We start from the raw sequence: 43,713 nt of genomic DNA, 5'->3' as shown, positions 1-43,713 counted from the left end.
CGGGCGCGGCAGCGGTGGGTGGCGCGACGGCGCCGGCGGGCGCATCGGCCGCGGCGGTGCCTGCGCCGGCCTCGGGCACGGCCGAAATGCCGAATCCGGCCAGCGAAACGAACGTGCCGGCGATGCAGGTGGCGCCGCCGTCGCCGGGCGGGCTCCGGTTCCCGAGCATCCGGCTGCACTGAGCGATTTACATTCGTTACAGCCGGAAACGATTCAGTCGGTAGCGTACGCGAACTTGCGCGTAAGCTACCTGCTCCAACCTCCGCATCGACTCATTCATGCAGGTCACTATGATGAAAAAACTATTCCTCATCCCCGTTTTCGCGGCGCTGTTCTCGTTCGGCAGCGCAGCTCACGCGCAAGTCGACCAGTCGAACCCGCAGGCGCTGATCAAGACGGCGACGCAGCAGGTGCTCGACGAAGTCAAGCAGCAGACGATCAAGCAGGGCGACACCAACCGCATCATCACGATCGTCAACAAGGACATCCTGCCGTACACCGATTTCCGCCGCACCACGCAGCTCGCGATGGGCCGCAACTGGCGCACCGCGACGCCCGAGCAGCAACAGCAGGTGCAGGAGCAGTTCAAGCTGCTGCTGATCCGCACGTATTCGGGCGCGCTCGCGCAGCTGAAGCCGGACCAGCAGATCCAGTACCCGCCGTTCCGCGCCGATCCGGCCGATACCGACGTCGTGGTCAAGACGGTCGCGATGAACAACGGCCAGCCGGTGCAGATCGATTACCGCCTGTACAAGACGGCCAACGGCTGGAAGGTGTATGACCTGAACGTGCTCGGCGCGTGGCTGATCCAGACGTACCAGCAGCAGTTCAACGAGAAGATCCAGCAAAGCGGCGTGGAGGGGCTGATCCAGTTCCTGACGCAGCGCAACCAGCAACTTGCCGCCGGCAAGCAGGCATCGTGAACGGCTTCGTAGCCGGCTCCTCGCTGACCGTCGCGAGCGCGAAGTCCGCGCTCGCAGACGGTCTCGCGCGCATCGGCGCGGGCGCCACCGCCGTCGATTGCGCGGCGCTCACGCAGTTCGACTCGTCCGCGCTCGCCGTGCTGCTCGCATGGCAACGCGCCGCCAAAACCCGCGGCGCGACCCTCGACATCCTCAATCTCCCCCCGAAGCTCGCCAGCCTCGCGCGCGCCTACGGCGTCGACGCGCTCATCGAAGGCACCGGGCGACATTGACGCTGTCCGATCGAAGCCTGCCGCGCCGCCCGGCGCGTGCACGCTTCAGGCCGCGTGCCTTCCGCAGCGGCTTCGCCAGCCGGTTTGCCCTATAATCAAGCGTTTTGCGGGGCAGCCAATCGGCGTCCGGCCCCCATTTTCTTTCGCAGCAAACCAGAATAGGCGTCGCGGCCATTGCGCCGCGCTCAGTCATGTCAGCCATAGAAATCCGTCACGTCAAGAAGCGCTACAAATCGCTTCAGGCGCTCAAGGGCGTCAGTCTGTCGGTCGAGGAAGGCGAGTTTTTCGGTCTGCTCGGCCCGAACGGCGCAGGCAAGACCACGCTCATCAGTATCCTCGCCGGGCTCGCCCGGGCCGATGAAGGCAGCATCTCGGTGCGCGGCCACGATGTCGTCAAGGACTTCCGCGGCGCGCGGCGCGCGCTCGGCGTCGTGCCGCAGGAACTCGTGTTCGACCCGTTCTTCACCGTCCGCGAGACGCTGCGGATCCAGTCCGGCTATTTCGGGCTGCGCCGCAACGACGACTGGATCGACGAAGTGATGGCCAATCTCGATCTCACCGATAAGGCCGATGCGAACATGCGCGCGCTGTCGGGCGGGATGAAGCGCCGCGTGCTGGTCGCGCAGGCGCTCGTGCACCGGCCGCCGGTCATCGTGCTCGACGAGCCGACCGCCGGCGTCGACGTCGAACTGCGCCAGACGCTGTGGAAATTCATCTCGCGGCTCAACCGCGAGGGCCACACGATCGTGCTGACCACCCATTACCTCGAGGAAGCCGAAGCGCTGTGCGACCGCATCGCGATGCTGCGTCGCGGCGAAGTCGTCGCGCTCGATCGCACCGACGCGCTGCTGCGCCGCTTCGCGGGGCTGCAGCTGTACCTGCGCCTCGCGACGGGCGCGCTGCCCGCCGAGCTGCGCGGGCTGGAGACCGATCCGGCCGCGCGCGCGCCGGGCGAGCACCTGCTGCGTCTCACGAGTTACGACGATGTCGAACGCATCCTCGCGCAGTGTCGCGCGGCGGGCTGCACGTTCGACGAGATCGAGGTCCGCAAGGCCGACCTCGAAGATGTGTTCGTCCAGGTGATGAACGGGGCAGAAGTCGTCGAGGGACTGGCATGAGTGGGTTTCAAACGCTGTTCTACAAGGAACTGCTGCGCTTCTGGAAGGTGTCGTTCCAGACGGTGTGCGCGCCGATCGTGACGGCGCTGCTGTATCTGACGATCTTCGGCCACGCACTGTCGGGCCGCGTCGAGGTGTATCCGGGCGTCGAATACGTGAGCTTCCTGGTTCCCGGCCTCGTGATGATGAGCGTGCTGCAGAACGCGTTCGCGAACAGCTCGTCGTCGCTGATCCAGTCGAAGATCACGGGCAACCTCGTGTTCGTGCTGCTGCCGCCGCTGTCCTACAAGGACATCTTCGGCGCGTACGTGCTCGCGTCCGTGGTGCGCGGGCTCGCGGTCGGCGCCGGCGTGTTCGTCGTGACGATGTGGTTTATCCCGATGCATTTCGCGGCGCCGTTGTTCATCATCGCGTTCGCGCTGCTCGGCTCGGCGATCCTCGGCACGCTCGGGCTGATCGCCGGGATCTGGGCCGAGAAGTTCGACCAGCTCGCCGCGTTCCAGAACTTTCTGATCATGCCGCTGACGTTCCTGTCCGGCGTGTTCTATTCGACGCACTCGCTGCCGCCCGTGTGGCGCGAGATTTCGCGTCTCAACCCGTTTTTCTACATGATCGACGGTTTCCGTTACGGGTTCTTCGGCGCGTCCGACATCAACCCGCTCGCGAGCCTCGCCATCGTCACCGGTTTCTTCGTGCTGCTCGCGATTTTCGCGATGCGGCTGCTCGCGACCGGCTACAAACTGCGTCATTGATATCGACGGCAGCGGCCGCTACGGGCGGCGCGCGCCGACAGGAGCCCCTCATGTTGCCGACTCCCGAACAGGTCAAGCAATACATCGCCGGCGGTCTCGCCTGCACTCATCTGGAAGTCGAAGGCGACGGCCAGCATTTCTTCGCGACGATCGTGTCGGCGGCCTTCGAAGGCAAGCGGCCGATCCAGCGGCACCAGCTCGTCTATGCGGCGCTCGGCGATCGCATGAAGCAGGAAATCCACGCGCTCAGCATGAAGACGCTGACGCCCGCCGAATGGCAGAACGCATAACCGGAACCACTGAGTGCAAGTCACCGTCAACGAGCGCGACGCCGTCCAGAGCGTCGCCACGGCACACCCGGCCGCCAACGGGCAAACGCAGGGACAGGGGATGGACAAGCTCGTGATCGAAGGCGGTCGCCGGCTGTCGGGCGAGATCGTCGTGTCGGGCGCGAAGAACGCCGCGCTGCCGATCCTGTGCGCGGGGCTGCTGAGCGCCGAGCCGGTCGAGCTCGACAACGTGCCGAACCTGAAGGACGTGCGCACCACGCTGAAGGTGCTGAACCAGATGGGCGTGAAGAGCGAGACCGACGGCTGCCGCGTGCAGCTCGACGCGTCGCGCGTCGACAACCTCGTCGCGCCGTACGAGCTCGTGAAGACGATGCGCGCGTCGATCCTCGTGCTCGGGCCGCTGCTCGCGCGCTTCGGCGAGGCGAAGGTGTCGCTGCCGGGCGGCTGCGCGATCGGCGCGCGTCCGGTCGACCAGCACATCAAGGGCCTGCAGGCGATGGGCGCCGAGATCAGCATCGAGCACGGCTTCATCGAAGCGCGCGCGAAGCGCCTGAAGGGCGCGCGCATCGTGACCGACATGATCACGGTGACGGGCACGGAAAACCTGCTGATGGCCGCGACGCTGGCCGACGGCGAGACGGTGATCGAAAACGCCGCGCGCGAGCCGGAAGTGAGCGATCTCGCACACTTGCTGGTTGCGATGGGCGCGAAAATCGACGGCATCGGCACCGATCGCCTCGTGATCCAGGGCGTCGAGCGTCTGCATGGCGCGCGCCATTCGGTGATTCCCGACCGTATCGAGGCCGGCACGTTCCTGTGCGCGGTCGCGGCGGCCGGCGGCGACGTGATGCTGACGGGCGTGCGCCCGCACATCCTCGACGCGGTGGTCGACAAGCTGCGCGAAGCCGGCGTGTCGATCGAGGAAGGCGGCAACTGGCTGCGCGTGAAGATGGACCGCCGCCCGTCGGCGGTGACGATCCGCACGTCGGAATACCCGGCGTTCCCGACCGACATGCAGGCGCAGTTCATGGCCCTCAATTCGATCGCGACGGGCACCGCGCAGGTCGTCGAGACCATTTTCGAGAATCGCTTCATGCACGTGCAGGAGCTGAACCGGCTCGGCGCGAACATCACGGTCGACGGCAACACGGCGCTCGTGACCGGCGTCGACAAGCTGTCCGGCGCAACCGTGATGGCGACCGACCTGCGTGCGTCGGCGAGCCTCGTGATCGCCGGGCTGCGTGCCGACGGCGAAACGCTCGTCGACCGCATCTACCATCTGGACCGCGGCTACGACCGCATGGAAGCCAAACTGACCGCCGTCGGCGCGAACGTGCGCCGCCTTTCCGGGAGCCAAGCATGACCGCGCCGCTGACCCTCGCCCTGTCGAAGGGCCGGATTTTCGAGGAAACCCTGCCGCTGCTGGCAGCCGCCGGCGTGCAGGTGGCCGAGGATCCGGAAACGTCGCGCAAGCTGATTCTGCCGACGACCGATCCGAACCTGCGCGTGATCATCGTGCGCGCGAGCGACGTGCCGACCTACGTGGAATACGGCGCGGCCGATTTCGGCGTGGCCGGCAAGGACGTGCTGGTCGAGCACGGCGGCTCGGGCCTGTACCAGCCGATCGATCTGAACATTGCACGCTGCCGGATGTCGGTGGCCGTGCCGGCCGGTTTCGACTACGCGAACGCGGTGCGCCAGGGCGCGCGCCTGCGGGTCGCGACGAAGTATGTCGAAACGGCGCGCGAACACTTCGCCGCGAAGGGCGTGCACGTCGACCTGATCAAGCTGTACGGCTCGATGGAGCTGGCGCCGCTCGTCGGGCTGGCCGATGCGATCGTCGACCTCGTCAGCTCGGGCGGCACGCTGAAGGCGAACAATCTGGTCGAGGTCGAGGAGATCATGGCGATCTCGTCGCGCCTCGTCGTGAACCAGGCTGCGCTGAAGTTGAAGCGCGCCGCGCTCAAGCCGATTCTCGACGCGTTCGAACGCGCGTCGCAGAATGGCAATTGAGCGCATCACCGTAACGGAACTCCCATGGCCATCACCATCCGCAAACTCGATTCGGCGAGCGAAGGCTTCGATGCCGCGCTGCGCGCGTTGCTCGCATTCGAGGCGAGCGAGGACGAAGCGATCGAGCAATCGGTCGCGCAGATTCTCGCCGACGTGAAGTCGCGCGGCGACGCCGCGGTGCTCGAGTACACGAACCGTTTCGACCGGCTGAACGCAGGCAGCGTCGCCGCGCTCGAACTGCCGCAGGACGCGCTGCAGACGGCGCTCGACGGCCTCGCGCCGAAGGCGCGCGCGGCGCTGGAAGCGGCGGCGGCGCGGGTGCGCGCGTACCACGAGAAGCAGAAGATCGAGTGCGGCACGCATAGCTGGCAGTACACGGAAAGCGACGGCACGGTGCTCGGCCAGAAGATCACGCCGCTCGACCGCGTCGGCTTGTACGTGCCGGGCGGCAAGGCGGCCTACCCGTCGTCGGTGCTGATGAACGCGATTCCCGCGCGGGTCGCGGGCGTCGGCGAGATCGTGATGGTCGTGCCGACCCCGGACGGCGTGAAGAACGACCTCGTGCTCGCCGCGGCGCTGCTCGGCGGCGTCGATCGCGTGTTCACGATCGGCGGCGCGCAGGCGGTCGGCGCGCTCGCGTACGGTACGGCCACGGTGCCGGCGGTCGACAAGATCTGCGGGCCGGGCAACGCGTACGTCGCGTCGGCGAAGCGCCGCGTGTTCGGCACGGTCGGCATCGACATGATCGCCGGCCCGTCGGAAATCCTCGTGCTGTGCGACGGCACGACCGATCCGAGCTGGGTCGCGATGGACCTGTTCTCGCAGGCCGAACACGACGAGCTCGCGCAGTCGATCCTGCTGTGCCCGGATGGCGCGTTCCTCGAGCGCGTCGAGAAGGCGATCGACGAGCTGCTGCCGACGATGCCGCGCCAGGACGTGATCCGCGCATCGCTCGAAGGCCGCGGCGCGCTGATCAAGGTGCGCGACATGGCCGAAGCGTGCCGGATCGCGAACGACATCGCGCCGGAACACCTCGAAATCTCGGCGCTGGAGCCGCAGCAATGGGGCCAGCAGATCCGCCACGCGGGCGCGATCTTCCTCGGCCGCTACACGAGCGAGAGCCTCGGCGACTACTGCGCGGGCCCGAACCACGTGCTGCCGACGTCGCGCACCGCGCGCTTCTCGTCGCCGCTCGGCGTGTACGACTTCATCAAGCGCTCGAGCCTGATCGAAGTCAGCGCCGAAGGTGCGCAGACGCTGGGTGAAATCGCCTCCGAGCTCGCATACGGCGAGGGCCTGCAGGCGCACGCGCGCAGCGCCGAACTCCGGATGAAGGGGTGACCCGCGCGCCGGGGCCGATGCCGACGCATCGGTTCCGGTCGGCCAGCAGACCAGTGCAACGCGGCAGCCGCCGCGTTGCCGACCATTTGACGCCGGCGCGACGCACGCCGGCTTGAGATCATGACGACGCCACAAGACATCATCCGCCGCGACGTGCTCGCGATGACGAGCTACCCGGTGCCGGACGCGAGCGGGTTCGTGAAGCTCGACGCGATGGAGAACCCGTATTCGCTGCCCGCGCCGCTCGCCGCGGCGCTCGGCGAGCGCCTCGCGCAGGTCGCGCTGAACCGCTACCCGGCGCCGCGCCCGGGCGCGCTGCTCGACAAGCTGCGCCACGCAATGGGCGTGCCGGCCGCGTGCGACGTGCTGCTCGGCAACGGGTCGGACGAAATCATCAGCATGATGTCGGTCGCATGCGCGAGGCCGGGCGCGAAGGTGCTCGCACCGGTGCCGGGCTTCGTGATGTACGAGCTGTCCGCGAAGTTCGCGCAGCTCGAATTCGTCGGCGTGCCGCTGAAGGCCGACCTGACGCTCGACGCCGACGCGATGATCGCGGCGATCGACGCGCACCGGCCCGCGCTCGTCTATCTCGCGTATCCGAACAACCCGACCGGTACGCTGTACGAAGAAGCCGACGTCGAGCGCATCATCGCGGCCGCGCGTCACAGCCTGATCGTGATCGACGAGGCGTACCAGCCGTTCGCCGAGCGTTCGTGGCTGCCGCGCGCCGCCGAATTCGACAACGTCGTCGTGATGCGCACCGTGTCGAAGCTCGGCCTCGCGGGCATCCGCCTCGGCTATCTCGCCGGGCTGCCGGCCTGGCTGACCCAGTTCGACAAGGTGCGTCCGCCGTACAACATCAACGTGCTGACCCAGGCGACCGCCGATTTCCTGCTCGATCACCTCGACGTGCTCGATGCGCAGGCGGCCGAACTGCGCGCGGAACGCGCGCGCCTCGCGCAGGCCGTGGCCGCGCTGCCGGGCGCGACGGTGTATCCGAGCGCCGGCAACTTCCTGCTGGTGCGCGTGCCGGACGCGGCGAGCGTGTTCGATGCGCTGCTCACCGAACGGGTGTTGATCAAAAACGTGAGTAAAATGCATCCGTTGCTGGCCGAATGCGTGCGGCTGACCGTCGGTTCTCCCGATGAAAATGCACGCTTGCTGGCTGCTTTGAAACTCGCGCTGCCCGGTTGAGCCCAGGGCGCGGCGGCGCGCGACGATCAATCCCCATTTACATAGACTCAATCAAGGAATTGCCATGCGTGTGGCGGAAGTCGTTCGCAATACCAGCGAAACGCAGATCCGTGTGAAGCTCGATCTCGACGGCACGGGCCGGCAGAAGCTGGCTACCGGCGTGCCGTTTCTCGACCATATGCTCGACCAGATCGCGCGACACGGTCTGGTCGATCTCGAGGTTGAAGCGCATGGCGACACGCACATCGACGATCACCATACGGTCGAGGACGTCGGCATCACGCTCGGTCAGGCCGTCGCGAAGGCGATCGGCGATCGCAAGGGCATCCGCCGTTACGGCCATTCGTACGTGCCGCTCGACGAGGCGCTGTCGCGCGTCGTGATCGACTTCTCGGGTCGTCCGGGCCTCGAATTCCACGTGCCGTTCACGCGCGCGCGGATCGGCACGTTCGACGTCGATCTGTCGATCGAATTCTTCCGCGGGTTCGTGAACCACGCGGGCGTCACGCTGCACATCGACAACCTGCGCGGGATCAACGCGCACCATCAGCTCGAAACGGTGTTCAAGGCCTTCGGCCGCGCGCTGCGCGCGGCGGTGGAGCTCGACGAACGTGCGGCGGGGCAGATTCCGTCGACGAAGGGCAGCCTCTGATTTCCTGACGGGCTGCGCTCGGGACAACCTCACGGCTTCGGCGCGGCGCGCCGGCTTGCGATGGATCTGCTCAAATCGTTCATTTCGCTGCTCGCGCTGATCAATCCGGTCGGCGCGGTGCCGTTCTTCCTGAGCCTGACGGCGCAGCAGACGGACGACGAACGGCGTCGCACGATCCGGATCGCGTCGGTGTCGGTGTTCTGCGTGATGACGGTGACGGTGCTGCTCGGGCAGCAGATCATCGACTTCTTCGGCATTTCGGTCGGCTCGCTCGAAGTGGGCGGCGGGATCATCATGCTGCTGATGGCGATCAACATGCTGAATGCGCAGATCGGCAACACGCGATCGACGCCGGAGGAGCGCCACGAAGCCGAGATGAAGGACAACATCGCGGTCGTGCCGCTGGCGATCCCGCTGCTCACGGGCCCCGGCTCGATCAGCACGGCGATCGTCTACGCGGCGAACTCGCGTCACTGGTATGAGCGAGCCGGGCTCGTCGCAATTGGCGCGGTCCTGGCTCTGCTGTGTTTCTTCGCGATGCGGCTCGCCGAGCCGATCGCGAACTGGATCGGCCGCACCGGCATCAACATCGCCACGCGGCTGATGGGTCTGATGCTGTCGGCGCTGGCGGTGGAATTCATCGTCAATGGACTGAGGGCGCTACTGCCTGCACTGAGATGAAAACTTCGATTGCGATTGTGGATTATGGGATGGGCAACCTGCGCTCGGTCGCGCAGGCGCTCAAGAAGGCCGAACCGGCCGCCGACGTGGCGATCGTCGACACGCCGGCCGCGATTCGCGCGGCCGACCGCGTCGTGCTGCCCGGCCAGGGTGCGATGCCCGACTGCATGCGCTGCCTCGGCGAATCGGGGCTGCAGGAAGCGGTGATCGAGGCGTCGCGCACGAAGCCGCTGCTCGGCGTGTGCGTCGGCGAGCAGATGCTGTTCGACTGGAGCGCCGAAGGCGACACGAAGGGCCTCGGCCTGTTGCCCGGCAAGGTCGTGCGGTTCGAGCTCGACGGCCGGCTGCAGGACGACGGCTCGCGCTTCAAGGTGCCGCAGATGGGCTGGAACCGCGTGCGTCAATCGCAGCCGCACCCGCTGTGGGACGGCGTGCCCGACGACGCGTATTTCTATTTCGTGCACAGCTACTACGTGAGCCCGGAGAACCCGGCGCACACGGTCGGCGAAACGGCGTACGGTGCGCCGTTTACGTCCGCGGTCGCGCGGGACAACCTCTTCGCGACCCAATTCCACCCCGAGAAAAGCGCGGAGGTCGGGTTGCGTCTGTATCGCAACTTCGTACACTGGAAACCGTAAACGTCGCATGCGTGCCACAATGCGCGGGCCTGGAAGGCCCGTGTTGCGGCCGCCCCGCGAATGATTTGTCAGCGTGGGCGCGTGTCTTTCCTGCCGCATAGCGGCGTCGATCGCGACTGGCCCGGCTCGGCCGGACGGCGATCACCACGCGTTGCAGTGCGGCCGGAAGGGCACGTTCGCAAGCCCGTTATTGGCAGCAGCAGGCCCTAAGCGCTGAAAGAGTTGTACTAAACTAGCGAGACGGCGCGGCACCGGTTTGGCCGGTGCGCGCCCGATTCTTTTCTTTTTCCACGACGACACCCGATTGCTATGTTGCTGATTCCGGCCATCGATCTCAAAGACGGTCAGTGTGTGCGCCTCAAACAGGGCGATATGGACCAGGCCACGATTTTCTCCGAGGACCCGGCGGCGATGGCCCGCAAGTGGGTCGATCTCGGCGCCCGGCGGCTGCACCTCGTCGACCTGAACGGCGCGTTTGCCGGCAAGCCGAAGAATCTCGAAGCGATCGAAGCGATCCTCGACGAAGTCGGCGACGAAATCCCCGTGCAGCTCGGCGGCGGCATTCGCAGCCTCGAGACGATCGAGAAGTATCTCGACGCCGGCCTCTCGTACGTGATCATCGGCACCGCCGCCGTGAAGAACCCGGGCTTCCTGCAGGACGCATGCACCGCGTTCGCGGGCAACATCATCGTCGGGCTGGACGCGAAGGACGGCAAGGTCGCGACCGACGGCTGGAGCAAGCTGACCGGCCACGAAGTGATCGATCTCGCGCGCAAGTTCGAGGACTACGGCGTCGAATCGATCGTCTATACCGACATCGGCCGCGACGGGATGCTGCAGGGCATCAACATCGAGGCGACGGTGAAGCTCGCCCAGGCGGTCGGCATTCCGGTGATCGCCAGCGGCGGCCTGTCGAACCTCACCGACATCGAGCATCTCTGCGAAGTGGAAGAGCACGGCGTCGAAGGCGTGATCTGCGGCCGTGCGATCTATTCCGGCGATCTCGATTTCGCGGTCGCGCAAAAACGCGCGGACGAACTGAACGGCGAACTCGACGACGCATAAGCGCGATCGTTCCGTTCGCCGGGGCTGCCAGCAGGCGGCCCCGACCGGGCGCCTCGCACGAGGTGTCCGAAACCGGCCGTCCCACCGCGGCCTATGGCGCAACATCATGGCTCTAGCTAAACGCATCATCCCCTGCCTGGACGTGACTGCCGGGCGTGTCGTCAAGGGCGTCAACTTCGTCGAACTGCGCGATGCCGGCGACCCCGTCGAAATCGCCCGCCGCTACGACGACCAGGGCGCCGACGAACTGACGTTCCTCGACATCACCGCGACCTCCGACCAGCGCGACCTGATCCTGCCGATCATCGAGGCCGTCGCATCGCAGGTCTTCATTCCGCTGACCGTCGGCGGCGGCGTGCGCGCCGTCGAAGACGTGCGGCGCCTGCTGAACGCGGGCGCGGACAAGGTCAGCATGAACTCGTCGGCGGTCGCGAACCCGCAGCTCGTGCGCGACGCGGCCGACAAGTACGGCTCGCAGTGCATCGTCGTCGCGATCGACGCGAAGCGCGTGTCGGCCGACGGCGAGACGCCGCGCTGGGAAGTGTTCACGCACGGCGGCCGCAAGAACACGGGCCTCGACGCGATCGAATGGGCGCGCAAGATGGCCGAACTCGGCGCGGGCGAGATCCTGCTCACGAGCATGGACCGCGACGGCACGAAGTCGGGCTTCGACCTCGCGCTCACGCGCGGCGTGTCGGACGCGGTGCCGGTGCCGGTGATCGCATCGGGCGGCGTCGGCTGCCTGCAGGATCTCGCGGACGGCATCAAGGACGGCCGCGCCGACGCGGTGCTGGCCGCGAGCATCTTCCACTACGGCGAGCACACGGTCGGCGAGGCGAAGCGCTTCATGTCCGACCAGGGCATCGCGGTGAGGCTGTGATGAATACCGAAACGCAATCCCTGCCCGCGTGGCTCGACAAGGTCCGCTGGGACGACAACGGCCTCGTGCCGGTGATCGCGCAGGAGGCGTCGACGAACGACGTGCTGATGTTCGCGTGGATGAACCGCGAGGCGCTGGCGAAGACGATCGAGACGCAGCGCGCGGTCTATTACTCGCGCTCGCGCAAGCGCCTGTGGTTCAAGGGCGAGGAGTCGGGCCACGTGCAGCACGTGCACGAGGTGCGGCTCGACTGCGACGAAGACGTCGTACTGCTGAAGGTCGAGCAGGTGTCGGGCATCGCATGCCACACCGGCCGGCATTCGTGCTTCTTCCAGAAATTCGAAGGCACCGTGGAGGGCGGCGACTGGGTCGCGGTCGATCCGGTGCTGAAAGACCCCGAACACATCTACAAATGACGCAATCGACCGAAGACACGCTGCTGCGCCTCGCAGCCGTGCTCGATAGCCGCAAGGGCGGCGACCCCGAGCAATCGTACGTATCGCGCCTGTTCCACAAGGGCGACGACGCGGTGCTGAAGAAGATCGGCGAAGAGGCGACCGAAGTCGTGCTGGCCGCGAAGGACGTGCGCCAGGGCGGCGCGCCGACGGCGCTGGTCGGCGAAGTGGCCGATCTGTGGTTCCACTGCCTCGTGATGCTGTCGCATTTCGATCTGAGCCCGGCCGACGTGATCGCCGAGCTCGAGCGTCGCGAAGGGCTGTCGGGCATCGAGGAAAAGGCGCTGCGCAAGCGCCGCGAACGCGAGGAAAACGGCGGGTGACAGCCGACGGCCTGCCGCACCGGCGACAGTGCGGTAAGCTGTAAGAATTGTCATCCAATGAGGGTAGCATCATGACCGATACGCCGAGCCAGTTTCCGACGCCGTCGGTGCACGGCGCAGCGGAGGCCGAGCGGCTGAGCGGATTGCGCACGCTGACGCACGTGCTGTACGGCCTCTACGCGATTCACTGGCTGACGGGCGGCGTCACCGGCATCATCGCGATCATCATCAACTACGTGAAGCGCGGCGATGTGGCGGGCACGCCGTACGCCGACCATTTCGAGTGGCAGATCCGCACCTTCTGGCGGGCGCTGATCGCGTACGTGATCGGCTTCGCGCTGATGTTCGTGGTGGTCGGGTTCGTCATCATGTTTGTCACGTGGATTTGGACGCTGTACCGTATCATCAAAGGTTGGCTGTACCTGAACGACAACAAGACGCTCGATCCGCAGGCCTGGTTCTGACCGGCGGGCGGGCGTTTCGCAGGAGCAACATGAGTCACGATCCGAATTGCCTGTTCTGCAAGATCGCGGCGGGCGAGATCCCGAGCACGAAGGTGCACGAGGACGACGAATTCGTCGCGTTCCGCGACATCCGCCCGGCGGCCGAGACGCACGTGCTCGTGATTCCGCGCCGGCATCTGCCGACGCTGTCGGCGGCGACCGATGCCGATGCGCCGATGCTCGGCCGGCTGATGTTGCTCGTCGCGCGTCTGGCCGACCAGCTCGGCGTCGCGTACACGGGCGGCGAAACCGGTTTCCGCACGGTAGTCAACACGGGCCCCGGCGGCGGGCAGGAGGTCTACCACCTGCACGCGCACATCCTGGCCGGCCCGCGCCCGTGGCAGCGGATGGGTTGACGCAGCGGGGCGTTTTCCCCGCATCGATAGTCGAAGCCGGCGCGCCGCCGGCGATTTGCGCCGCGACGCGGCGTGGTTGAGGAGAGGTTTCATCATGGGTGGATTGAGCATTTGGCACTGGCTGATCGTGCTGCTGATCGTCGCGCTGGTTTTCGGTACGAAGAAGCTGCGCAACATCGGCAACGATCTCGGCAGCGCGGTAAAGGGTTTCAAGGACGGCATGAAGGAAGGCGATACGCCGGCGGATGCGCAGCAACTGCCGCGCTCGGGCGCGGTCGACGTCAACGCGAAGGAAACGACGCGTTCCGACTCGAACAAGGCGTAACGCCGGTACGCTGACAGGCATTCACGATGCTGGATCTCGGTCTTTCGAAGATGGCGCTGATCGGCGTCGTCGCGCTCGTGGTGCTCGGCCCCGAGCGCCTGCCGCGCGTCGCGCGTACGGCGGGCGCATTGTTCGGCCGCGCGCAGCGGTACATCAACGACGTGAAGGCCGAGGTCTCGCGCGAAATCGAGCTCGACGCGCTGCGCACGATGAAGACCGATTTCGAATCGGCCGCGCGCAATGTCGAGACGACGATTCACGACAACCTGCGCGAGCACGAGAAGGCACTGAACGACACGTGGCATTCCGCGGTCGGCGGTCTCCATGAGGGCTCGGTCGATGCCGACTCGTCCGGCTCCGACATGCCCGCCGCGCCGTCGTCGTGGCGCGGCAGCGCGGCAGCGCTCGCGCCGAAGCGTCGCAACTGGCGCGTGAAACAGGCTGCGATGCCTGTCTGGTACAAGCGCGCGACCACCCGCCGCACGCACGTGCAGTCGGGCGCCGCGCGTGTCGCGCGCCACCAGCCGGCCAGCTTGCGCCGGCCGACGCGCTTCTTCTGAGCCGAGCGCATGCTCGCTCGTCAATCCTACCGAGGGCCGGTGTGAGCGACCCCCAGCAGAATCCGGGCGATGCCCCGGAAGAAACCTTTATTTCCCATCTCGTCGAGCTTCGCGATCGCATCATTCGCGCGGGGCTGGCCGTGATCGTCGTGTTCGTCGGGCTCGTCTACTGGGCGCCCGACATCTTCCGGCTGCTCGCGCGGCCGCTGATGGAGAATCTGCCGAAGGGCGGCAGGATGATCGTGACCGACGTCACCGGCTCGTTCTTCGTGCCGATGAAGGTCACGATGCTCGTCGCGCTCGTGATCGCGCTGCCGGTCGTGCTGTACCAGATCTGGGCGTTCGTCGCGCCCGGGCTGTACCAGCACGAGAAGAAGCTCGTCGCGCCGCTCGTCGGCAGCAGCTACTTCCTGTTCCTGTGCGGGATGGCGTTCGCGTACTTCCTCGTCTTCCCGACGATCTTCCGCGTGATGGCGCACTATAACGCGCCGCTCGGCGCGGAGATGTCGACCGACATCGACAACTACCTGAGCTTCGTGCTCGGGATGTTCATCGCATTCGGGGTCACGTTCGAGGTGCCGATCGTCGTCGTGCTGCTCGTGCGCATGGGCGTGCTGACGGTGAAGAAGCTGAAGGAGATGCGGCCGTACGTGATCGTCGGCGCCTTCATCGTCGCGGCGGTCGTCACGCCGCCGGACGTGTTCTCGCAACTGATGCTCGCGCTGCCGCTCATCGTGCTGTTCGAGATCGGGCTGCTGGCCGCGCGGTTCTTCGTGCCGAAGCCGGCGGAAGAGAGCGAAGCGGAGAACGGCGCCGCCGGTTGACGAACGCGCAGCGGGCGGCGCGGGCCCGGCGAGTTTCACAGCCGGGCGTAGCCGTCGCGTGGATCGTGCCGCCGGTGGGCGGGCAGAGCGCTGCACCGCCGCCGGGAATGTCATGCGATGCAAAGCAAAAGGGCAGCTGATCGGCTGCCCTTTTTGCATGTCCGGCGACGGATCGCGGGCGGGCGCGGGCGCTGCCGCGCCGCCCGGCGGCGTCATTCGGAATCGCTGTCCTGCTCGTCGAGCGCCTGTTTCGGCGGCGGCGGACGTTTGCCGATCACGACGCTCACGTCGAACTCCTTGCCCTTGCGCACGACGTGCACCTTGGTCGGCGTGCCCGGCTTGATCTGCGCGACGGTGTTCAGCAGCTTGGTCGTGTCGGTGATTTGCTCGCCGTTCACGCTGACGAGTATGTCGCCCGGCTTGATGCCGGCCTTGTCGGCCGGGCCGCCCTGCAGCACGCCCGCGACGATCGCGCCCGATTTCTGTTGAAGCCCGAACGACTCGGCGATCTCCGGCGTGACGTCCTGCGGCTCGACGCCGATCCAGCCGCGCGTGACCGAGCCGTTCGTGATGATGCTTTCGAGCACGGTGCGCGCGGTCGACACCGGAATCGCGAAGCCGATGCCGAGCGAGCCGCCCGAGCGCGAATAGATCGCCGTGTTGATGCCGAGCAGGTTGCCGTTCACGTCGACCAGCGCGCCGCCGGAGTTGCCCGGGTTGATCGGCGCGTCGGTCTGGATGAAGTTCTCGAACGTGTTGATGCCGAGGTGATTGCGGCCGAGCGCGCTGATGATCCCCATCGTGACCGTCTGGCCGACGCCGAACGGGTTGCCGATCGCGAGCACGACGTCGCCGACGCGCGACTGGTCGGAGCGGCCGAGCGTGATCGTCGGCAGGTTCGTCATGTTGATCTTCAGCACCGCGAGATCGGTTTCCGGGTCGCTGCCGATCACCTTCGCGGTGGCCGTGCGGCCGTCGGCGAGCGCGACTTCGATCTGGTCGGCGCCGTCCACGACGTGCTGGTTCGTTAGAATGTAACCTTCCGGGCTCACGATAACGCCGGAGCCGAGGTTGGCGGCCGGCTCGTCCTGCCGCTTGCGGGCGTTGCGGTCGCCGAAGAAGTAGCGGAACAGCGGGTCTTTCGCGCGCGGGTCGGGGGGCAGCGAGCCGTCCTTGCTGGAGAACACGTTGACGACGGCCGGCATCGCCTTCTGCGCGGCTTCGGCATACGACGTGGTCGCCGGTGCGCCGCCGATGCCGGGCGCGACTTCCCGCAGCGCGACGATCGGCGTGGCGAGCTGCTTGCCGAGCTGTCCTTGCCGTTGCAGCCATTGCGGCTTGAGCGTCACGACGATGAACATCAGCGCGAGCAGCACGGTTACCGCCTGCGCGAAGAACAGCCAGAAGCGTCTAAGCATCTGAATGGATTAGAGGTTTATATGGATCGGATCGAACTTGAATTGTACTTGAACAATACCCTTGAAACCGCGCGCTTCAAGGACTATTGCCCGAACGGCCTTCAGGTCGAGGGGCGCCGCAAGATCGAGAAGATCGCCACCGGCGTGACGGCGTCGGTCGCATTCCTCGAAGCCGCGCTCGAATGGGGGGCGGATGCCGTGCTCGTCCATCACGGCTATTTCTGGCGCAACGAGGCACCGCAGATCACCGGCCGCAAGTACCAGCGCCTGAAGCTGCTGCTCGCGAACGACCTGAACCTGTTCGCGTTCCATCTGCCGCTCGACGCGCATCCGGAATTCGGCAACAACGCGCAACTCGGCCAGAAGCTGGGCCTGATCGGCGAGCAGCGTTTCGGCGACGGCGACCTCGGCTGGATGGCGACGCTGCCGATGCCCGTGACGCTCGAGCACTTCGTCGCGAAGGTCGAGCGCACGCTCGGCCGCACGCCGCTCGTGCTCGGCGATCCGGACATGCAACTGCGCCGCATCGCGTGGTGCACGGGCGCCGCGCAGAGCTATTTCGACGCGGCGATCGACGCCGGCGCCGATGTGTTCCTCACCGGCGAGGTATCCGAACCCGTCACGCACGCGGCTGCCGAAAGCGGCGTCGCCTTCGTTGCGGCAGGGCACCATGCGACCGAACGCTACGGAATCCAGGCACTCGGTGCGCACTTGTCCGAAGAATTCGATATCGAACACCTGTTTATCGATATTCACAATCCGGTCTGACGGCCGGCCTTGCGGCGGCGCATCGAATTTTCGCAATGAAGCGGATGCTTAAAAGCGCAATGATTTAATTGCTCCGGTAGTGGGGGATAACCCTTAACTATCAAACACTTCGAAGGGATTTTCATCTCCGGGCCTTGTAAATGGCGGCTCCATTCGCGCAAACTAGCGACGGAATGGAAAGTCGTGACGGAAAATCCAACTCAGAAGTGGGGCGTGTGATGCGAGACAAGGAAGAGAAACGCGTCGACAGCGGCCGCCGTACCTGGCTGATTGCGACATCCGTAGCAGGTGGCGTAGGAGGCGTAGCCACCGTCATACCTTTCGCGGCGTCGCTGGCGCCGTCCGCAAAAGCAAAAGCAGCCGGTGCGCCGGTCGAGGTCGACATCAGCGGCCTGAAGCCCGGCGAGATGGTGACCGTGCCGTGGCGCGGCAAGCCGGTCTGGATCCTGCACCGCACCGACGACATGCTGACCGACGTCGTCAAGGCCGACAAGGAAGTCGCCGATCCGACCAGCAAAAACCCGTATTCGATGCCGTTGCCCGCGTATTGCGCGAACGAATATCGCTCGCGGGCCGATCGCAAGAACATTCTCGTCGTGATGGCCGTGTGTACGCACCTCGGCTGCACGCCAAGCCAACGCTTCACGCCGGGTCCGCAGCCGAACCTGCCGGATGACTGGCCGGGCGGTTTCCTGTGCCCGTGCCACGGTTCGACCTACGACCTCGCCGGCCGCGTGTTCAAGAACAAGCCGGCGCCTCAGAATCTCGACATCCCGCCCTACATGTTCACGTCGGCGACGACCCTCGTGATCGGCAAGGACGAGAAAGGAGAAGCGTGATGGCTGCCGACAACAAAGAAGTCTCCACGACAGGTGTCACCGGCTGGATCGACCAGCGCTTCCCGCTCACGTCCACCTGGAAGAAGCACGTTTCCGAGTACTACGCGCCGAAGAACTTCAACTTCTGGTACTTCTTCGGCTCCCTCGCGCTGCTCGTGCTCGTCAACCAGATCGTCACGGGCATCTTCCTGACGATGAACTACAAGCCCGACTCGATGCTTGCGTTCGCGTCGGTCGAGTACATCATGCGCGAGGTGCCGTGGGGCTGGCTGATCCGCTACCTGCACTCGACCGGCGCATCGATGTTCTTCGTGGTCGTCTACCTGCACATGTTCCGCGGGCTGATGTACGGGTCGTACCGCAAGCCGCGCGAGCTCGTGTGGATCTTCGGCTGCGCGATCTTCCTGTGCCTGATGGCCGAGGCGTTCTTCGGCTACCTGCTGCCGTGGGGCCAGATGTCGTTCTGGGGCGCGCAGGTGATCGTGAACCTGTTCTCCGCGATCCCGTTCGTCGGCCCGGACCTGTCGCTGTGGATTCGCGGCGACTACGTCGTGTCCGACGTCACGCTGAACCGGTTCTTCGCGTTCCACGTGATCGCGATTCCGCTCGTGCTGGTCGGTCTCGTGATCGCGCACCTGGTCGCGCTGCACGAGGTGGGGTCGAATAACCCCGACGGCATCGAGATCAAGGCGAAGAAAGACGCGAACGGCATTCCGCTCGACGGCATCCCGTTCCATCCGTACTACTCGGTGCACGATTTCTTCGGCGTCTGCGTGTTCCTGATGGTGTTCGCGGTGATCGTGTTTTTCGCGCCGGAGATGGGCGGCTACTTCCTGGAGTCGAACAACTTCGTGCCGGCGAACCCGCTGCAGACGCCGCCGGAAATCGCGCCGGTCTGGTACTTCACCGCGTTCTACGCGATGCTGCGCGCGACCACCGACCCGTTCAAGATCGTCCTGATGGTCGTGATCGTGTTGCTCGGCCTGCTTGCGCTGATCCGTGCGCGCGGCAAGTGGAAGATCGGGCTGCCGGTGCTGGCGGCGGCGATCGTCGTGTTCATGTTCTTGACGGAGTCGAAGTTCTGGGGCGTCGTCGTGATGGGCTCGGCGGTGATCACGCTGTTCTTCCTGCCGTGGCTCGACCGCAGCCCGGTGAAGTCGATCCGCTACCGGCCGCTGTTTCACAAGGTGTTCCTCGGGATCTTCGTCGCGGCGTTCCTGACCCTCGCGTTCCTCGGCACGCGGCCGCCATCGCCGGCTGCGACGCTGATTGCGCAGGGCTGCGCGTTGATCTATTTCGCGTTCTTCCTCGGCATGCCCGTCTGGACGCCGCTTGGCACATTCAAGCAGCCGCCGGAGCGGGTGCGCTTCAAGCCCCATTAACGTGAGCGAGGAGAGAACGACATGAAGAAACTGCTTTCGATGCTCGCGCTGATCGGGGCGACGGCCGTGGCGCTGCTGGCGGCGCCGGTCGTACGCGCCGAAGGTAATTTTCCGCTCGACCGGGCGCCCGATAACACGCAAAATCTCGTTTCGCTTCAACGCGGCGCGCAATTGTTTGTAAACTATTGCCTGAACTGCCACAGCGCGAACCTGATGCGCTACAACCGTCTGACGGATCTGGGCATATCCCAGAAGGAGATCGAAACGAATCTCCTGTTCACGACCGACAAGGTCGGGAATACGATGTCCGTTGCGATGCGGCCCGAAGACGCGAAGAACTGGCTCGGCACCACGCCGCCCGATCTGTCGGTCGAGGAGCGGGCGCGCGGCCGCGACTGGCTGTATACGTATCTGCGTGGGTTCTACCGCGACGATACGCGGCCGACCGGCTGGAACAACGCGGTGTTCGAGAACGTCGGCATGCCCAACGTATTATGGCAACTGCAGGGGCAGCGCACGGCCAAATTCGAAGACAAGACGGACGAGGAGACGGGCGAGAAGGTCCACATGCTCGTCGGCTTCCAGCAGGTCACGCCGGGCACGTTGTCGTCGCCCGACTACGATGCTGCGGTGGCCGACCTGGTGGCCTATATGACATGGATGGCCGAGCCGGCCCAGCAGACCCGCAAACGCCTCGGCGTGTGGGTGCTGGTCTTTCTCGGGGTCCTGACTTTCCTGGCCTGGCGGCTCAACGCCGCGTACTGGAAAGATATCAAGTAAACACGCCTGACCGGCGTGGGGCCGGCGCAACGCGGAACCCGTGAAAGGGGTTGCGCCGCGTGCCGGCCCTCGGCTTTTTTGAGGAAACGCAAATATGATGGTTCTGTATTCCGGCACAACTTGCCCGTTCTCCCAGCGTTGCCGGCTGGTGCTGTTCGAGAAGGGCATGGACTTCGAAATCCGTGACGTCGACCTGTTCAACAAGCCGGAAGACATCTCGGTGATGAACCCGTACGGTCAGGTGCCGATTCTGGTCGAGCGCGACCTGATCCTGTACGAATCGAACATCATCAACGAATACATCGACGAGCGCTTCCCGCATCCGCAACTGATGCCGGCCGATCCGGTGCAGCGCGCGCGTGCGCGCCTGTTCCTGCTCAACTTCGAGAAGGAGCTGTTCGTTCACGTCAGCACGCTCGAGAACGAGAAGGGCAAGGCTGCCGAGAAGAACCACGAGAAGGCACGCCTCGCGATCCGCGATCGCCTGACGCAGCTCGCGCCGATCTTCGTGAAGAACAAGTACATGCTCGGCGAAGAGTTCTCGATGCTCGACGTTGCGATCGCGCCGCTGCTGTGGCGTCTGGATCACTACGGCATCGAACTGTCGAAGAATGCTGCGCCGCTGATGAAGTACGCGGAACGGATCTTCAGCCGTCCGGCCTATATCGAAGCACTGACGCCGTCCGAAAAGGTCATGCGTCGTTGATGATGCAATGAGTGCATGACGGAGCGGGCGGCGCGGCGTGCCGCGTGCCTGCTCCGGGTTCGAGGATTGTGATGCAAGAGATTTCAACGAAGCCTTATCTGCTGCGCGCGCTGTACGAGTGGTGCACCGATAACGGTTACACGCCGCATATCGCGGTGAGGGTCGACAACTCGACGCGCGTGCCGCGTCAGTTCGTGCGTGACGGCGAGATCGTGCTCAACATCAGCTTCGAGGCGACGAGCCAGCTGCAGATGGGCAACGAGTGGATCGAGTTCACTGCCCGGTTCTCCGGGAAGGCGCACAAGATCGAGATTCCAGTGGCCAACGTGCTCGCGATCTACGCGCGGGAGAACGGTCAGGGGATGGCGTTCCAGGTCGATGCGGTGGCCGGTGAGGCAGAGGATTCGGGGGCATTCGAAGACGATGCCGCGCAGGCCGACGATGGCGCGTCCCGCGACGAGGCTTCGTCCACGTTGACGCCCGTCTCGGACAGCGGCACGAACGAGGAACCGTCCGAAGGCGCGGACGAACCGCCGAAATCTGACGGAGATGGATCGAAAGGCAGCAACAGACCTCGCCTCAAGATCGTGAAATGAGGTAGAATCTCGCGCTTAACGCCGGCTTAGCTCATCTGGTAGAGCAGTTGATTTGTAATCATCAGGTGGCGGGTTCGAGTCCTGCAGCCGGCACCATATCCAGCAAGGGGTTACGCGATGTTTGCGTAGCCCCTTCGCGTTTCCAATACCCCCTCTCGTTTCCAATGCGCATCAGCGGGACGGTTTAACCGGCCGTGCGCCGCGACGTATCGCGCCGTCATGCTTGGTCCGCTGTGTCCTGCCAGGCGCTGCCCGGCCTCCAATCCTTCGTCGATCGTCTTGTGTGTCACGCCGCGCGCGCGGAGATCGCGGAACTGAAATTTCGCCTTGTCGATGCCGGCCAGCTCACGCGCCTTGTCGAAGCGCGAACGCAGCATGCCCTTTGTGAGTGGATAGCCTTCCTCGTCGCGCAACAGGTAGGGCGATACGTCGACCTTCGAACCACGCCAGGCGAGCAGCCGTTCGATCAGCGCCGCGAGGTCGCCCGTGATTTGCACTGTAACGAATGCGCCCGTCTTCTGCGTTCGGAAGATGAGGTTCTGTGGACGACTTGGATAGCTTTGAGTCGGAGCTGACGTCGCTGATGACGAAGAATGGTGTTCCGTCGGGAGACGTTGCTGAGCAAATTGAACGCCGTCGGGAGCTACTTGTCGAACGCGAGCAAAAGCGGGAGGATGAAAATTACAATCCCGTGCAGTCCGTATCGCCACGGCAGAGCGCTACAGATCAAATTCGTTCCATGTTTGCAGGCTTGGCGTCTGAATAGAGCGCTCTAAACGCGACGGTCACATCGCAAGCGCTGCGTTGCTGATTAGCTTCTCTTTCCGGATTGCTTGAGTCACGATACGGGGCCTCGCGGCCACGCTTCTGTGTTGCTCTGAACGTTCGTTAGCCCGGCGAGCCACCGTCGTATCCGAAACCGTTCGACGGCACGGGCACGGGCACGGGCAGTCCCATGGCCTTCCGAAGCCGCAAGAGGTTGGCGGCGACCGCCGCCTTGCTGCCACCGACCGTCGGCGTTTTATGCAGCTCGCGCCATTGTTCGGTCACCTGGCCGGGCGGCAGGTCGAAGCGCTTCAGCCAGGCTTCGGTCGCCACCGTGGTGTTCAGTAGCGGGGCGGTACTGTCGAGCGTTCCGCGCTGGAGAATGTCCATGTCCTCAGCGATGATCGGGCGCAGCGCTGCGTTGAGCAGGACGTACGCGGGTGGCGGCAGCGGCGACTTGCCAGGTCCGTCCGAAATGCCGGATTGGGGCGCGGCACCTGCTTGGATGATCAAACCATCAGTGCCTAACGGTTGCCGAATGAACCAGTCGGGAGGCAACGTCCATGAGGTCGGTCCGCCGGCCGCGCACACGAGGTCCGCATTCAGGGCAACGATCCAATCCACGGTTTTGATCTTGCCGACCAATCTCACCGTGCTGTAACCCATGGGATCGCCAACGTCGATTCCCGGCCCGTACCGACGAGCGAAGAAATACTCCGTCGCCTCGTTTGCTTCTTGCTCCATTGGCGGCAGGTTCACCCCAAAACCGGCATGCCCGTAAACCGTCGGGAGAGTTTCACAGAACGCAGCGAACAACGCCTGGAATACCCCCGGCCGGTGTTCGAGGAACGGCCGGGGGAAAGTGAAGTCAAGCACGTCCAGATTGCCGGAGAGTGCCGCTCCGGCGTGCGGTCCACGTGGTCGTGCGCTGCGTGCGCGAGGCCGATGGAACGCATCGCAACCGCATGGCTTATCCGGCCGATTCGCGATGAGTCGGTGACGCCAAAAAACAGTCGGCGAGGTCCGCGAATACGACGGCGTTGATCGGTCCGAAACCGGGGCGCGATCGAGCAAAGAGGCCCCGCAGCCCGCGCCGTTGCACCCCCGTTTTGCTGTCATGCGCGCGTCACGATGCGCCCCTAAGGTTGCACGTTCCCGTGGCAGCGCGAACGCGGCTGACGGGGATGCGCATCCCGCCCACGACGCCGTGCCCGCGTCGCGCGCGGCCCCCCGGATCTCGCTCCCGGCGACGCATCGACCATGTACCGCACCATTCCATTCGAAAACACGATCGACGTTGGTTCGAATCGAATCGCACCCGATCAGGAGACACGGACCATGTTGAGTCCACATGAATTTTCGATGCTGCTGCGCATTGCGCGCTCGCCGGACAGCGTCGACCCGACGAATCCGGCCTTCGCCGTGCTCGTCGAAAAGCGGCTCGTCGACGATACGCAGGTGCGCGTGAGTGCCGTCGCCGCACGCCCGGCGCTGACACCGATCGGCCAACAGTTGCTTGCCCGCTTCGACGAAGCGGCTTGAGGGAACGGAGCGGAACGGCAGACGAGCGTCACGCCTTCGCCGCGGCGAAGGTCGTGACGCATTGAACGCGCGGGAAGCCGCTTACTGCGCGACCGGCACGGTCACGTCCGAGCCGAACCAGTGCATCGAGATCTTCTTCAACGTGCCTTCCTTGCGCAGCGAATCGAGCGCGTCGTTGATCGCCTTCTCGAACTTCGGATTGCCCTTGCGGAACGGGATCGCCATCTCCTGCTTGCCGCCGTTCAGCACCGCGCCCGCGCGCAGCGGCAGGTTCGAGGTCTTGATCATGTACGGCAGCATCAGGCGGTCGTCGAGCGTCGCCTCGATCCGGCCGGCGGCGAGGTCGCGCAGTTTTTCCGGCGCGCCCGGATACGTCTGCACTTCGATGCCGGGCACGGTGCGTGCCATCTGGTCGTAGTTGGTGCCGAGCGTCACGCCGAGCTTCTTGCCCTTGAAATCGTCGAGCGACTTGAAGTTGCGCGTGTCGTCCTTGCGCTGGATCAGTTGCGCGGCCGAGTACGTGTACGGCTCGCTGAAGTCGAGTACTTCCTTGCGCTGCGGCGTGATCGTGACCTGATTCACGATCACGTCGAACTTCCCGGCTTGCAGCCCCGCGATGATGCCGCTCCATTCAGTCGGAATGAACTGCGTCTTCACGCCGAGCTTGCCGGCGACCGCGTTCGCGATGTCGACGTCGAAGCCCTCGAGCTGGCCGGACGTGCCGCGCGAGTTGAACGGCGGATACGTGCCTTCGAGGCCGACGCGCAGCACGCCGGCTTTCTTCACCGAATCGAGCAGGTCTTCAGCATGGGCGGCGATGGCGGTGAAACCGAGCGCCGACGCGAGTAGCAGGCCCGACAACAGGAACTTCGAACGTTTCATCGCAGATCTCCAAGGGTTCAGTGTAGTAGTCGAGCGCCGGGCATCGGTCGTGCCCGGCTGGGCCGGAATACGGGCATGTAGACACTACTCGCAACCGGCGCGTACCGGAAGTCGAGGTGGCCCTGATTGCAATCGATTTCAGCAGACGGTGGGGTAGCGGCGCAGCGTGACGGCGCGCCGGCACGGATCGCTCGGCGGGCGACGAAGGCGGACGCTTCCCATCGGAGCCAACCCCGCGTGCTCGGAATTGGCATAATCACGACTCGCTGACGCGAGCGCCGCGACGCAGGCACCTCCGTGCAGCTGCCACATCGCCGTTCCCGCGCATTGACTCCAGTCCAGTTACAACCGCACCACCCATGTCGATCACCCGTGCGACCACCGCGTCGCTGCAACACATTCTCGAGCACCCCGGCGACTTCTCCGGTTGGCTCTGCCTGCCGCCGATGCCATGGACGCTCGATACAGAGGGCGCATTCATCGACGACGCTGACGACGCCGACGACGCCGAAGCCGCCACGCCACCTGCCACCGCACCACAACCGGGCTGGCGCATCACGCTGAATAGCGCGACGATCGAGGACATCGTGATCAACGCACATGACCAGGTCGACGAGCCGACCGTCGCGCAACTGTTCGACGCCTTCGTGTTCTACGTCGACAACGACGCGTTCATTCTGCTCTGACGACGCGCGTCAAGCGCCACAGTAAAAAAGGACCGCCGGGCGGTCCTTTCTTCATGAAGCATCGATGTCCGAACGAAGCGCGCCTCAAGGCAGCGAAATCGTCAAATTCGCCGACTCCGGGCCGACCTTGATGATCTGCGAGTAAGGCGCCAACGCCTGCAGCGTCTTGTCCTTCAGATACGTATTGAGCCCGAGATACCCGAGCAGGGCGACGAGCGCGAACACCGCACCAATCGCCCAAATCGGCACTTCGCGCTTCAGCCGGTGCGCGATCTGATCGGGCAGCGGCCAATGCGGCGCAAACGCGGCGCGTTTGCCCTTCATGTGCGCGATCTCGTCGCCCAGCCGCGCGGTCAGATACGCGAGCTTCTCCGGCCCTTCGAGCAGGTACTTGCCCTGGAACCCCAGCAGCAGGCACATGTGAAACACTTCGAGCGACTGCAGCCGCGCCGCGCCCTGCGCGCGACATTCCTCGAGATACTGGAAGAACTTCTCGCCCGCGAGCTGCTCGCCGAACAGCACGAGCTGCAGCGGCCGGCGCTCCCAGTCCGCACGGATCTTGAACTGCGACGACAGCACCATCTCGTCGATGGCCGCGCAGAACGCGAATTTCGCGCCGTACACGTCCTCGGCGGGGATGTTCAGCTTCTTCGCGCCGCGCTCGAAATCCGACAGGAACTCCTGGATCCGCGTGCTGAATTCGCTGGCGCTGTCCGGCTCCCGCTTGTTCTTGAGCAGGAACAGCATGAAGAACCCGTCGTACAGCAAATCGAGCAGCGAGCGGGCCTGGAACGCGACGTCCGTCGACGCCGGCGTATGCAGGGAAGGCGGCGCGTTGTCGCCGAACAGGGAAGGCGCGTAGCTCATGATGTGACCGCGATCAGTTCGAATTTCAGGTCATTGATGCCGGTCGGCGCGTAGATCATCGCGGACTGGGCCTGCAACATGCGCTCGTACAGCGGGCTGCGCGAATCGAGCGAGAAATAGCACGCGCCCGGCCGCACGGGGATCGCAGGCGGCACCTGCGGCGTGTACGACAGCCGCACGCCCGGCATGGCCGACAGCACGAGCTTGTCGACATCGTCGGGCGCGCCGACCTTGAAGCGGGCGGGCACCGCATCGATGAGCTCGACGTTCGGCATGTCCGCGGACACGGCCAGATAGAACTCGGTCTTGTCATCGATCTTGCCCGAATCGAGGCGGCCGAGATGGAACGACGGGCGCACTTCGTCGAGCGTGATCGCGAAGTAGCGCGTCGAAATCACGGTGTCGAGCAGCTCGCGCAGCATCTGGTCGAGACGCGCGAAGTTCGGGCCCGGATCCTCGTGCCGGTAGACGGGCAGATCGGTGAGCGTGTAGCCCTTCGAGAAGGTCATCAACTGGCCGGCGAGGCGCAGCAGTTCCTGGAACAGCCGCTCGGGATGCAGCGCCGCGTGCTGATGCAGGTGCGCGAGCGTCGCGAACGCGGCGTTCGCGGTGTGCAGCAGCCAGAACGACGCGATGTCGCCGGAGCGGAACTCGATGATGTTCTTCGACGGCTCGCGATGAAAACCGTACAGCGCATTGACCTTGGCCTGCAGCGCATCGATCAGCTGACGCAGCCGCTGATGCAGGATCGGCGATGCGTCGATCGCGAGGCACGGCGGCACGAAGCTGTCGTCGATCTCGAAGCCGGACGTCGCGGTGCGGCGCACGCGCACGAGCGGCACCGACAGCAACTGGTCGCGCGGCTCGCTATGCGCGATCAGCTTGACCTGCGTCTTCAGGAACGTGATGTCGGCTTCGGCGGCGTCGGTGAAGTTGTCGGCGACGCTCGCCTGCTCGCTGACGAAGCGCGTCATGAAGCCGGCGGCCGGATCGTCGCTGTAGTTGGTGCCGTTCTCGCGCAGCGGGTGCAGCGCGAGGTAGAACACGAACTCGTTCATGCCGTCGGGCAGCGTGTCGAGCGCGATCGGCGGCGGCAGGTCGTCGGCCTGCGGCGCGGCATACAGCGCGCCGTCCGGGAACACGAGCGCGAGCTCGGCCACGCGCAGCACGTTGCTGCCGAGCGCATCGCGGTCGATGCGCACCGAGCGCACGCCCCAGTTGTACGGCTGGATCGCCTGGATGGATTCGAACAGGCGCGCCTCGTGGTACGCGTCCTGCCGCTGAAAGTGTTGAGGCCGGAGGAACAGCCCTTCCCCCCAAAGCACCTTGGCCGAATAACTCATGTCAAATCCGGTTAATGTGGCGTTGCGACGTAATCGATTCGTTCCTGCCCGAATTAATCGCCCATTTGTTAACTATTGTTAATTGACATTCGTGCGTCACGTTTAACCGCAGGTGACCGACGAAAGCAAATTCAGCGGTTGCGAAGGCGCACCCTGTTGCGGGGCGATGACAGAGCCGTCGGTGACCGTCATCGCGCAATTATGCAGGCCGATGATTATGCCGGATTTCTCCGACTTCACCGGATCGAATGTCAATTTCCATCGCTGGAGTGCGGGATCGCGGAACAATGCGACGATACCGAAGGCCTGCGCTTCGCGCGATATCTTTTCGGTTGCCGTATAGCGCTGGCCCGGAATCAGCGTGATTTCGCGCACGTTCAGCAGATCGGCACCCAATGCGGCCTTTTCCTTGGCCGGATCGGTAAATGCGTCGAACGGCGCCTGCTGGAACGAGGTCGGATCCTTCAGCGCGTAAAGCCGCACGACCAGGGCGAGCGGCTTGTGGTCGTTCGCGGCGTTGAGGTTGGGCGCGGCCGCCAGCGTGAGGCCGACGTTGCGCGGCGGTTTCTGCGCGTCGGGCACGTCGGACTTGCCGATGCCGGCCGCCTGCATTACCGCGCTCGCGGCCGAGCCGAGCAACGGAGCAGCCGCACATCCGGCCAGGAGTGCGCAGGCAATCAGCGGCAGCGCATAGCGAATCATGGACGATCTCATCGTGTTTCCGGCGTGCCGCCTTTTGCTCCCTGTCAAAACTGACGGGTATTTCCGCGTTGTCGCGAATGCCCCGCTTATCGGCTGTTCAACTATTAAACATGCATGCGCGGCGACGCAATTTCGGAAAATTTTTCCGCCGTCTGCATGTGGCGCCAACGAGTCAGTAAAACTTGCGCATTCCCGGTCGAAACGAAAGCCCGCGAGAGGCCGTTGCCACAAGCGTTTCGAGGAGGTGGCGCATGGATTTAAAAGGAATTACTCTGCACGCAGCGATTGAATTATGAAAAATTGATCGGTACTATACCCGCGCGCTTCTTGCAAAGCAAAAGAACCAGATTCTCAACGATTTTAATACTCACGCGCCGGTGGATATAACGATGAAAGACCGTCTCTTCGCAAAACTGTCTGGGGTAGTGCTGGCCTGCGGCGTGATTGCCGGTTGTGCGAACCAGCCGCCGGCGCCGCCGACTGCCGAGGTGTTCAACAAGTCGCTGGCCGATGCGGACGCCGTTGCGAAGTCGGGGGACCAGGACAAGGCGCTCGGCCTGTACCAGCAGCTCGCGAAGTCGGATCCGACGCGCGAGGAGCCGTGGTCGCGCATCGCGCAGATCCAGTTTGCCCAGAACCACTATGGCCAGGCGATCGTCGCCGCGCAGGAAGCGCTGCAGCGCGATGCGACCGACCGTCAGGCGAAGAGCGTGCTCGCCGTCGCGGGCCTGCGGATCGCGACGCAATCGCTCGGCGAACTGCGTCAGGATGCGTCGCTGGCCGGCGATGCGAAGTCGGATGCGCAGGCGCTCGCGAAGCAGCTGCGCGACACGCTGGGCGAGTCGGCACTGTTCCCGCCGGAGCAACGGGCCGTGAAGGCGCGTACGGCGCGCCGCGTGATTCATCGTCCGAAGGCCGGCGCCGCAGCGGCAACCGAGGCCGCCGCCGCTACCACCACCGCACCGGCGACGTCGGGCAACGCCGCACCGCAGAAGGGTGGCGCCGACCCGTTCAGCGCGCTTCGCTGATCGATTGACGCGACAAAACCACAACTAACCTGGGAGCCGTCGAGATGGCCAAGAAAGAAAGCATTCAGAAAAGCTTGCAGAAAATACGGCCGCCGCGCGTCCAGCTGACCTACGAGGTCGAGAAGGGCGATGCGATCGAGGTGAAGGAACTGCCGTTCGTCGTCGGGGTCGTCGGCGATCTGGCGGGCCAGTCGGAAGTCGAGCAGCCGAAGCTGCGCGACCGCAAGTTCGTCAACATCGACCGTGACAACTTCGACGACGTGATGAAGGCGATCGAGCCGCGCGCGGCGTTTCAGGTGGAAAACCGCCTGAGCCCGGAAGGCGGCAAGTTTGCGGTCGACCTGAAGTTCCGTTCGCTGTCGGATTTCAGCCCGGACGAAGTCGTCGAGCAGGTCGAGCCGCTGCGCCGCCTGCTCGACGCGCGCTCGAAGCTCGCCGATCTGCGTAACAAGCTCGCCGGCAACGACAAGCTCGAGGATCTGCTGTCGGAGGTGCTGAAGAACACGCAGCAGCTGCAGGAGCTCGCGAAGGGCACGGGCGGCGACAAAGACGGCGAATGACGACGGAGTGTTGAGATGAACCAGCAAACGGCTGCGGCCCAAGCGAGCGGCGCGGAATACGCCGCCGGGACTTCGCTGCTCGACGACATCGTCGAGAAGAGCAAGGTCGCGAAATCCGATTCCGAGCATGCACGCGCGAAGGACCTGATCGGCGAACTCGTGCACCAGGTGCTCGACGGCACGGTGATCGTGTCGGACAACCTGTCGGCGACGATCGACGCGCGCGTCGCGGAGCTCGACCGCCTGATCTCCACGCAACTGTCCGCGGTGATGCACGCGCCGGAATTCCAGCGCCTCGAAAGCACGTGGCGCGGGCTGGACTACCTGGTCAAGGAAAGCAACACCGGCCAGACGATCAAGATCAAGGCGCTGCACGCACCGAAGCGCGACCTCGTGCGCGACTTCAAGGGCGCAAGCGAGTTCGACCAGAGCGCGCTGTTCAAGAAGGTCTACGAAGAGGAATTCGGCACGTTCGGCGGCTCGCCGTTCGGTGCGCTGATCGGCGATTACGAGATCTCGCGCCAGCCGGAAGACATGTACTTCATCGAGCAGATGTCGCACGTCGCCGCGGCCGCGCACGCGCCGTTCATCGCGTCGGCGTCGCCGGAGCTGCTCGGCCTCGAGTCGTTCTCCGACCTCGGCAAGCCGCGCGACCTCGGCAAGGTGTTCGACACGGTCGAATACGCGAAGTGGAAGTCGTTCCGCGATTCGGAAGACTCGCGCTACGTCGGCCTCACGCTGCCGCGCTTCCTCGGCCGCCTGCCGTTCAATCCGAAGGACGGCCAGACCGCGGAGAACTTCAACTTCGTCGAGGACGTCGACGGCACCGAACACGACAAGTACCTGTGGTGCAACGCGGCGTGGGCGTTCGCGGCGCGCCTGACGGCCGCGTTCGACGACTTCGGCTGGTGCGCGGCGATCCGCGGCGTCGAAGGCGGCGGCCTCGTCGAGGACCTGCCGACCCACACGTTCAAGACCGACGACGGTGAAGTCGCGCTGAAGTGCCCGACCGAAATCGCGATCACCGATCGCCGCGAGAAGGAACTGAGCGACCTCGGCTTCATTCCGCTCGTCCATTGCAAGAACTCGGATTACGCCGCGTTTTTCGCCGCGCAATCGGTGCAGAAACCAAAGAAATACAGCACCGACAGCGCAAATGCGAACGCCGTCCTGTCTGCCCAGCTTCAGTACATCTTCTCGGTATCGCGCGTCGCGCACTACCTGAAGGCGATGATGCGGGACAAGATCGGTAGCTTCGCATCGGCGCAAAACGTGGAGACTTTCCTCAACCGGTGGATTTCGCAATACGTCCTGCTCGACGACAACGCCTCGCAGGAACAGAAGGCGCAATTTCCGCTGCGCGAGGCATCCATACAAGTGTCGGAGATTCCGGGCAAGCCGGGCTCGTATCGTTCGGTCGCGTTCCTGCGCCCGCACTTTCAGCTCGACGAACTCTCGATTTCTCTGCGACTTGTCGCTGATCTGCCCAAACCGGCAAATTCATAAGCGAGTAAATCGCCCGGGCGGGCCGCCTGGGTAGGACGTTAAAACCACCTCTTTGGGGAGTCGAAGGGCCATGTTACATATGCACTTGCAGTTTGGTAGTCCCGCGGTGAAGGGCGAATCCGCGGACAAGGACCACCAGGGCTGGATCGAACTGAAATCGTGGGATCACTCGATCGTTCAGCCGCGTTCGGCAACGGCATCGACCGCCGGCGGTCACACGATGACCCGTTGCGAGCACGGCGACATGATCTTCACGAAGGAAATCGATTCGTCGAGCCCGCTGCTGTACCAGCACGCTTCGGGCGGCACCACGTTCGATGAAGTCACGGTCCATTTCTCGCGCGCGGACGGCGAAGGCAAGCGCGTGCAGTATCTGGAAGTGAAGCTCAAGTACGTGATCATCTCGAGCATCGCACCGAGCGTCCGTGAAGAAGGTCTGCCGCTGGAGACGTTCTCGCTGAAGTACGCAGCCGTGCAGTGGAAGCAGACCCAGCAGAAGATCGGCGGCAACCAGGGCGGCAACACGCAAGGCGCCTGGAGCCTGACGAAGAACGACAAGACCTACGCGGTCTAAGGTCGGTTGCGGCAACGGGGCGCTCGGCGTCCCGTTGCCGTTTTCGCTGTGCGCACCGACCGATGAAACGATTCGAACCGAGTTTTCTCGACAAGCTGTTCGACGACGAACCGCACCTGCCGGCCTCGGCAGCGATGCGGCAATTGTCGCTGGACGAGCTGAAGAACACGGTCGCCCGCGACGTCGAGGCGATCCTCAACACCCGTATCGCGCACACCGAAATCGAGCTGGCCGCGCTGCCGGAATGCCAGAAGTCGGTGCTGACCTACGGGCTGAACGATTTCGCGGGGCTGAGCCTCGCGAGTCACTACGACCGCGCGTTCATCTGCAAGTCGATCCAGCAGGCCATCGTGCGCCACGAACCGCGGCTGCAGCAGGTGCAGGTGACGTTCGAGATGAACGAGCAGTCGACCAACGCGCTTTACTTCGCGATTCAGGCCCTGCTCGTCGTGCACCCGGCCGAAGAGCCGGTGAATTTCGACGCGATGTTGCAGCCGTCGACGCTGCAGTACTCGGTCACGCGCGCACGCGCGGCAAGAATGCAGTAAATCAAGCCGCCGAGCGGGCCGGACCGCCCGGTGGCAGATCAGGTCCGGCAGGAAATATTGAGGTTCGGGGTCGTCGATGGAAGAATTGCTGCCGTATTACGAGCGCGAATTATCGTTTTTGCGGCGCTATTCGCGAGATTTCGCCGAACGTTATCCGAAGATCGCGGCGCGGCTCGCGTTGTCCGGCGAGCATTGCGAGGATCCGCACGTCGAGCGGATGATCGAGTCGTTCGCGCTGCTCGGCGCGCGGATCAACAAGAAGCTCGACGACGATTACCCGGAATTCACCGAAGCGCTGCTGGAAGTGCTGTATCCGCACTACCTGCGGCCTTTCCCATCGTGCTCGATCGCGCAGTTCACGCCGGCGTCGCCCGGCCAGCAGACCGAACCGGTCGTGATCGCACGCGGCACCGAGCTGAAGAGCCGTCCGATCCGTGGCGTGCAGTGCCGGTTCCGCACCGCGTACGACGTGACGCTCGCGCCGATCCGCATCTCGGAGGCGCGCTACACGCCGGTCGCGCTCGCGCCGAGCGCGACGGTGCTGCCGTCCAACGCGACGGGCGTGATCTCGATCACGTTCGAATCGCTCGCCGCGCAACTCGATCTCGGCGCGCTGAAGCTGTCGACGTTGCGTGCGCACCTGCACGGCGAACAGTCGTTCGTCGCCGCGCTCACCGACTGCCTGTTCGTCAACGTGCTCGGCGCGTATGTCGAGCCCGAGCGCAACGGCCGCTGGACGCCGCTGCGCAAGCTGCCGATCGCTCAGGCCGGCTTCGACGAGCGCGACGCGCTGATCGACTACCCGGCGAAGTCGCATCCCGCGTATCGGCTGCTCACCGAATACTTCGCGTTCCCCGACAAGTTCGATTTCGTCGATTTCGATATCGCGGCGATCGCGCGCGCGTCGGGCCGCTGCCAGCGCGCGACGCTGCATCTCGTGCTGCAGGACGTGCGCAGCGACTCGCACGTCGCGCGGCTGCTCGACCTGCTGACGGCCAGCCATTTCCGCCTGTTCTGCACGCCGATCGTGAACCTGTTCCGCCAGCACGGCGAGCCGATCCGCATCACGCACCGCGCGGTGTCCTATCCGGTGATCGCCGAGGCACGGCGTGCATTCGCGTACGAGGTGTACTCGATCGATTCGGTGAAACTCGTGCGCCAGCAGGCGCACGATGAATCCGTGATCGAATTCCGGCCGTTCTATTCGCTGCATCACGGCGAAGCGGCGCGGATCGGCCATTACTGGTTCGCGCGGCGCAACGACTGGGTCGCGCAGAAGAGCCCCGGCTACGAAACCGAGATCTCGATCGTCGACATCGACTTCGAGCCGACCTCGCCGCAGACCGACACGCTGAGCCTCGACCTCACCTGCACGAACCGCGACCTGCCGGCGATGCTCGCATTCGGCCTCGAAGGCGGCGACCTGTTCCAGGAAGGCGGCGCGCAGACGAGCGGTATCTCGCTGCTGCGGCGGCCGACGCAGAGCGTGCGCTTCGAGCGCGGCCGCGCCGCGCACTGGCGGCTCGTGTCGCACCTCGCGCTGAACCACGTGTCGCTGGTCGCGCACGGGCTCGCGCCGCTCAAGGAAATGCTGACGCTGTACGACCTGCGGCGCACTGCCGTGTCGATGCGCCAGATCGACGGGCTGGTCGGGATCGAGCAGCGCGGCGCCGTGCAATGGCTGCCGGGCAAGCCGTTCGCGACCTTCGTGCGCGGCATCGAGGTGCGTGTGACGATCGACGAGGAGCACTTCGTCGGCGCGAGCCTCGCGTCGTTCGTGCGCGTGCTCGACAGCTTCTTCGGGCTGTACGTGCACCTCAATAGTTTCGTTCAACTAGTCGTGGTGTCGAAGCGCACCGGCGAGGAGATCATCCGATGCAAGCCCCGAACCGGCGAATCGATCCTGGCGTAGTCGACGCGCTGCTCGACGAGCCGCACCGCTTCGAGTTCTTCCAGGCGGTGCGCGTGCTCGAAGGACTGTTCGCGCGGCAGGCGTCCGATGCGCCCGGTGCGTGGCGGCAGGGCGACGTCGTCGCGCAGCGCATCGAATTCCGCAACACGCTGTCGCTCGGCTTTCCGCCGAGCGAGATCGAAGGCGCGCGCTCGTTCGACGACGCCGGCACGCTGCTCGATTCGGGCGACGCGCGCGGCGCGGCGCTCGCGGCCGGCGAGCTCGGCCACGTCGAGCTGACGCCCGCATTCTTCGGGCTGCTCGGCGGGCAGGGCGCGCTGCCGCTGCACTACACCGAGCAGATCGTCGCGCGCGAGCACCTGAAGCGCGACCATGCGGCGCGCGCGTTCTTCGACGTGTTCTCGAACCGTGCGACCGCGCTGTTCTACGCGGCGTGGAAGAAATACCGGCTGCCGTTCCACTACGAACTCGATCGCGACGAGCGCTACCTGCCGCTCCTGCTCGCGATCGCGGGCGTGCCGAGCGACGAGGTGCGCGACAGCCTCGCGGCCGGCGCGGGCGGCGTGCTCGACGAGGCCGTTGCCGGCTATGCGCTTGCCGCACGGCACCGGCCGATGTCGGCCGCGTATCTGCAGCGCACGCTGTCCGACTATTTCCGCGTGCCGGTGGAGATCGACCAGTTCGTCGGCAAGTGGTACGACGTGCCGGCCGACCAGTTGAGCGAGCTGGGCGAGGTCAACGTGGTGCTCGGCGCGACGGCGCTCGTCGGCGAGCGCGTGTGGCAGCGCGACATGCGCGCGCGCATCGTCGTCGGCCCGCTGTCCAAGCGCGATTACGAGGCGTTCCTGCCCGGCGGCGCGAAGGCCAGCGCGCTCGAGCGGATGCTGACGCTGCTCGCCGGCGTCACGCTCGAGTACGAGGTCAAGCTGGTGCTGAAGCGCAGCGAGGTCGGCGCGAGCGTGCTCGGCGCGGGCTCGCGGCTCGGCTGGGATGCGTTCCTGTGCACGCGCGACGCGGCCGAAGACCGCTCGGATGCGCGCTACGAACTGCACGTGATTCACTGATTCCGAACGACAACAAACAAGCAATCGAACCTGAGATCGACGCCATGAGCACGCCTCTGAAGACCCTCATCACGAAACTGAACCCGCTGTGCCGGCACGCGACCGAGCGCGCGGCGAGCGCGTGTCTGGCGCGCGGCCACTACGAGGTCGATCTCGAGCATCTGTTCCTCGCGCTGCTCGACGAAGCGACGGGCGACCTGCCGCTCGCGCTGCGTGCGAGTCGCGTCGATCCGCATGCGCTGCACGCCGATCTCGAGCGCGAACTCACGCGGCTGAAGACGGGCAACACGCGCACGCCGGTGTTCTCCGTCCACCTGATCGCATTGTTCGAGCAGGCGTGGCTGATCGCGTCGCTCGATTCGCAGCTCGGCCGCATCCGTTCCGGCCACCTGCTGCTTGCGTTGCTCACCGCGCCCGATCTCGCGCAGTTCGCGCAGCGGATGTCGTCGCAGTTCGCCGAAATGAACGTGACGGACCTGAAGCACAAGTTCGACGAGATCATGGCCGGTTCGAGCGAAGCCGAGCCGCGTCAGGCGGATGACGAAGGCAGCGACGTCGCAGCCGCTGCCGACGGCGCCGCACCCGCGGCCGGCCCGTCGAAGACCCCCGCGCTCGACACGTACACGACCAACCTCACGCAGCGTGCGCGCGACGGCAAGATCGACCCGGTGATCGGCCGCGAAGCGGAGATCCGCCAGGCGATCGACATCCTGATGCGCCGCCGCCAGAACAACCCGATCATGACCGGCGAGGCCGGCGTCGGCAAAACGGCGGTCGTCGAAGGGCTCGCGCTGCGGATCGCGGCCGACGACGTGCCGCCGCCGTTGCGCGGCGTCGCGCTGCACGTGCTCGACATGGGGCTGCTTCAGGCCGGCGCGAGCGTGAAGGGCGAATTCGAGAACCGGCTGAAGAGCGTGATCGACGAGGTGAAGAAGAGTGCGCACCCGATCATCCTGTTCATCGACGAGGCGCACACGATCATCGGCGCGGGCGGCCAGGCCGGCCAGAACGACGCGGCGAACCTCCTGAAGCCGGCGCTCGCGCGCGGCGAGCTGCGCACGATCGCCGCGACGACGTGGAGCGAATACAAGAAGTACTTCGAGAAGGATGCGGCGCTCGCGCGGCGCTTCCAGGTCGTGAAGGTCGAGGAGCCGAGCGAGCCGCTCGCGGCGGCGATGCTGCGCGGGATGTCGGGCCTGATGGAGAAGCATTTCAACGTGCGGATTCTCGATGACGCGATCACCGAGGCCGTGCGCCTGTCGCACCGCTACATCAGCGGCCGCCAGCTGCCGGACAAGGCAATCAGCGTGCTCGACACCGCCTGCGCGAAGGTCGCGCTCGCGCACAGCGCGACCCCGGCCGCGATCGACGATACGAAGAAGCGCATCGAGCGCATCGATGCGGAAATCGCGTCGCTGGAGCGCGAGGCGGCGGGCGGCGCGGCGCACGACGAGCGGCTCGGCGAGCTGCGCGGCGCGCGCGGCACGGCGCTCGAACAACTGGCGAAGGATGAGGAACGCTACGAAGCCGAGCGCGTGATCGTCGCCGAGATCACCGAACTGCGCGACACGCTCGACAACGCGCGCGGCCCGTCGGAAGACGGCCAGCCGGTCGACGTGCCGGCCACGCGCGACAAGCTCGCGGAACGTGTCGCGGCGCTGCACGCGCTGCAGGGCGGCGAGCCGATGGTGCCGCTGCAGGTCGACGGCCACGTCGTCGCCGAGATCGTCGCCGCGTGGACCGGCATTCCGCTCGGCCGGATGGTGAAGGACGAGATCGACACCGTGCTGAACCTGCGGCCGCTGCTGAGCGCGCGCGTGATCGGCCAGGACCATGCGCTGGAGGCGATTGCGCAGCGCGTGCGCACGGCGACCGCGAACCTCGAGGACCCGAACAAGCCGCGCGGCGTGTTCATGTTCGTCGGGCCGTCGGGTGTCGGCAAGACCGAGACGGCGCTCGCGCTGGCCGACATCCTGTACGGCGGCGAGCGCAAGATGGTCACGATCAACATGAGCGAGTACCAGGAAGCGCACAGCGTGTCGGGCCTGAAGGGTTCGCCGCCGGGCTACGTCGGTTACGGCGAAGGCGGCGTGCTGACCGAGGCCGTGCGCCGCAACCCCTATTCCGTCGTGCTGCTCGACGAAGTCGAGAAGGCGCACCCGGACGTGCTCGAGATGTTCTTCCAGGTGTTCGACAAGGGCACGATGGACGATGCGGAAGGGCGCGAGATCGACTTCCGCAACACGCTGATCATCCTGACGTCGAACGTCGGCTCGGCCGCGGTGATGCAGGCGTGCCTGAACAAGCCGGCCGACGAACTGCCCGATCCGGACGCGCTCGCCGAGACGCTGCGTCCGCAGCTGTACAAGGCGTTCAAGCCGGCGTTCCTCGGCCGGATGAAGGTCGTCCCGTACTATCCGATTTCCGACGACGTGCTGGCCGAGATCATCGAGCTGAAGCTCGACCGGATCCGCCGCCGTATCGAAGCGAACCACAAGGCCGCGTTCGAGTGGGACGAATCGCTCGTCGATGCGGTGCTCGCGCGCTGCACCGAGGTCGATTCGGGCGCCCGCAACGTCGACCATATCCTCAACGGTACGCTGCTGCCGGAGATCGCGGGCCACGTGCTCGGCCGGATCGCCGACGGCGCGGCCATCGCGCGCATCGCGGTGCGCGCGGACGAGGCCGGCGAATTCGCGTACACCGTCGAATGAGCGCGCCCGCGCCAAGCCAAGCCAAGCCAAGCATTGATGAACTGACCGAACCATGCCGATCAATCTCCCCGAGCTGCTGACGCCGATCAGCGATGCGTCGCCCAGCGGCGACGACCTGCTGTTCTCGAACGAATTCGACGCGATCCAGGACGCGCGGCGCTACGACGACCCGACGCTCGACCAGGGCGAATGGGTGACCGAGATCAAGGAGGCCGACTGGGGCTTCGTCGTCGACCATGCGGGCGAGCTGCTGCGCACGCGTACGAAGGACCTGCGGCTCGCCGTGTGGCTGACCGAGGCGCTCGCGCTCGAGGACGGCATCACGGGCCTCACCGAAGGCTATGCGCTGCTGGAAGGGCTGTGCCGCGACTACTGGGACACCGTGCATCCGCTGCCCGAAGGCGACGACGTCGAATACCGGCTCGGCAACGTCGCATGGCTGTCCGGTCGCACGGCCGAGCTGCTGCGCGGCATTCCGGTGACGGAAGGCGCGTCGAACGCGTTCACCACGCTCGACTGGGAAGTTGCGCAGCACGTTGCGCAGGCCGTGAAGCGCGACCCCGAGCATGCGGACGACATCGCGCGCGGCAAGCCGTCGGTCGAGCAGGTCGACGCATCGCGGCGCGTGACGCCGATCGCGTTCTACGCCACGCTGCTCGCGAACCTGAAGGCGTTCGAGTTCGCGCTCGATGCATTCGAGGACCGGCTCGTCGAGCGCGCGGGCGATTCGGCGCCGAGCTTCCGGCAGGCACGCGACGCGTTCGAGATCGTGTACCGGCTCGCCGAGCGCTTTGCGCGCGAGCAGGGCTATACGGGCAGCGCGCCGCACACGCAGGCGACGCCGCACGCGCAGCCCGAGCGTATCGAGCCGAGTTTCGGCGACCCGATCCATACCGAGGACACGCATGTGCAATCGCAGACCGCGCCGCGCGCGCCGGTGACGCAGATGATCGCCGGCATCCAGAACCGGGCGCAGGCCGTCGACCAACTGCGGGCGGTCGCGCGTTACTTCCGTCAGACGGAGCCGCATAGCCCCGTCGCGTATCTCGCCGACAAGGCCGCCGAATGGGCCGACATGCCGCTGCACAAGTGGCTCGAGAGCGTCGTGAAGGACGACGGCTCGCTGTCGCATATCCGCGAGCTGCTCGGGGTGAGGCCCGACGAGCAGTCGTAAACATACGACGGGCACGACGGCCGGCGCATTGCTGCCGCCGCCCGTCGCGTGCCTGCCGCTGCGCTCCGCCATCGGGCGAGCGGCCGGTTTTCCGTTACACCCGTTACTGCCCGACGCGGAACTCGATCCGCCGATTCCTCGCCCGGCCGTCCGCCGTATCGTTCGGCGCAATCGGCTGATCCGGCCCGACGCCCGTCGTCGTCATCTGCTGCGGCTGGATGTTCTTCGTGATCAGATAGCCCTTCACCGCGTCCGCACGCGCCTGGCTCAGCGCGATGTTCGACGTGCGGTTCCCCGAGTTGTCGGTGTGGCCGATGATGTCGACCGTACGGTTCTGCATCTTCGACAACGCGGCCGCCATCTGGTCGAGGATCTGCTTGCCTTGCGGGGTCAGCGTCGCGCTGCCGGTCTCGAACTCGATCGTGCGGTTCGCGAGCGTCTGGTCGAGCACGCCCTGTTCGGACGCCGACACGCGCAGCCCGTTCTTGATCGTGTACGTCGGGTTCAGCGTGTTCGCCATGTCGCTCGCGAGCTGCTGGCGCTGCGCCTCGTTGTGCACCTCGCCCTTCATCTCGATCTGCGTGCCGTTGATCTTCAACTGGCCCTTGCTGATCTGCTTGAGCTGCGCGCCGAGCAGCTTCTGCACGTTCGCGCTCCAGTTCGGCGGTGTCGCGACGTCGCCAACCTCGATCTGGTCGACCACGTTCGCCGCGCCGTAGGTGTCGCGCAGCTTCTGCAGCACGGCGGCCTTGGTCGCCTCGTCGGGCACCTTGCCGCCGGCGACCACCTGGCCGGGCGTCGCATTCGCGGGCGGCGGCGCGACGGTGCCGGCCGTGCCGCGTATCACCGTGCCGGACGCCGTGGCCGGCGCGGCGCCGGCGTTCGTGTTCGCGGCCAGCGCGGCAGCCGCGACGGTGCCGTTGGCGACCGGCGTGACGGTCGCGCCGCCCGTGTTCTGCGCGAAGGCCGCGCCGCTGGCGACGAGGCTGGCGGCAAGCAGCGCGGCAGCGAAGGGCGTGACGCGCGTGCGCGCGACGTGAAGCGTGCGTTGCATCCCGTCAGCCTCCGATGAACGCTTCGCGGAACGCGTCGATGGCGACGCGCAGCGACAGTTGCGGTTGGTCGAGGTAGCTGACGAGCTTGCTGATCCGGTGATCGTTTTGCGCATGGGCGTCGATCCACTCGGGATCGTCGATGTCGATGTTGTGGGCGGCGTAGGTCTGCGGATCGACGACGCTCAGCAGCGTCTTCGACGACGCGCCGTTGAAGCCGATGATCAGCCGTTCGCGCTCGGCGATCGTGCCGATGAAGATCGCGAGTTCGAAGTCGGCCTGCGCGACGAACGGCGCGATCAGCTCGAGCCAGAACGCGGCGACGAGGCTGCGATAGAACGGGTCGACCGGCAGCGGCAGCGTGAGGCCGCGCTCGATGTGCGACGAGCCGCTCTGCATCACGGGGCGCAGCAGCGAGCCGAGCGCCAGCATCGCGCCGCGCAGCCGTACCGGATGACCGCTTTCGAGCAGCATCTGCTGCAGGCCGAACAGCGACTGGTGTTCGACGAAGTCGTTGAAGGTGCCGTCATGCGACGTGCCGGGGCCGCCGACGTCGATCGGCACCTGCGTGTCGCCGAGCGCCTGCAGCGCGCCGGGCGGTTCGTCCTTCGCGAGCAGCGGCGGGATCTGCGCGGCGACGCGCGACCACAGCCGCGCGAACGCGAGCGGGCTGCGCGCGAGGAACGCGAGCGGCCGGTCGACCTCGAGCGCGGTCGCGCCGAGGAACGGGAAGCGGCGCATCGACACGTCGTGGCTCGCGACCATGTGGCCCGCGATCGCGAGCTTGCTGCGCGAGCCGAGGAACGCGAAATGCATCGGCTTCGCATCCTCGTAGACGATCTTCCAGCGCGGATCTTCCGCGAGCAGCTCGAGCGCCTGCGCGATCCAGCGATCGAGCGTCTGCAGCAGCTGCGGATTGTGCGCGCTCTTCACGAAGTCGCCGCGCGACGGAATCTTGCCGAAGTAGGCGATTTGCGCCTGAACGGTTTGCGTCATTGCGCCCCCTGTGCATTCGTTGCGGTGGCGGCCGTGACGGCCGGCGCCGGTGTCGCGGCCGGCGTGCCCGTGCCGGCCTGCGTCGCGTTCTGTGCGGCGCCCGCGCTCGCGTCGGCGACCGACGCCGGCAACTGCAGGCCGCGCAGGCTCTGCTGCTGCGGCTGGTCGCCGCCGCTGCTCGTCGGTTGCGACGTGCTGATGATGCGCATCGTCACCGACACGTTCACGCTGCCCTCGGCCCACGTGAGGTCGAAGGTGCCGTCCGGACGCCGCTTGCGCTGCGCCGAGTTGATCAGCTTCTCGAGACCGTAGCGGCCCGGCTCGTTGACGAGCTGCACCGTGCGGCCGTCGAAGGTCGTCGCGGACAGCGTCGCGCCCGGCGAGCCCTGCGGGTTCGGCCACACGAAGTTCATCCACTGCGGCGGCGTGTTGCGGTAACGCAGTTGCTGGCCGTCGATCGCGATCGTGTATTCCGTCGTGCCGCTGCTCGGCTGCGGCAGGATCTGGAACACGGTCTGCGGCTCGGACGTCGCGGCCGCGCCGCCTGCGGCGCCGCCGGCGAGCGGCGCGACCCAGCGCGCGAAGCCGTTCGTGAAGTCCGGCGTGAGGCCGATGCCCATGTCGCCCCACGTGCGGGCGGCGAGCGTGTCGCCGCGGCGCACCGCGAGCGGGCCCAGCGTCGTGCCGACGAACTTCGCGATCGCGCCGTCCGGACCGAACACCTGCGCGATTTCACCGGCGCCGGCCTCGACCTTCGCGCTCGGCGCGAACGGGTACTTGGTCGCGAGCGAGTTCTGGAACGGCTGGTAGACCTGCGCGTTCCACACCTTGTTGACTTCGGTGCTGGCCGGCTGGATCACCACCGAGAACGCCTGCATCAGCGGCCGCACCAGCAGCGGACGCAGCGACTTGCGTTGCGAATCGGTGAGGCCCGTCAGCATCTGCTCGTCGACGAACTTCAGCGAATCGGCGAGTTCGGAGCCGCTGCCGTCGAGCGTCTGCTGCATCAGCTGGCGCGCGCCGGGGCCGGGGTCGCCCTGATTCTTGATCACGTTGAAGCGCGTACGGACCTTCGACAGCGAATCCATGTAGCCCTTGAGCATCGACGTGCCGTCATGCGTCGCGACGATCCGTGCGAGCCCGATGAACTCCTGGCCGATCGGCCCCATCGGCACCTCGGCCGGATTGCCGTTGATGTCGATGTTCGCGGCCGCCATCTGGCCGGCCTGCGAGCGCGAGAACAGCTGCTTGACCCAGTTCACGACGCCCGTTTGCGCCTTCTTGATCGTCACGTTCGCGAGCGACGGGTTGTCCCACGACGTCTGGTCGTACGCGGTTTCGAGGACCTTGCGGATCGGCGAATCCTGCGGGTCGCCGAGGCGGTTCATCCCGTCGACGGCCTGGCCGAAGCTGCTGAAGCCCTGTACCGCGATGCCCTGCATGAACTTCTGCCAGTGCTGCGCGTACTCGGTCTTGTACATGCCGACGAGCGTCTTCTGGATCTGCTCGGGGCTGCCTTCCAGCGTCAGGTCGTCCTGCGTCGACGTGTTGAGCACCCAGTCCTTCGCCTGCAGTTCCTTGGTTGCGGCATCGCGGATCGCCGGCTGCACGTAGTCGAACCATGCTTCGCGCGTGAACGTGCCCGGAATCGCGTAGCTGCCGGCGATGAGCCCCTGGTTGCCGTCGCCGACGATGCGCGCGATGGTCATCGGCGCGAAGCGGGTCGACGCGCGCGCCTTGATCTCCTCGTAGACGCGCTGGCGGGCCGGCATCCCGCGCACGACGCGGCGCAGGTTCTCGCGGGTCTGGTCGACGAGCGCGAGGTTCGCGTCGATCATCGGCCAGTCGTTGTCGTTCACGCGCGACAGGTAGAACGAGATCATGCGCTCGGCGCTCCTGATCATCTCGTCGCGCGGCATGTTGCCGCGATTCGTCTCGAGCCAGCCGCGCCAGAAGCGCGCGAGCTGGTCGGTCAGATGCGCCTGTTCGACGTGACGCTTGTCGGACAGCATCAGGTAGGTCTTCAGCGCGTTGTATGCGTCCTGCACGTTGGTCGGCGACGCATCGCTGTACAGCCCGCCCTGCGGCGCGGCCGGCTGTTGCTGTGCGGCGTCCGGCGCGGCGGCCGCGGCGGACGCGCCCGG

The 43,713-nt window shown here is 65.7% G+C and carries 48 protein-coding genes, 1 tRNA gene and 2 pseudogenes; 41 read left to right on the top strand and 10 right to left on the bottom strand.

Annotated features, from left to right (window positions below; translation table 11 throughout):
* The 22 genes and pseudogenes from O1Q03_RS34580 to tatC all read left to right on the top strand — a co-directional run.
* Positions 1 to 182: pseudogene (locus O1Q03_RS34580) on the top strand (MlaA family lipoprotein); the annotation flags it as partial.
* A gap of 111 nt (positions 183 to 293) precedes the next feature.
* Positions 294 to 923, top strand: a complete 630-nt coding sequence (locus tag O1Q03_RS34575; RefSeq protein ID WP_269509400.1) for an MlaC/ttg2D family ABC transporter substrate-binding protein — start codon at positions 294 to 296, stop codon at positions 921 to 923.
* On the top strand, positions 920 to 1,195 hold the full coding sequence (locus O1Q03_RS34570) for an STAS domain-containing protein (RefSeq protein WP_269509399.1): 276 nt from the start codon (positions 920 to 922) through the stop codon (positions 1,193 to 1,195). The genes O1Q03_RS34575 and O1Q03_RS34570 overlap by 4 nt, the downstream gene beginning before the upstream one ends.
* Positions 1,196 to 1,386: 191 nt before the next feature.
* Positions 1,387 to 2,313 (top strand): ABC transporter ATP-binding protein, encoded by a 927-nt coding sequence (locus tag O1Q03_RS34565; protein WP_269509397.1) that lies wholly within the window; start codon positions 1,387 to 1,389, stop codon positions 2,311 to 2,313.
* Positions 2,310 to 3,065, top strand: coding sequence for an ABC transporter permease (locus O1Q03_RS34560; protein ID WP_269509395.1), 756 nt, complete (start codon positions 2,310 to 2,312; stop codon positions 3,063 to 3,065). The genes O1Q03_RS34565 and O1Q03_RS34560 overlap by 4 nt, the downstream gene beginning before the upstream one ends.
* 50 nt (positions 3,066 to 3,115) lie before the next feature.
* Positions 3,116 to 3,355 (top strand): BolA family protein, encoded by a 240-nt coding sequence (locus O1Q03_RS34555; protein ID WP_006477131.1) that lies wholly within the window; start codon positions 3,116 to 3,118, stop codon positions 3,353 to 3,355.
* Between the two features lie 13 nt (positions 3,356 to 3,368).
* Entirely contained in the window at positions 3,369 to 4,718 is a 1,350-nt protein-coding gene (gene murA / locus O1Q03_RS34550) for a UDP-N-acetylglucosamine 1-carboxyvinyltransferase (RefSeq protein ID WP_269509394.1), read from the top strand.
* Positions 4,715 to 5,368, top strand: coding sequence for an ATP phosphoribosyltransferase (gene hisG / locus O1Q03_RS34545; protein ID WP_006751807.1), 654 nt, complete (start codon positions 4,715 to 4,717; stop codon positions 5,366 to 5,368). Before murA ends, hisG begins: the two co-directional genes overlap by 4 nt.
* Positions 5,369 to 5,392: 24 nt before the next feature.
* Positions 5,393 to 6,709, top strand: a complete 1,317-nt coding sequence (hisD, locus tag O1Q03_RS34540; RefSeq protein WP_269509391.1) for a histidinol dehydrogenase — start codon at positions 5,393 to 5,395, stop codon at positions 6,707 to 6,709.
* A gap of 120 nt (positions 6,710 to 6,829) precedes the next feature.
* Positions 6,830 to 7,903: a histidinol-phosphate transaminase gene (hisC, locus tag O1Q03_RS34535; protein ID WP_269509390.1), complete on the top strand. Its 1,074-nt coding sequence runs from the start codon at positions 6,830 to 6,832 to the stop codon at positions 7,901 to 7,903.
* A 64-nt stretch (positions 7,904 to 7,967) separates the two neighbouring features.
* The gene (gene hisB, locus O1Q03_RS34530; RefSeq protein ID WP_011546606.1) at positions 7,968 to 8,555 is read left to right on the top strand and encodes an imidazoleglycerol-phosphate dehydratase HisB; all 588 of its coding nucleotides are present in this window, start codon (positions 7,968 to 7,970) and stop codon (positions 8,553 to 8,555) included.
* Positions 8,556 to 8,615: 60 nt separating this feature from the next.
* Positions 8,616 to 9,236 carry a YchE family NAAT transporter gene (locus O1Q03_RS34525; RefSeq protein WP_269509386.1) on the top strand — a complete coding sequence of 207 codons (621 nt, stop codon included), beginning with the start codon at positions 8,616 to 8,618 and terminating at the stop codon, positions 9,234 to 9,236.
* Complete coding sequence (hisH, locus tag O1Q03_RS34520; RefSeq protein WP_269509384.1) at positions 9,233 to 9,874, top strand: imidazole glycerol phosphate synthase subunit HisH; 642 nt, start codon at positions 9,233 to 9,235, stop codon at positions 9,872 to 9,874. Before O1Q03_RS34525 ends, hisH begins: the two co-directional genes overlap by 4 nt.
* Positions 9,875 to 10,183: 309 nt before the next feature.
* Entirely contained in the window at positions 10,184 to 10,939 is a 756-nt protein-coding gene (hisA, locus tag O1Q03_RS34515) for a 1-(5-phosphoribosyl)-5-[(5-phosphoribosylamino)methylideneamino]imidazole-4-carboxamide isomerase (protein ID WP_269509381.1), read from the top strand.
* 106 nt (positions 10,940 to 11,045) lie between these two features.
* Positions 11,046 to 11,819 carry an imidazole glycerol phosphate synthase subunit HisF gene (gene hisF, locus O1Q03_RS34510; RefSeq protein ID WP_027783356.1) on the top strand — a complete coding sequence of 258 codons (774 nt, stop codon included), beginning with the start codon at positions 11,046 to 11,048 and terminating at the stop codon, positions 11,817 to 11,819.
* Complete coding sequence (gene hisI, locus O1Q03_RS34505) at positions 11,819 to 12,235, top strand: phosphoribosyl-AMP cyclohydrolase (protein WP_269509377.1); 417 nt, start codon at positions 11,819 to 11,821, stop codon at positions 12,233 to 12,235. The genes hisF and hisI overlap by 1 nt, the downstream gene beginning before the upstream one ends.
* The gene (locus O1Q03_RS34500; protein ID WP_269509375.1) at positions 12,232 to 12,597 is read left to right on the top strand and encodes a phosphoribosyl-ATP diphosphatase; all 366 of its coding nucleotides are present in this window, start codon (positions 12,232 to 12,234) and stop codon (positions 12,595 to 12,597) included. Before hisI ends, O1Q03_RS34500 begins: the two co-directional genes overlap by 4 nt.
* Positions 12,598 to 12,668: 71 nt before the next feature.
* A complete protein-coding gene (locus O1Q03_RS34495; RefSeq protein WP_269509373.1) occupies positions 12,669 to 13,061 on the top strand; it encodes a DUF4870 family protein in 393 nt (130 codons plus the stop codon).
* 29 nt (positions 13,062 to 13,090) lie between these two features.
* The gene (locus O1Q03_RS34490; RefSeq protein ID WP_269509371.1) at positions 13,091 to 13,456 is read left to right on the top strand and encodes a histidine triad nucleotide-binding protein; all 366 of its coding nucleotides are present in this window, start codon (positions 13,091 to 13,093) and stop codon (positions 13,454 to 13,456) included.
* Positions 13,457 to 13,550: 94 nt separating this feature from the next.
* A complete protein-coding gene (gene tatA, locus O1Q03_RS34485; protein ID WP_269509369.1) occupies positions 13,551 to 13,781 on the top strand; it encodes a Sec-independent protein translocase subunit TatA in 231 nt (76 codons plus the stop codon).
* A gap of 26 nt (positions 13,782 to 13,807) precedes the next feature.
* On the top strand, positions 13,808 to 14,341 hold the full coding sequence (tatB, locus tag O1Q03_RS34480; protein ID WP_269509367.1) for a Sec-independent protein translocase protein TatB: 534 nt from the start codon (positions 13,808 to 13,810) through the stop codon (positions 14,339 to 14,341).
* 41 nt (positions 14,342 to 14,382) lie between these two features.
* Positions 14,383 to 15,165 (top strand): twin-arginine translocase subunit TatC, encoded by a 783-nt coding sequence (gene tatC / locus O1Q03_RS34475; protein ID WP_269509365.1) that lies wholly within the window; start codon positions 14,383 to 14,385, stop codon positions 15,163 to 15,165.
* Between the two features lie 212 nt (positions 15,166 to 15,377).
* Here tatC and O1Q03_RS34470 read toward each other — a convergent pair whose 3' ends face one another.
* The gene (locus tag O1Q03_RS34470; protein WP_269509363.1) at positions 15,378 to 16,583 is read right to left on the bottom strand and encodes a S1C family serine protease; all 1,206 of its coding nucleotides are present in this window, start codon (positions 16,581 to 16,583) and stop codon (positions 15,378 to 15,380) included.
* A gap of 21 nt (positions 16,584 to 16,604) precedes the next feature.
* Here O1Q03_RS34470 and O1Q03_RS34465 point away from each other — a divergent pair, with 21 nt between their 5' ends.
* The 7 genes from O1Q03_RS34465 (at position 16,605) to O1Q03_RS34435 (ending at position 21,750) form a co-directional block, all read left to right on the top strand.
* The gene (locus O1Q03_RS34465) at positions 16,605 to 17,351 is read left to right on the top strand and encodes a Nif3-like dinuclear metal center hexameric protein (protein WP_269509361.1); all 747 of its coding nucleotides are present in this window, start codon (positions 16,605 to 16,607) and stop codon (positions 17,349 to 17,351) included.
* A 218-nt stretch (positions 17,352 to 17,569) separates the two neighbouring features.
* Positions 17,570 to 18,190: a ubiquinol-cytochrome c reductase iron-sulfur subunit gene (gene petA, locus O1Q03_RS34460; protein WP_269509358.1), complete on the top strand. Its 621-nt coding sequence runs from the start codon at positions 17,570 to 17,572 to the stop codon at positions 18,188 to 18,190.
* Complete coding sequence (locus O1Q03_RS34455) at positions 18,190 to 19,572, top strand: cytochrome b (RefSeq protein WP_269509356.1); 1,383 nt, start codon at positions 18,190 to 18,192, stop codon at positions 19,570 to 19,572. The genes petA and O1Q03_RS34455 overlap by 1 nt, the downstream gene beginning before the upstream one ends.
* Before the next feature lie 21 nt (positions 19,573 to 19,593).
* Positions 19,594 to 20,352, top strand: coding sequence for a cytochrome c1 (locus O1Q03_RS34450; RefSeq protein ID WP_269509355.1), 759 nt, complete (start codon positions 19,594 to 19,596; stop codon positions 20,350 to 20,352).
* A gap of 94 nt (positions 20,353 to 20,446) precedes the next feature.
* A complete protein-coding gene (locus tag O1Q03_RS34445) occupies positions 20,447 to 21,058 on the top strand; it encodes a glutathione S-transferase N-terminal domain-containing protein (protein WP_006400565.1) in 612 nt (203 codons plus the stop codon).
* A gap of 71 nt (positions 21,059 to 21,129) precedes the next feature.
* A complete protein-coding gene (locus O1Q03_RS34440) occupies positions 21,130 to 21,654 on the top strand; it encodes a ClpXP protease specificity-enhancing factor (protein ID WP_269509405.1) in 525 nt (174 codons plus the stop codon).
* Positions 21,655 to 21,674: 20 nt separating this feature from the next.
* A tRNA-Thr gene (locus O1Q03_RS34435) sits at positions 21,675 to 21,750 on the top strand.
* A gap of 14 nt (positions 21,751 to 21,764) precedes the next feature.
* On the opposite strand, the gene O1Q03_RS34430 is transcribed toward O1Q03_RS34435, so the two are convergent.
* Positions 21,765 to 22,151 carry a hypothetical protein gene (locus O1Q03_RS34430; protein ID WP_269509352.1) on the bottom strand — a complete coding sequence of 129 codons (387 nt, stop codon included), beginning with the start codon at positions 22,149 to 22,151 and terminating at the stop codon, positions 21,765 to 21,767.
* Positions 22,152 to 22,195: 44 nt separating this feature from the next.
* Between O1Q03_RS34430 and O1Q03_RS34425 the strand changes: the two genes are divergently transcribed.
* Positions 22,196 to 22,420: a hypothetical protein gene (locus O1Q03_RS34425; RefSeq protein ID WP_269509350.1), complete on the top strand. Its 225-nt coding sequence runs from the start codon at positions 22,196 to 22,198 to the stop codon at positions 22,418 to 22,420.
* 122 nt (positions 22,421 to 22,542) lie between these two features.
* On the opposite strand, the pseudogene O1Q03_RS34420 reads toward O1Q03_RS34425, so the two are convergent.
* A pseudogene (locus O1Q03_RS34420) lies at positions 22,543 to 23,301 on the bottom strand (type VI immunity family protein); the annotation flags it as partial.
* 456 nt (positions 23,302 to 23,757) lie between these two features.
* Here O1Q03_RS34420 and O1Q03_RS34415 point away from each other — a divergent pair.
* Positions 23,758 to 23,961, top strand: a complete 204-nt coding sequence (locus tag O1Q03_RS34415) for a hypothetical protein (protein WP_269509348.1) — start codon at positions 23,758 to 23,760, stop codon at positions 23,959 to 23,961.
* Positions 23,962 to 24,042: 81 nt separating this feature from the next.
* Here O1Q03_RS34415 and O1Q03_RS34410 read toward each other — a convergent pair whose 3' ends face one another.
* Complete coding sequence (locus O1Q03_RS34410) at positions 24,043 to 24,843, bottom strand: transporter substrate-binding domain-containing protein (RefSeq protein ID WP_269509346.1); 801 nt, start codon at positions 24,841 to 24,843, stop codon at positions 24,043 to 24,045.
* 359 nt (positions 24,844 to 25,202) lie between these two features.
* Here O1Q03_RS34410 and O1Q03_RS34405 point away from each other — a divergent pair, with 359 nt between their 5' ends.
* On the top strand, positions 25,203 to 25,529 hold the full coding sequence (locus tag O1Q03_RS34405; RefSeq protein ID WP_269509344.1) for a DUF7716 domain-containing protein: 327 nt from the start codon (positions 25,203 to 25,205) through the stop codon (positions 25,527 to 25,529).
* Positions 25,530 to 25,613: 84 nt separating this feature from the next.
* Here the strand turns inward: O1Q03_RS34405 and icmH are convergent, their stop codons facing one another.
* From icmH to tssJ, 3 genes are all read right to left on the bottom strand, one after another.
* Positions 25,614 to 26,396, bottom strand: a complete 783-nt coding sequence (gene icmH, locus O1Q03_RS34400; protein WP_269509342.1) for a type IVB secretion system protein IcmH/DotU — start codon at positions 26,394 to 26,396, stop codon at positions 25,614 to 25,616.
* Entirely contained in the window at positions 26,393 to 27,739 is a 1,347-nt protein-coding gene (tssK, locus tag O1Q03_RS34395; protein ID WP_269509339.1) for a type VI secretion system baseplate subunit TssK, read from the bottom strand. The genes icmH and tssK overlap by 4 nt, the downstream gene beginning before the upstream one ends.
* Before the next feature lie 102 nt (positions 27,740 to 27,841).
* Positions 27,842 to 28,453: a type VI secretion system lipoprotein TssJ gene (gene tssJ / locus O1Q03_RS34390; RefSeq protein ID WP_269509403.1), complete on the bottom strand. Its 612-nt coding sequence runs from the start codon at positions 28,451 to 28,453 to the stop codon at positions 27,842 to 27,844.
* A 377-nt stretch (positions 28,454 to 28,830) separates the two neighbouring features.
* On the opposite strand from tssJ, the gene O1Q03_RS34385 reads away from it, so the two are divergent.
* From O1Q03_RS34385 to tssA, 9 genes are all read left to right on the top strand, one after another.
* Positions 28,831 to 29,469, top strand: coding sequence for a tetratricopeptide repeat protein (locus O1Q03_RS34385; RefSeq protein ID WP_269509335.1), 639 nt, complete (start codon positions 28,831 to 28,833; stop codon positions 29,467 to 29,469).
* Between the two features lie 44 nt (positions 29,470 to 29,513).
* Positions 29,514 to 30,029: a type VI secretion system contractile sheath small subunit gene (gene tssB, locus O1Q03_RS34380; protein ID WP_269509333.1), complete on the top strand. Its 516-nt coding sequence runs from the start codon at positions 29,514 to 29,516 to the stop codon at positions 30,027 to 30,029.
* 15 nt (positions 30,030 to 30,044) lie between these two features.
* Complete coding sequence (gene tssC, locus O1Q03_RS34375) at positions 30,045 to 31,535, top strand: type VI secretion system contractile sheath large subunit (RefSeq protein WP_269509332.1); 1,491 nt, start codon at positions 30,045 to 30,047, stop codon at positions 31,533 to 31,535.
* Between the two features lie 70 nt (positions 31,536 to 31,605).
* Positions 31,606 to 32,109 (top strand): Hcp family type VI secretion system effector, encoded by a 504-nt coding sequence (locus tag O1Q03_RS34370; RefSeq protein ID WP_006477093.1) that lies wholly within the window; start codon positions 31,606 to 31,608, stop codon positions 32,107 to 32,109.
* Between the two features lie 62 nt (positions 32,110 to 32,171).
* Positions 32,172 to 32,657, top strand: a complete 486-nt coding sequence (gene tssE, locus O1Q03_RS34365; RefSeq protein WP_269509329.1) for a type VI secretion system baseplate subunit TssE — start codon at positions 32,172 to 32,174, stop codon at positions 32,655 to 32,657.
* A gap of 76 nt (positions 32,658 to 32,733) precedes the next feature.
* Complete coding sequence (gene tssF / locus O1Q03_RS34360) at positions 32,734 to 34,569, top strand: type VI secretion system baseplate subunit TssF (RefSeq protein ID WP_269509327.1); 1,836 nt, start codon at positions 32,734 to 32,736, stop codon at positions 34,567 to 34,569.
* Positions 34,533 to 35,633: a type VI secretion system baseplate subunit TssG gene (gene tssG / locus O1Q03_RS34355; protein WP_269509326.1), complete on the top strand. Its 1,101-nt coding sequence runs from the start codon at positions 34,533 to 34,535 to the stop codon at positions 35,631 to 35,633. Before tssF ends, tssG begins: the two co-directional genes overlap by 37 nt.
* Positions 35,634 to 35,677: 44 nt before the next feature.
* On the top strand, positions 35,678 to 38,347 hold the full coding sequence (gene tssH, locus O1Q03_RS34350) for a type VI secretion system ATPase TssH (RefSeq protein WP_269509324.1): 2,670 nt from the start codon (positions 35,678 to 35,680) through the stop codon (positions 38,345 to 38,347).
* Positions 38,348 to 38,399: 52 nt separating this feature from the next.
* Positions 38,400 to 39,521, top strand: a complete 1,122-nt coding sequence (gene tssA, locus O1Q03_RS34345) for a type VI secretion system protein TssA (RefSeq protein WP_269509322.1) — start codon at positions 38,400 to 38,402, stop codon at positions 39,519 to 39,521.
* A 103-nt stretch (positions 39,522 to 39,624) separates the two neighbouring features.
* On the opposite strand, the gene O1Q03_RS34340 is transcribed toward tssA, so the two are convergent.
* The 3 genes from O1Q03_RS34340 to O1Q03_RS34330 form a co-directional block, all read right to left on the bottom strand.
* Positions 39,625 to 40,575, bottom strand: coding sequence for an OmpA family protein (locus tag O1Q03_RS34340; protein WP_269509320.1), 951 nt, complete (start codon positions 40,573 to 40,575; stop codon positions 39,625 to 39,627).
* A 4-nt stretch (positions 40,576 to 40,579) separates the two neighbouring features.
* Positions 40,580 to 41,569 (bottom strand): type VI secretion system-associated protein TagF, encoded by a 990-nt coding sequence (gene tagF, locus O1Q03_RS34335; RefSeq protein ID WP_269509318.1) that lies wholly within the window; start codon positions 41,567 to 41,569, stop codon positions 40,580 to 40,582.
* The coding region (locus tag O1Q03_RS34330) for an ImcF-related family protein (RefSeq protein ID WP_332112568.1) at positions 41,566 to 43,713 on the bottom strand (2,148 nt) is incomplete at its 5' end. The genes O1Q03_RS34330 and tagF, both read right to left, overlap by 4 nt.

The organism is Burkholderia sp. IMCC1007, from assembly GCF_027257875.1.
Taxonomy (GTDB): Bacteria; Pseudomonadota; Gammaproteobacteria; order Burkholderiales; family Burkholderiaceae; genus Burkholderia.
Note: the sequence above shows the minus strand (reverse complement) of the source record. Positions and strands in the feature narration are given on the sequence as shown.

Bases quoted from the DNA above. Each gene is read 5' to 3' on its own strand.
- O1Q03_RS34575 (WP_269509400.1), top strand. From the start codon at position 294: ATGAAAAAACTATTCCTCATCCCCGTTTTCGCGGCGCTGTTCTCGTTC.
- O1Q03_RS34565 (WP_269509397.1), top strand. From the start codon at position 1,387: ATGTCAGCCATAGAAATCCGTCACGTCAAGAAGCGCTACAAATCGCTT.
- O1Q03_RS34560 (WP_269509395.1), top strand. From the start codon at position 2,310: ATGAGTGGGTTTCAAACGCTGTTCTACAAGGAACTGCTGCGCTTCTGG.
- O1Q03_RS34555 (WP_006477131.1), top strand. From the start codon at position 3,116: ATGTTGCCGACTCCCGAACAGGTCAAGCAATACATCGCCGGCGGTCTC.
- hisG (WP_006751807.1), top strand. From the start codon at position 4,715: ATGACCGCGCCGCTGACCCTCGCCCTGTCGAAGGGCCGGATTTTCGAG.
- hisD (WP_269509391.1), top strand. From the start codon at position 5,393: ATGGCCATCACCATCCGCAAACTCGATTCGGCGAGCGAAGGCTTCGAT.
- hisC (WP_269509390.1), top strand. From the start codon at position 6,830: ATGACGACGCCACAAGACATCATCCGCCGCGACGTGCTCGCGATGACG.
- hisB (WP_011546606.1), top strand. From the start codon at position 7,968: ATGCGTGTGGCGGAAGTCGTTCGCAATACCAGCGAAACGCAGATCCGT.
- O1Q03_RS34525 (WP_269509386.1), top strand. From the start codon at position 8,616: ATGGATCTGCTCAAATCGTTCATTTCGCTGCTCGCGCTGATCAATCCG.
- hisH (WP_269509384.1), top strand. From the start codon at position 9,233: ATGAAAACTTCGATTGCGATTGTGGATTATGGGATGGGCAACCTGCGC.
- hisA (WP_269509381.1), top strand. From the start codon at position 10,184: ATGTTGCTGATTCCGGCCATCGATCTCAAAGACGGTCAGTGTGTGCGC.
- hisF (WP_027783356.1), top strand. From the start codon at position 11,046: ATGGCTCTAGCTAAACGCATCATCCCCTGCCTGGACGTGACTGCCGGG.
- hisI (WP_269509377.1), top strand. From the start codon at position 11,819: ATGAATACCGAAACGCAATCCCTGCCCGCGTGGCTCGACAAGGTCCGC.
- O1Q03_RS34500 (WP_269509375.1), top strand. From the start codon at position 12,232: ATGACGCAATCGACCGAAGACACGCTGCTGCGCCTCGCAGCCGTGCTC.
- O1Q03_RS34495 (WP_269509373.1), top strand. From the start codon at position 12,669: ATGACCGATACGCCGAGCCAGTTTCCGACGCCGTCGGTGCACGGCGCA.
- O1Q03_RS34490 (WP_269509371.1), top strand. From the start codon at position 13,091: ATGAGTCACGATCCGAATTGCCTGTTCTGCAAGATCGCGGCGGGCGAG.
- tatA (WP_269509369.1), top strand. From the start codon at position 13,551: ATGGGTGGATTGAGCATTTGGCACTGGCTGATCGTGCTGCTGATCGTC.
- tatB (WP_269509367.1), top strand. From the start codon at position 13,808: ATGCTGGATCTCGGTCTTTCGAAGATGGCGCTGATCGGCGTCGTCGCG.
- O1Q03_RS34470 (WP_269509363.1), bottom strand. From the start codon at position 16,583: ATGCTTAGACGCTTCTGGCTGTTCTTCGCGCAGGCGGTAACCGTGCTG.
- O1Q03_RS34465 (WP_269509361.1), top strand. From the start codon at position 16,605: ATGGATCGGATCGAACTTGAATTGTACTTGAACAATACCCTTGAAACC.
- petA (WP_269509358.1), top strand. From the start codon at position 17,570: ATGCGAGACAAGGAAGAGAAACGCGTCGACAGCGGCCGCCGTACCTGG.
- O1Q03_RS34455 (WP_269509356.1), top strand. From the start codon at position 18,190: ATGGCTGCCGACAACAAAGAAGTCTCCACGACAGGTGTCACCGGCTGG.
- O1Q03_RS34450 (WP_269509355.1), top strand. From the start codon at position 19,594: ATGAAGAAACTGCTTTCGATGCTCGCGCTGATCGGGGCGACGGCCGTG.
- O1Q03_RS34445 (WP_006400565.1), top strand. From the start codon at position 20,447: ATGATGGTTCTGTATTCCGGCACAACTTGCCCGTTCTCCCAGCGTTGC.
- O1Q03_RS34440 (WP_269509405.1), top strand. From the start codon at position 21,130: ATGCAAGAGATTTCAACGAAGCCTTATCTGCTGCGCGCGCTGTACGAG.
- O1Q03_RS34415 (WP_269509348.1), top strand. From the start codon at position 23,758: ATGTTGAGTCCACATGAATTTTCGATGCTGCTGCGCATTGCGCGCTCG.
- O1Q03_RS34410 (WP_269509346.1), bottom strand. From the start codon at position 24,843: ATGAAACGTTCGAAGTTCCTGTTGTCGGGCCTGCTACTCGCGTCGGCG.
- O1Q03_RS34405 (WP_269509344.1), top strand. From the start codon at position 25,203: ATGTCGATCACCCGTGCGACCACCGCGTCGCTGCAACACATTCTCGAG.
- icmH (WP_269509342.1), bottom strand. From the start codon at position 26,396: ATGAGCTACGCGCCTTCCCTGTTCGGCGACAACGCGCCGCCTTCCCTG.
- tssK (WP_269509339.1), bottom strand. From the start codon at position 27,739: ATGAGTTATTCGGCCAAGGTGCTTTGGGGGGAAGGGCTGTTCCTCCGG.
- tssJ (WP_269509403.1), bottom strand. From the start codon at position 28,453: ATGAGATCGTCCATGATTCGCTATGCGCTGCCGCTGATTGCCTGCGCA.
- O1Q03_RS34385 (WP_269509335.1), top strand. From the start codon at position 28,831: ATGAAAGACCGTCTCTTCGCAAAACTGTCTGGGGTAGTGCTGGCCTGC.
- tssB (WP_269509333.1), top strand. From the start codon at position 29,514: ATGGCCAAGAAAGAAAGCATTCAGAAAAGCTTGCAGAAAATACGGCCG.
- tssC (WP_269509332.1), top strand. From the start codon at position 30,045: ATGAACCAGCAAACGGCTGCGGCCCAAGCGAGCGGCGCGGAATACGCC.
- O1Q03_RS34370 (WP_006477093.1), top strand. From the start codon at position 31,606: ATGTTACATATGCACTTGCAGTTTGGTAGTCCCGCGGTGAAGGGCGAA.
- tssE (WP_269509329.1), top strand. From the start codon at position 32,172: ATGAAACGATTCGAACCGAGTTTTCTCGACAAGCTGTTCGACGACGAA.
- tssF (WP_269509327.1), top strand. From the start codon at position 32,734: ATGGAAGAATTGCTGCCGTATTACGAGCGCGAATTATCGTTTTTGCGG.
- tssG (WP_269509326.1), top strand. From the start codon at position 34,533: ATGCAAGCCCCGAACCGGCGAATCGATCCTGGCGTAGTCGACGCGCTG.
- tssH (WP_269509324.1), top strand. From the start codon at position 35,678: ATGAGCACGCCTCTGAAGACCCTCATCACGAAACTGAACCCGCTGTGC.
- tssA (WP_269509322.1), top strand. From the start codon at position 38,400: ATGCCGATCAATCTCCCCGAGCTGCTGACGCCGATCAGCGATGCGTCG.
- O1Q03_RS34340 (WP_269509320.1), bottom strand. From the start codon at position 40,575: ATGCAACGCACGCTTCACGTCGCGCGCACGCGCGTCACGCCCTTCGCT.
- tagF (WP_269509318.1), bottom strand. From the start codon at position 41,569: ATGACGCAAACCGTTCAGGCGCAAATCGCCTACTTCGGCAAGATTCCG.